This is a genomic window from Kitasatospora sp. NPDC048715 (assembly GCF_043198905.1).
Lineage (GTDB): Bacteria > Actinomycetota > Actinomycetes > Streptomycetales > Streptomycetaceae > Kitasatospora > Kitasatospora lactacystinica.
The window spans coordinates 156,819-214,489 of the sequence record NZ_JBICVH010000012.1 but is presented as its reverse complement, the minus strand read 5'-3'; the positions used below and the strand labels follow the sequence as shown (position 1 = coordinate 214,489).

43 protein-coding genes and 1 riboswitch (2 of these 44 cut by a window edge) are annotated in these 57,671 nt (G+C 73.4%); of the genes, 10 read left to right on the top strand and 33 right to left on the bottom strand.

What is annotated here, in order from left to right; all coding sequences use genetic code 11:
- A protein-coding gene (locus ACGFSC_RS23425; RefSeq protein WP_359915407.1) for a YfhO family protein crosses the window boundary here: on the top strand, positions 1-2,390 show its 3' portion. Its footprint begins 94 nt before the window's first position; 2,390 of the gene's 2,484 nt are visible here — the last part of the coding sequence; its start codon lies off the left edge, out of view; the stop codon is at positions 2,388-2,390.
- Positions 2,391-2,528: 138 nt separating this feature from the next.
- Here the strand turns inward: ACGFSC_RS23425 and ACGFSC_RS23420 are convergent, their stop codons facing one another.
- From ACGFSC_RS23420 to ACGFSC_RS23325, 20 genes are all read right to left on the bottom strand, one after another.
- The gene (locus ACGFSC_RS23420; protein ID WP_359901562.1) at positions 2,529-5,882 is read right to left on the bottom strand and encodes a S8 family serine peptidase; all 3,354 of its coding nucleotides are present in this window, start codon (positions 5,880-5,882) and stop codon (positions 2,529-2,531) included.
- 286 nt (positions 5,883-6,168) lie between these two features.
- A complete protein-coding gene (locus ACGFSC_RS23415; RefSeq protein WP_359901559.1) occupies positions 6,169-6,333 on the bottom strand; it encodes a hypothetical protein in 165 nt (54 codons plus the stop codon).
- 286 nt (positions 6,334-6,619) lie between these two features.
- Positions 6,620-8,200 (bottom strand): phosphoglycerate dehydrogenase, encoded by a 1,581-nt coding sequence (gene serA / locus ACGFSC_RS23410; protein WP_359901556.1) that lies wholly within the window; start codon positions 8,198-8,200, stop codon positions 6,620-6,622.
- A gap of 246 nt (positions 8,201-8,446) precedes the next feature.
- Entirely contained in the window at positions 8,447-9,445 is a 999-nt protein-coding gene (gene ilvC, locus ACGFSC_RS23405) for a ketol-acid reductoisomerase (RefSeq protein ID WP_359901553.1), read from the bottom strand.
- A 104-nt stretch (positions 9,446-9,549) separates the two neighbouring features.
- The gene (gene ilvN / locus ACGFSC_RS23400; protein WP_049657946.1) at positions 9,550-10,074 is read right to left on the bottom strand and encodes an acetolactate synthase small subunit; all 525 of its coding nucleotides are present in this window, start codon (positions 10,072-10,074) and stop codon (positions 9,550-9,552) included.
- A gap of 37 nt (positions 10,075-10,111) precedes the next feature.
- Positions 10,112-11,965 carry an acetolactate synthase large subunit gene (locus ACGFSC_RS23395; protein ID WP_359901550.1) on the bottom strand — a complete coding sequence of 618 codons (1,854 nt, stop codon included), beginning with the start codon at positions 11,963-11,965 and terminating at the stop codon, positions 10,112-10,114.
- 331 nt (positions 11,966-12,296) lie between these two features.
- Entirely contained in the window at positions 12,297-15,248 is a 2,952-nt protein-coding gene (locus ACGFSC_RS23390) for an EAL domain-containing protein (protein WP_359901570.1), read from the bottom strand.
- A gap of 496 nt (positions 15,249-15,744) precedes the next feature.
- A complete protein-coding gene (locus ACGFSC_RS23385) occupies positions 15,745-18,786 on the bottom strand; it encodes an AAA family ATPase (RefSeq protein ID WP_359901547.1) in 3,042 nt (1,013 codons plus the stop codon).
- Positions 18,787-18,935: 149 nt separating this feature from the next.
- On the bottom strand, positions 18,936-19,094 hold the full coding sequence (locus tag ACGFSC_RS23380) for a hypothetical protein (protein WP_158077676.1): 159 nt from the start codon (positions 19,092-19,094) through the stop codon (positions 18,936-18,938).
- A 238-nt stretch (positions 19,095-19,332) separates the two neighbouring features.
- Complete coding sequence (gene gatB / locus ACGFSC_RS23375; RefSeq protein WP_359901544.1) at positions 19,333-20,838, bottom strand: Asp-tRNA(Asn)/Glu-tRNA(Gln) amidotransferase subunit GatB; 1,506 nt, start codon at positions 20,836-20,838, stop codon at positions 19,333-19,335.
- 78 nt (positions 20,839-20,916) lie between these two features.
- On the bottom strand, positions 20,917-21,174 hold the full coding sequence (locus tag ACGFSC_RS23370) for a hypothetical protein (RefSeq protein ID WP_359901541.1): 258 nt from the start codon (positions 21,172-21,174) through the stop codon (positions 20,917-20,919).
- Positions 21,171-22,664 carry an Asp-tRNA(Asn)/Glu-tRNA(Gln) amidotransferase subunit GatA gene (gatA, locus tag ACGFSC_RS23365; RefSeq protein ID WP_359901538.1) on the bottom strand — a complete coding sequence of 498 codons (1,494 nt, stop codon included), beginning with the start codon at positions 22,662-22,664 and terminating at the stop codon, positions 21,171-21,173. The genes ACGFSC_RS23370 and gatA overlap by 4 nt, the downstream gene beginning before the upstream one ends.
- Before the next feature lie 5 nt (positions 22,665-22,669).
- Positions 22,670-22,966, bottom strand: a complete 297-nt coding sequence (gene gatC, locus ACGFSC_RS23360; protein ID WP_030057414.1) for an Asp-tRNA(Asn)/Glu-tRNA(Gln) amidotransferase subunit GatC — start codon at positions 22,964-22,966, stop codon at positions 22,670-22,672.
- Positions 22,967-23,172: 206 nt separating this feature from the next.
- Positions 23,173-24,969, bottom strand: coding sequence for a bifunctional diguanylate cyclase/phosphodiesterase (locus ACGFSC_RS23355; protein ID WP_359901535.1), 1,797 nt, complete (start codon positions 24,967-24,969; stop codon positions 23,173-23,175).
- Between the two features lie 322 nt (positions 24,970-25,291).
- Positions 25,292-27,580, bottom strand: coding sequence for an NAD-dependent DNA ligase LigA (gene ligA, locus ACGFSC_RS23350; RefSeq protein WP_359901532.1), 2,289 nt, complete (start codon positions 27,578-27,580; stop codon positions 25,292-25,294).
- Between the two features lie 19 nt (positions 27,581-27,599).
- Positions 27,600-28,610, bottom strand: coding sequence for a methionine synthase (locus ACGFSC_RS23345; RefSeq protein WP_359901529.1), 1,011 nt, complete (start codon positions 28,608-28,610; stop codon positions 27,600-27,602).
- A 137-nt stretch (positions 28,611-28,747) separates the two neighbouring features.
- Entirely contained in the window at positions 28,748-29,437 is a 690-nt protein-coding gene (locus ACGFSC_RS23340) for an SDR family oxidoreductase (protein ID WP_359901526.1), read from the bottom strand.
- Between the two features lie 13 nt (positions 29,438-29,450).
- Positions 29,451-29,975: a TIGR00730 family Rossman fold protein gene (locus ACGFSC_RS23335; RefSeq protein ID WP_359901523.1), complete on the bottom strand. Its 525-nt coding sequence runs from the start codon at positions 29,973-29,975 to the stop codon at positions 29,451-29,453.
- A gap of 98 nt (positions 29,976-30,073) precedes the next feature.
- Positions 30,074-31,210, bottom strand: a complete 1,137-nt coding sequence (mnmA, locus tag ACGFSC_RS23330) for a tRNA 2-thiouridine(34) synthase MnmA (protein ID WP_359901520.1) — start codon at positions 31,208-31,210, stop codon at positions 30,074-30,076.
- Between the two features lie 47 nt (positions 31,211-31,257).
- Positions 31,258-32,439 carry a cysteine desulfurase family protein gene (locus ACGFSC_RS23325; protein ID WP_359901517.1) on the bottom strand — a complete coding sequence of 394 codons (1,182 nt, stop codon included), beginning with the start codon at positions 32,437-32,439 and terminating at the stop codon, positions 31,258-31,260.
- A 242-nt stretch (positions 32,440-32,681) separates the two neighbouring features.
- On the opposite strand from ACGFSC_RS23325, the gene ACGFSC_RS23320 reads away from it, so the two are divergent.
- Complete coding sequence (locus ACGFSC_RS23320) at positions 32,682-33,449, top strand: IclR family transcriptional regulator (RefSeq protein WP_359901515.1); 768 nt, start codon at positions 32,682-32,684, stop codon at positions 33,447-33,449.
- Here ACGFSC_RS23320 and ACGFSC_RS23315 read toward each other — a convergent pair.
- The gene (locus ACGFSC_RS23315) at positions 33,355-34,014 is read right to left on the bottom strand and encodes a trimeric intracellular cation channel family protein (RefSeq protein WP_359901512.1); all 660 of its coding nucleotides are present in this window, start codon (positions 34,012-34,014) and stop codon (positions 33,355-33,357) included. The genes ACGFSC_RS23320 and ACGFSC_RS23315 overlap by 95 nt on opposite strands.
- 129 nt (positions 34,015-34,143) lie before the next feature.
- Between ACGFSC_RS23315 and ACGFSC_RS23310 the strand changes: the two genes are divergently transcribed.
- The gene (locus ACGFSC_RS23310) at positions 34,144-35,544 is read left to right on the top strand and encodes an acyltransferase (RefSeq protein ID WP_359901509.1); all 1,401 of its coding nucleotides are present in this window, start codon (positions 34,144-34,146) and stop codon (positions 35,542-35,544) included.
- Between the two features lie 74 nt (positions 35,545-35,618).
- Here ACGFSC_RS23310 and ACGFSC_RS23305 read toward each other — a convergent pair whose 3' ends face one another.
- From ACGFSC_RS23305 to ACGFSC_RS23275, 7 genes are all read right to left on the bottom strand, one after another.
- A complete protein-coding gene (locus ACGFSC_RS23305; RefSeq protein ID WP_359901506.1) occupies positions 35,619-36,683 on the bottom strand; it encodes a dipeptide ABC transporter ATP-binding protein in 1,065 nt (354 codons plus the stop codon).
- A gap of 34 nt (positions 36,684-36,717) precedes the next feature.
- Positions 36,718-37,788 (bottom strand): ABC transporter ATP-binding protein, encoded by a 1,071-nt coding sequence (locus ACGFSC_RS23300; RefSeq protein WP_359901503.1) that lies wholly within the window; start codon positions 37,786-37,788, stop codon positions 36,718-36,720.
- Positions 37,785-38,795 carry an ABC transporter permease gene (locus ACGFSC_RS23295; protein WP_359901501.1) on the bottom strand — a complete coding sequence of 337 codons (1,011 nt, stop codon included), beginning with the start codon at positions 38,793-38,795 and terminating at the stop codon, positions 37,785-37,787. Before ACGFSC_RS23295 ends, ACGFSC_RS23300 begins: the two co-directional genes overlap by 4 nt.
- Before the next feature lie 98 nt (positions 38,796-38,893).
- Positions 38,894-40,666 (bottom strand): ABC transporter substrate-binding protein, encoded by a 1,773-nt coding sequence (locus ACGFSC_RS23290; RefSeq protein WP_359901498.1) that lies wholly within the window; start codon positions 40,664-40,666, stop codon positions 38,894-38,896.
- 80 nt (positions 40,667-40,746) lie between these two features.
- Positions 40,747-41,736, bottom strand: a complete 990-nt coding sequence (locus tag ACGFSC_RS23285) for an ABC transporter permease (protein WP_359901496.1) — start codon at positions 41,734-41,736, stop codon at positions 40,747-40,749.
- 445 nt (positions 41,737-42,181) lie between these two features.
- A complete protein-coding gene (locus tag ACGFSC_RS23280) occupies positions 42,182-43,108 on the bottom strand; it encodes an enhanced serine sensitivity protein SseB C-terminal domain-containing protein (protein WP_359901493.1) in 927 nt (308 codons plus the stop codon).
- Between the two features lie 117 nt (positions 43,109-43,225).
- Entirely contained in the window at positions 43,226-44,029 is an 804-nt protein-coding gene (locus ACGFSC_RS23275) for an enhanced serine sensitivity protein SseB C-terminal domain-containing protein (protein WP_359901491.1), read from the bottom strand.
- A 258-nt stretch (positions 44,030-44,287) separates the two neighbouring features.
- A riboswitch (glycine riboswitch) is annotated at positions 44,288-44,389 on the top strand.
- 228 nt (positions 44,390-44,617) lie between these two features.
- On the opposite strand from ACGFSC_RS23275, the gene gcvT reads away from it, so the two are divergent.
- From gcvT to ACGFSC_RS23255, 4 genes are all read left to right on the top strand, one after another.
- Positions 44,618-45,739 carry a glycine cleavage system aminomethyltransferase GcvT gene (gene gcvT, locus ACGFSC_RS23270; protein ID WP_359901488.1) on the top strand — a complete coding sequence of 374 codons (1,122 nt, stop codon included), beginning with the start codon at positions 44,618-44,620 and terminating at the stop codon, positions 45,737-45,739.
- A 100-nt stretch (positions 45,740-45,839) separates the two neighbouring features.
- Positions 45,840-46,220 carry a glycine cleavage system protein GcvH gene (gene gcvH, locus ACGFSC_RS23265; RefSeq protein WP_359901485.1) on the top strand — a complete coding sequence of 127 codons (381 nt, stop codon included), beginning with the start codon at positions 45,840-45,842 and terminating at the stop codon, positions 46,218-46,220.
- Positions 46,221-46,300: 80 nt separating this feature from the next.
- On the top strand, positions 46,301-47,569 hold the full coding sequence (glyA, locus tag ACGFSC_RS23260) for a serine hydroxymethyltransferase (RefSeq protein ID WP_359901482.1): 1,269 nt from the start codon (positions 46,301-46,303) through the stop codon (positions 47,567-47,569).
- 162 nt (positions 47,570-47,731) lie between these two features.
- Positions 47,732-49,099 carry an L-serine ammonia-lyase gene (locus ACGFSC_RS23255; RefSeq protein WP_359901480.1) on the top strand — a complete coding sequence of 456 codons (1,368 nt, stop codon included), beginning with the start codon at positions 47,732-47,734 and terminating at the stop codon, positions 49,097-49,099.
- Between the two features lie 80 nt (positions 49,100-49,179).
- On the opposite strand, the gene ACGFSC_RS23250 is transcribed toward ACGFSC_RS23255, so the two are convergent.
- Both ACGFSC_RS23250 and ACGFSC_RS23245 read right to left on the bottom strand, forming a co-directional pair.
- A complete protein-coding gene (locus ACGFSC_RS23250) occupies positions 49,180-50,889 on the bottom strand; it encodes an MDR family MFS transporter (protein WP_359901477.1) in 1,710 nt (569 codons plus the stop codon).
- Between the two features lie 21 nt (positions 50,890-50,910).
- Positions 50,911-51,534 carry an NAD(P)H-dependent oxidoreductase gene (locus ACGFSC_RS23245; RefSeq protein WP_359901474.1) on the bottom strand — a complete coding sequence of 208 codons (624 nt, stop codon included), beginning with the start codon at positions 51,532-51,534 and terminating at the stop codon, positions 50,911-50,913.
- A gap of 145 nt (positions 51,535-51,679) precedes the next feature.
- Between ACGFSC_RS23245 and ACGFSC_RS23240 the strand changes: the two genes are divergently transcribed.
- On the top strand, positions 51,680-52,432 hold the full coding sequence (locus ACGFSC_RS23240) for a TetR/AcrR family transcriptional regulator (protein ID WP_359901471.1): 753 nt from the start codon (positions 51,680-51,682) through the stop codon (positions 52,430-52,432).
- Positions 52,433-52,466: 34 nt separating this feature from the next.
- Here ACGFSC_RS23240 and ACGFSC_RS23235 read toward each other — a convergent pair whose 3' ends face one another.
- Both ACGFSC_RS23235 and ACGFSC_RS23230 read right to left on the bottom strand, forming a co-directional pair.
- On the bottom strand, positions 52,467-52,919 hold the full coding sequence (locus ACGFSC_RS23235) for a nuclear transport factor 2 family protein (protein WP_359901468.1): 453 nt from the start codon (positions 52,917-52,919) through the stop codon (positions 52,467-52,469).
- Between the two features lie 161 nt (positions 52,920-53,080).
- Positions 53,081-54,016, bottom strand: coding sequence for an EamA family transporter (locus tag ACGFSC_RS23230; protein ID WP_359901466.1), 936 nt, complete (start codon positions 54,014-54,016; stop codon positions 53,081-53,083).
- Between the two features lie 453 nt (positions 54,017-54,469).
- On the opposite strand from ACGFSC_RS23230, the gene ACGFSC_RS23225 reads away from it, so the two are divergent.
- A complete protein-coding gene (locus ACGFSC_RS23225) occupies positions 54,470-55,729 on the top strand; it encodes a hypothetical protein (RefSeq protein WP_359901463.1) in 1,260 nt (419 codons plus the stop codon).
- Positions 55,730-55,888: 159 nt separating this feature from the next.
- Here the strand turns inward: ACGFSC_RS23225 and ACGFSC_RS23220 are convergent, their stop codons facing one another.
- Positions 55,889-57,058 (bottom strand): protein-L-isoaspartate O-methyltransferase, encoded by a 1,170-nt coding sequence (locus ACGFSC_RS23220; RefSeq protein ID WP_359901460.1) that lies wholly within the window; start codon positions 57,056-57,058, stop codon positions 55,889-55,891.
- 412 nt (positions 57,059-57,470) lie between these two features.
- Here ACGFSC_RS23220 and ACGFSC_RS23215 point away from each other — a divergent pair, with 412 nt between their 5' ends.
- Positions 57,471-57,671, top strand: the 5' end (the start) of a protein-coding gene (locus ACGFSC_RS23215) for a hypothetical protein (protein ID WP_359901457.1). Its footprint extends 495 nt past the window's final position; 201 of the gene's 696 nt are visible here — the first part of the coding sequence; it begins with the start codon at positions 57,471-57,473; the stop codon falls past the right edge of the window.

Genomic DNA, 57,671 nt, shown 5'->3' with positions numbered 1-57,671 from the left:
GGCCGGCCGGGGCGGAGGCGGTCGCCGTGCCCTACCACGCCCACCTGTGGGACCTGCTGCACGGGCAGGCCGCCGGGGACCTGCTGGTCAACTGGAACAGCGGCTACGGCGCCCCGTTCCTGGCGGACTTCTTCGCCTACCTGATGAACCCCTTCTCCTGGCCCACCGCGCTGCTCCCCCGCGACCAGGGCCGGCTCGCCGTCCTCCTGGTCACCCTGGCCACCATCGGCCTCGGCACCGCCCTGATGACCCGGCTGCTCGGCCGCCTCCACCCGGGGCCCCGGTGGCTGCGGGCACTCGCCGCGGTCGGGTACGGGCTCTGCGCCTGGGTGCTGGACGTCGGCGGGGCGGCCCCGATGTGGCTCTGGGGCCTGGTCTCGCTGCCCCTGCTCGGCCTGGCCGCCGACTGGTGCCTGCGCGAGCGGCACTGGGTCGCCGGGGCGCTGTGCGTCGCGCTCGCCTGGGCGGGCAACCTGTACACGGCCGCGCTGGCGACCCTGGCGGCCGCGCTCCTGTTCGCCGTCCGGCTGTTCGCCGCCCCGCGCCCGCTGCGCCACCGGGTCCGGGCCACCGGCCGGGCCGTCACCATGGCCGCCGCCGGGGTGCTGCTCGCCTCCCCGGTGCTGTTCGTCGCGGTGCCGGCCGCCCGCCTGGCCCAGCCGGAGTCCCCGGTCGAACCGCTCGGCCCGTCCGGCGTCGGCGCCCACCTCGCCCGGCTGCTGCCCGCCACCCACGGCGGGCAGCGGCTGCCGGACGTGGCGATCGGCGTCTTCGGCCTGCTGGTGGTGTGCGGGCTGCCGTTCAACCGGCGGGTGCGGCCGCGGGAGCGCACCCTGTGGTGCACGGCGCTGGCGCTGGTGGCGGCCGGCTTCCTCTGGACCCCGACCGTGCTGGTCTGGCACGGTCTGGCGATCCCGGCCGGCGGGCCGTACCGGGTGGCCTTCGTGCTCAGCGGGCTGCTGGTGCTGGCTGGCTGGGTCTCGCTGGCGCACCGTCCGGACCGGCTCACCGTGCTGTGCGGCGCCGCCGTGGTGGCGCTGATCGCCGGCCTGGCGGCGGGCCGGCACACGGTGCGCCCGGCCACCTGGGTGCTGCTGGCCGTCGGCGGCGCCGTCCTGTCGGCCGCGCTGTGGCTGCTGGACCGCCGGCACTCCGACCGGCGGGCGAACGCGCTGGCCACCTGGGTGATCGGCGGCGCGGTGCTGGGCAACGCCGTCTGGTCGGGGTACGCGGCGCTCGGCTCGGCCCCCTCCGACGACGTCTCCCCGGCGGCGGTCCGGGCCGGGCACGCGACGCTGCGCGCGGCCGACGACTGGCCGCGCGGCCGCAGCGACCCCGGGCCGCACGCCTTCACCCCGAACGACCCGCTGCTGCTGAACGGCCAGGGCGGCGGCTGGTTCAGCAGCTACCTGCCGACCGTCACGGCACTGCTGCTGCACGACCTCGGCGCGGGCTGGACGGCCGGCGGGCGGCAGACCGAGAGCGTCACCGATCCGGTCGGGCAGGCGCTGTTCGGGGTCCGTGTCCACCTCGACGAGGGGCCGGCGCCGCGTTCCTTCACCCCTGTCCGGGCGGCCGCCACGCCGCCGCTGGTCACCGTGCTGCCCCCGGGCGCCCGGCCGGAGAGGTCCTCGGTCTGGGCCCGGCAGGAGTCGCTGCTCGGCAGCCAGGTGTACGACGCCCCGCTGCCCGTCCCGGCGGGCGGGCCGGCGCCCACCCTGCACGGCACCAGCGGCTGGTCGGTGCCGAGCGGCGGGGAGGGCACGGTGTTCACCGCCGCCTGCACGCCGGGCGGGACGGCCTACTTCCACGGGCTCTGGTACCGGGGCACGGTCAGCGGCCTCGGCAGCGCCTTCCGCAGCGACGGCGAGCAGCCCACCACCGCCGTGCCGATCCACCGGCTGGGGACCGTCCCGGCGGACGGGGTGGTCCGGGTGACGCTGCGGTCGGACGTGGTGAGCCAGGTGCCCGCCCGCCCGATCGGCTGCCTGCGGGCCGGTGCCCTGGAGGCCGCGGTCGCCCGGCTGACCGCGACCGGCGCCACCCGGGTGGAGGCCGGCGGGCACACCCTCACCGCGGCCCTGCCGGCGGGTTCCACCGGCACCGCGCTGCTCTCCGTCCCGGCCACCGAGGGCTGGACCTGTGCGGTGGACGGCGGCCGCCGCACCGCCCCCACGCCCGTGCTCGGCATGATCGGCGTCCCCCTGGGCGACGGCGCCTCCCGGATCGCCTGCGCCTTCCGGCCGCCCGGGCTCACCGAGGGCCTCGTCGTCGCCTCCGCCACCGCCGCCGTCCTCGCGCTGGTCGCCGTCTTCGCCCGGCTCTCGCGCCGCCCCACCCGCCCCCCGCGCCGCGACCGCCGCCGGGCGGCGCGGCCGGCCGGAGCGTGACGGGGGCGGGCGGAGCGCGACGGGGCGGGCGGAGCGCGACGAGGGCGGACGAGCCGCCGGAACGTGCCGGGCGGCCCGCCGGAGTGCCGGCGGGCCGCCCCGGCCCCGGTCCCGTGATCAGGTCTCCCGACCCCGTGGTCAGGGCAGGTCGAGCACCTGGGCCCGTCGCTCGGCCGGGTTGAGGTGGTGCAGCAGCAGGAGCCGCGAGGTGCCGCCCTGCGACCGGTGCACGTCGAGGACGGCGCCCGGGCCGGCCGGGACCACCACCGCGGCCGGGCCGGTGAGGCCGGCCCGTACGGTGAGTGCCGGCCGCAGCACGTCCAGCGGGACGGTCGGGACGGTGCCGTTCAGTCCGATGGCGCAGAGCGCGTCGGCCACGTCCGGCGTACCGGCCCCGGCGTAACCGGTCCACACGCCGTAGCGGACGGTGCTGTGCCCGGGCGCGACGCCGGGCAGGGCGCTCAGCCGGACGGGCAGCACCAGGACGTCGCTGTCGAGCAGGGCGGTGTCGGTGTCGCCCCAGTGGGCGTTGAGCGGCTGGACGTCCAGTTCGGCCCCGGTGCGGGCGTCCAGGGCCCGGGAGACCAGGACGTCGCTGCCGCGCAGCCGGTCGGCCTTGAGGACGACGTCGGTGCTGCCGTCCCCGTCGGTGTCCAGCGCCACCCGCACCCCGTACAGCCCCACCGGGGTGGCCGCGGGCGCCCACAACTGCGCTCCCACGTACAGCAGTTCGGAGTCGACGGCGGCGCCCGCGGCGCGCAGGTCGGCGGACCGCTCGCCGGGGTGCTCGACGCAGACCTCCTGCGCCGGGTCCGGCTCCTCCCCGGTGCCCTTCGGCCGGACGCCCGCGCCCGGCGCGATCGCCGCGGCACCGCCGCCGGGCGGGCAGTCCGGCCAGCGGATCCCCTCGCCGCCGAGCGCGAGGGCGCTGACCAGCCCGGGCTGTTCGCCGGGCGCGGCGCGGCCGCCGAGGGTGACCAGGGTGCCGTCCCGGGCGGTGCGGACGGTGGCCGTCGCCGTGAGGTCGCCGGTCGGGCGGGGGGCGGCCAGCACCGGGATCCGCAGCTGCGGCGGCGTGTCGTCGCCGACGGGCGTGAGCAGCACCCGGCCGGAGAGCTCGCCCCGGTAGCTGCGGGCCCGGCCGCCCTGCACGGTGTCGACGGTCGGGTCGGGCGCCCGCCCGAGCTCCCCCGGCACGGCGAGCGTCACCCGCACCCGGGCGGTGCCGCCCGCCGGGACGTCCACCCGGGGCGGCGTCACCCGGTAGGAGGCGCCGGGAAGTCGGGTGGCGGCCGCGTAGGAGGTGCGGTAGGTCAGCGGCGCGGCCGAGGTGTTGCGCACCTCGATCTCCCGGGTCACCGCCGTCGGCCCGCCGACCTCGACCGGCCCGAAGGAGACCCCGACGACGCCCTCCGCGGCGCCCTCGCCCACCGCGTAGGCGACGGCGGGCGTGCGGACCGCTTGGTCCACCCGGACCCGCCCGGCGCCGGTGCGCTCGGGCCCGTAGACCGGCCCGCCGCGGTCGTCGCCGAGGTAGGTGTCCACGGTGGTGTTCATCAGCGCGGCCTTGACCTGCTCGACCGGCCAGTCCGGGTGCGCGGCGCGGACCAGCGCGGCGAGTCCGGCCACGTGCGGGGTGGCCATCGAGGTGCCGCTCTCGCGCTGGCCGCCGGCGCCGCTGCCGACCAGGCTGGACCAGATGCTCTCGCCGGGGGCCGCCAGGTCGGGCTTGACCACGCCCGGCACGCCGATGCCGCGCGAGGTGAAGTCGGTCAGGGTGTCGACCCGGGCCGGCTGGTCCTGCGCGACCGAGCCGTGCAGCGTGTTGCCGGGCGCCGCGAGCCGGATCCGCACCGGCCCGGCGGCCGCGGCCTGCCGCAGCCGGTCGCCGTCGGCGTGCGCCAGCAGCGCGGCCGGGATCCGGTCGTTGCCGGAGATCTCGGCCAGGTGGTCGGAGTCGGCGGCGTACAGCGCGCCGATCGCGCCCGCGTCGGCGGCGTGGTCGGCGCGCGGGCCGGAGTTGCAGGCCCGGTCGGCTTCCCGGGTGCGCCAGGCGAGCAGCGCGATCCGGCCCTTCAGCCGCTGCCGGTCGGCCTCGCTGAAGTCGGCGCAGCCGTCCGACTGGTCGGCGGGCAGGGCGAGTTCGCCGCTGACGTCGCCGGTGGACCAGCCCTGGTAGCGCTCGCTCCAGTGCGCCGGGACGATCCCGGCCCGCTCGGCCGGGGCGAGCACGGTGATGCCGTCCACGTCGGCGTGGCCGTGCACCGAGGCGGCGACGGTGATCGCCCGGGCGGCGGTGCCGGGGCTGCCGCCGATGCCGTACACGTCGCCGTCGTTGCCCGCCGCCGCGACCACGACGGTGCCCAGTTCGGCGAGCCGGTCGACGGCCAGGGCGTCGGTGTCGTCGGTGCTGCCGAAGTGGCTGCCGAGCGAGAGGTTGACGACGTCCAGCCGGTCGCTCAGGTCGCCGTCCCCGTCGGGGTCGGCGGCCAGGTCGAGCGCCTCGGCGACCCGGTCGGTGGAGCCGTCGCAGCCGAACACCCGGATCGCGTACAGCTGGGCGCCGGGGGCGGTGCCGGGGCCGATCCGGAAGCCGGCCGGGTCCAGCCCGGGCCCGTACGGACCGGTGTACGGGCGGCCGTCGGCGGTGACGCCGTACCCGGCGGCGGTACCGGCCACATGGGTGCCGTGCCCGTTGCGCACGCAGTCGATCGGGTTGGAGCCGGGGTGCGGCACCGGCTGGTGGTGCGGGGAGGCCGGGTCGGGGTCGTAGTCGTCGCCGACCAGGTCCTTGCCGCCGACCACCTTGGCGTTGGGGAAGAGCGCGGGCGGCGCGGGCTTGCCGCGCTCGACCGAGCGGAAGGCCTCCTCGGTGCCGGGTCCGCCGAAGTCGGCGTGGGTGTAGTCGATGCCGCTGTCGATGATCCCGATCCGCATGCCCTGCCCGGTGCCGGCCGTCCGGTCGCCGGCCCAGACCTGCGGGGCGCCGGTCAGCGGGACGGAGTGGGCGTTGTCGCGCCGCTTGGCGACGATCGGGTGGACGGCCCGGACGCCCGGCAGTGCCCGCAGCGCGGGCAGCCGGTCGGCGGGCGCGCTGACCGCGAGGCCGGTGAGCACGGTGCGGGTGCGGTAGAGCTCGCGCGCGGCGGGTGCCGCCCGGTGGACGGCGCCGGCGAGCCGGTCGAGCGCGTCCCCGGTCCGGGACCGCTGGGCGGCGCCGGCCCGCGCGGCCTCCCGGCGGACGTCCTCCGGGGAGCGCCGGGCCCGCCGGGCCCCGTCGGCGGCGCGCCGCCAGGCGGAGCCGGTCGTCTCGGTGGTGAGTTCGAGCAGGACGGAGGCCGTTCGGCCCGCCCCTGGCGGTCCGGCCGTTGGTGGTCCCGCGGTCGGTGGGCCGCCGGCCGCCGGGGTGGCGGCGAGGACGGCGCTTCCGGCCAGCAGGGCCAGGGTGAGGCCGATCCGGGCGGCGGGTCGGCGGACGGGTGGCTGACGCACTGGGCCCTCTCCCCCGGCAGGGGGACTGATCCGCACTCCGTGTCGCTGACGCCCGCCCACGCGAACGTCGATCGCCCCTCCGAGAGCCCCAAATTAGGATGATCGCGCCGACGGGGACGAGCAACTTCCCTCGGACGGAGCGGGGTTGCACTCTACTGGGTGACATTCCGAGCGCCCGTACGGCCCATTCGGCCGATGAACGCCGGCCGGCACCCGGCCCGACACCCGGCCCGACGGCGGGGCCGGCCGCCGGACGGCGGCGGCGGTCACCCGGGGGCGGGGCCGGTCAGTGGTGGCCGGTCGCGCCGCCGTTGTCCCGGCGGTCCAGCGAGCGCTGCAGGGCGGCCGCCGCGAAGGGGTTCCGATCGGCGGCCCGGCGGCGGCGCGGGGCACGGACGGGGGCGGTGGCGGGGGCGGACGTGGCGTGACGGTCGGCGGCGGTCGGCGACATACCGGGCTCCTTGGAAGCGGCGCCGCGGAGGGCGGGCGCGAAGAGGGGGGAGGGAGCGCGGGAGCAGGGATCGCCTGCTCGTGAAGGCGCACGCGCACACGGGCCGCACACCCTGGCTACAGGGGCGGCACACCGTATGGCCCTTCCACGGTACGGCCGCGCCCCGGCCGTGTCTGCACGAATACTTGGATTTCCTAGTATCTGAGACGGGCGTCACCCGGGAGAACGCAGCAGGGCCCGGACCGCCGTTCGAACGGCGGTCCGGGCCCTGCTGGAGCCGGGAGGGTCAGCCCAGGTCGACCGAGCGCGCGAAGTGGGCGCCGATCTCGGCGGCGATGGCCGACAGCACCTCCTGCGGGATCTCGGTGTCCACGGTGATGGAGGCCAGCGCGTTGCCGCCGTCGCGGGCGACCTGCATGCCGGCGATGTTGATGCCCGCGTCGCCGAGGTGGCGGCCGAGCACGCCGACCACGCCGGGGCGGTCCTCGTACTTGAAGAAGGCCATGTGGTCGGTGAGCGCCACGTCCACGTCGAAGGCGTCCACGCCGACGATCTTCTGGGTCTGCTTGGGGCCGGCCAGCGTGCCGGAGATGGCGATCTCCTCGCCGCCCCCGAGCGTGCCGCGGACGGTGATCACGTTGCGGTGCTCGGGGCTCTCGCTGGAGGTGGTCAGCCGGACCTCGACACCGCGCTCCTGGGCGAACAGCGGGGCGTTGACGTAGGACACCGTCTCCGCCACCACGTCCTCGAACACGCCCTTCAGCGCGGACAGTTCGAGCACCTTCACGTCGTGCTGGGTGATCTCGCCGCGGACCTCGACGTCGAGGCGGACGGCCACCTCGCCGGCCAGCGCGGTGAAGATCCGGCCGAGCTTCTCGGCCAGCGGCAGGCCCGGGCGGACGTCCTCGGCGATCACGCCGCCCTGGACGTTCACCGCGTCCGGCACCAGCTCGCCGGCCAGCGCGAGCCGCACCGACCTGGCGACCGCGATGCCGGCCTTCTCCTGCGCCTCGTCGGTGGAGGCGCCCAGGTGCGGGGTGGCGACCACGTTGTCGAAGGCGAACAGCGGGGAGTCGGTGCACGGCTCCTTGGCGTACACGTCCAGGCCGGCGCCGGCCACCCGGCCGTCGCGCAGCGCGCTCGCCAGCGCCTCCTCGTCCACGATGCCGCCGCGGGCGGCGTTCACGATGCGGACGGTCGGCTTGACCTTGTGCAGCGCCTCGTCGCCGATCAGGCCGATGGTCTCCGGGGTCTTGGGGAGGTGGACGGTGATGAAGTCCGAGACCTCCAGCAGCTCCTCCAGGGTGACCAGCTTGACGCCCATCTGCGCGGCGCGGGCGGCCTGGATGTAGGGGTCGTACGCGACGATCTTCATCCCGAACGCGGACATCCGCTGGGCGACCAGCACGCCGATCCGGCCGAGGCCGACGACACCGAGGGTCTTCTCGCTCAGCTCGACGCCGGTGTACTTGTTGCGCTTCCACTCGCCCTGCTTGAGCGCGGCGTTGGCCGGCGCGATGTTGCGGGCGACGGAGATCAGCAGGCCGCAGGCGAGCTCGGCGGCGGTGACGATGTTGGAGGTCGGCGCGTTGACGACCATCACGCCGGCCTTGGTGGCGGCGGAGACGTCCACGTTGTCCAGGCCGACACCGGCCCGGGCGACCACCTTGAGCTTGCGGGCGACGGCCAGCGCCTCGGCGTCGACCTTGGTGGCGGAGCGGATCAGGATCGCGTCGACGTCGGCGATCGCGGTGAGCAGCTCGGTGCGGTCGGCGCCGTTGCAGTGGCGGATCTCGAAGTCGGGGCCGAGGGCGTCGACGGTGGCGGGCGAGAGCTCTTCGGCGATCAGTACAACGGATTTGCTCACGACAGTGGGGTCCTTAACTGTCCGGTTCCCCCGGGCACGTAGGTGGCGTGGAGGGCGGGGGAAGGTGGCATGCCGCGTAGGTAGACGCACGACGCTGTGGGCCTGACGCGCACTCGGAGTGTATCGACGGGCTGGGTAGCGGGCTGCTCCCGTCCGGCGAAATCACCCGGACGAGAGCAGCCTACTTGTACAAGGGAGTTACAAAATCGGGGCCGGCGGCGCAGCCGGTACCGGCCCGGAAGGGGGTCAGGCCTTCTCGTTGACCCAGCTCATCAGCGAGCGCAGCTTCTTGCCGGTGGTCTCCAGCAGGTGGTCCTCGTCGGCCTTCTTGTACTCGTTGTACTTGGGCAGACCCGCCTTGTACTCGGCGATCCAGGTGTTGGCGAAGGTGCCGTCCTGGATCTCGGCGAGGACCTTCTTCATCTCGGCCTTGGTGGCGTCGGTGATGATCCGCGGGCCGGTGACGTAGTCGCCCCACTCGGCGGTCTCGGAGACCGACCAGCGCATCTTCTCCAGGCCGCCCTCGTACATCAGGTCGACGATGAGCTTCAGCTCGTGCAGGCACTCGAAGTAGGCGATCTCCGGCTGGTAGCCGGCCTCGACCAGGGTCTCGAAACCGGCCTTCACCAGGGCGGCGGTGCCACCGCAGAGGACGGCCTGCTCGCCGAACAGGTCGGTCTCGGTCTCCTCGGTGAAGGTGGTCTTGATGACGCCGGCCTTGGTGGCGCCCAGGCCCTTGGCGTACGACAGCGCCAGGGCGAAGGCGTTGCCCGAGGCGTCCTGCTCGACCGCGACGATCGCGGGGACGCCGCGGCCCTCCTCGTACTGGCGGCGGACCAGGTGGCCCGGGCCCTTCGGGGCGACCATGCAGACGTCGACGTCCGCCGGGGGCTTGATGAAGCCGAAGCGGATGTTCAGGCCGTGGCCGAAGAACAGGGCGTCGCCGGCCTTCAGGTGCGGGGCGATGTCGGCCTCGTAGACGTCGGCCTGGATCGGGTCCGGCACCAGGATCATGATGACGTCGGCCTCGGCCGCCGCCTCGGCCGGGGTGACGACGCGCAGGCCGGCCTCCTCCGCCTTGGCGCGGGACGTGGACTCCGGCTTCAGGCCGACCCGGACGTCGGCGCCGGAGTCGCGCAGCGACAGCGCGTGGGCGTGGCCCTGGCTTCCGTAGCCGATGACCGCGACCTTGCGGCCCTGGATGATGGACAGGTCGGCGTCGTCTTCGTAGAACAGCTCGGCCACGGGGGCACATCTCCTTGCGTGATGGTTGCCGGGTACGCGGTGCTCACCGTATGCGCACGCGGCGGGGGTTTGGGTCTTTGCGTCAGGGTTTGAGACGGCGCTGTTTACGCGCTGCGGTCCAGGGCGCGCAGCGAGCGGTCCGTGATGGAACGCGCGCCGCGGCCGATGGCGACCAGGCCGGACTGGACCAACTCCTTGATGCCGTAAGGCTCCAGCATCCGGAGCATGGCCTCCAGCTTGTCCGAACTGCCGGTGGCCTCGATGGTCACCGCTTCGGGCGACACGTCGACGGTCTTGGCACGGAACAGCTGGACGATCTCGACGATCTGCGACCGGGTCTCGTTGTCGGCGCGGACCTTCACCAGGACCAGTTCCCGCTGGATCGCAGCGGACTGGTCGAGTTCGACGATCTTTATCACGTTCACGAGCTTGTTGAGCTGCTTGGTGACCTGTTCCAGCGGGAGGTCCTCGACGTTGACCACGATCGTCATCCGGGACACGTCCGGATGCTCGGTCGAGCCGACGGCGAGGGAGTCGATGTTGAAGCCCCGACGGGAGAACAGGGCGGCGATGCGGGCGAGCACGCCGGGCTTGTTCTCGACCAGGACGGAGAGGGTGTGCTTGGACATGGGATTCCTCAGTCGTTCTGGAAACTGCAGGGGCTGGTCAGTCGAGGTCGTCGCCGAAGTCGGGGCGCACGCCCTTGGCGAACTGGATCTCGTCGTTGCTGGTGCCGGCCGCGACCATCGGCCAGACCATGGCGTCCTGGTGGACGATGAAGTCGATGACCACCGGGCGGTCGTTGATCTCCATCGCCTGCTTGATGACCGCGTCGAGGTCCTCGGGGCGCTCGCAGCGCAGGCCGACGCAGCCCATCGCCTCGGACAGCAGGACGAAGTCGGGGATCCGGGTGCCCTGGGCCGGCGGCTCGATGCCGTCGTGGCCGGGGCCGGAGTGCAGCACGGTGTTGGAGTAGCGCTGGTTGTAGAACAGCGTCTGCCACTGCCGGACCATGCCCAGCGAACCGTTGTTGATGACCGCGACCTTGATCGGGATGTCGTTCAGGGCGCAGGTGACCAGCTCCTGGTTGGTCATCTGGAAGCAGCCGTCGCCGTCGATGGCCCAGACCGCGGTCTCCGGGCGGCCGGCCTTGGCGCCCATCGCCGCGGGGACGGCGTAGCCCATCGTCCCGGCGCCGCCCGAGTTGAGCCAGGTGCCCGGCTTCTCGAACTGGATGAACTGCGAGCTCCACATCTGGTGCTGGCCCACGCCCGCGGCGTAGATGGCCTCGGGGCCGACCAGCCGGCCGATCCGCTCGATGACCTGCTGCGGCGAGAGCTGCCCGTCCGGGGCCGGCTCGTAGCCGAGCGGGTAGGTCTTCTTCCACTCGTCGAGCCGCTCCCACCACTCGGTGTAGTCGCCCCGGTGGCCGGCGTCGAACTCGGCCTGGACGGCGACGATCAGGTCGGCGAGCACCTCGCGGGCGTCGCCGACGATCGGCACGTCCGCCGGGCGGTTCTTGCCGATCTCGGCCGGGTCGATGTCGGCGTGGACGACCTTGGCGCCGGGGGCGAAGCCGTCCAGCTTGCCGGTGACGCGGTCGTCGAAGCGGGCGCCCAGGGTGAACAGCAGGTCCGCCTTCTGGAGCGCGGTGACGGCCGGGACGGAGCCGTGCATGCCGGGCATGCCCAGGTGCTGGGGGTGGCTGTCCGGGAAGGCGCCGAGCGCCATCAGGGTGGTGACCACCGGGGCGCCGGTCAGCTCGGCGAGGATCCGCAGCTCGGCGGTGGCCTGCGCCTTGAGCACGCCGCCGCCGACGTACAGCACCGGACGCTTGGCGCCGACCAGCATCTTCGCGGCCTCGCGGATCTGCTTGGCGTGCGGCTTGGTCACCGGGCGGTAGCCGGGCAGCGCGGTCTCGACCGGCCAGCGGAAGGTGGTGGTCGCCTGGAGCGCGTCCTTCGCGATGTCGACCAGGACCGGGCCGGGGCGGCCGGTGGCGGCGATGTGGAAGGCCTCCGCGATCACCCGGGGGATCTCGGCCGGGTCGGTGACCAGGTAGTTGTGCTTGGTGATCGGCATCGTGATGCCGCAGATGTCCGCCTCCTGGAAGGCGTCGGTGCCGATCGCCTTGGAGGAGACCTGGCCGGTGATCGCGACGACCGGCACCGAGTCCATGTAGGCGTCGGCGATCGGGGTGACCAGGTTGGTCGCGCCCGGGCCGGAGGTCGCCATGCAGACCCCGACCCGGCCGGTGGCCTGGGCGTAGCCGGTGGCGGCGTGACCGGCGCCCTGCTCGTGGCGGACCAGGATGTGGCGCACCTTGACGGAGTCCATCAGGGGGTCGTACGCGGGAAGGATGGCCCCGCCCGGAATGCCGAAGACGGTGTCCGCGCCCACGGCCTCCAGGGAGCGGATGAGCGACTGGGCGCCGGTCATGGTCTCGACGACGTGCTGGGGAGCGGGAGCGTTGGCGGCCGGGTTGTCCCCGCGGCGGGGGGATGCGGCGTGCTCAGTCATCTGCCTGTCTCTTCTCGGGATTTGCCGACCAGGTGCTGCGGGCCCCGGTGCTGCGAGGGTGGGGTCCCGGTCCGGGCCGAGCGCCGGCTCTGCCTCAATCGTCCCGCTCGATCCGACAAGTCGGACATGCTCGGGCGGCCGAGGCCAGGGGTCTTGCGGAGGTGGAACAGCGTCAGTGCAACAAAAAACCCCTCGTGCCCAAGGGCATGCGAGGGGTGGCGCGTCGGTCTGTCACGAGCAGGGCGTACGAGCCCACTCAGCCGACGCGCCCGCCAAGTACGAGAATTCGGGTGCGCATGGCAACGACCTTCCTCCCGTCCGGGGCGGCATGTCAAGCAGGTGGGACGACCGTCTCGCCATGCGGACCTCCCGGCGGACCAGTGACGGCACGGTGTTCGGGCAGGTCAGAGCCGCCATGGTGATGTGCGCCACGTCCCGGCGCGGCGTCCGTGCGGCCGCTCGTGCGGCCACTCGTCCGGGTGTCGTCGGCGGCGGGAGGGTACGCGCGGCGGGCCGGGACCGGGCCCGCCGGCGCGGGCACCGGGTAGCCGCGGCGGGCCAGCGCCCGGCGCAGCCGGGGCTCGTCCAGCGGCGGGGCGAAGGCCGAGCCCTGGGCCTGCCCGCAGCCCAGCTCCTGCAGCGCGGAGACCTGGCGGGGCAGGTCCACCCCCTCGGCGGCGGTGGCCATCCCGAGGTCGCGGCCGAGCCGCAGCACGTGCCCGGCCAGGGTGCGGCTGAGCGCGGACTCGCCGAGGTCCTGGACGAGCGTGCGGTCCAGCTTGAGCCCGTCCAGCGGCAGCCGGGCGAGGGCGCCGAGCGAGCCGCCGCCGGCGCCGTACCCGGCCAGCCAGGTGGAGACGCCCAGCCCGCGCAGGGCGGAGAGCCGGCGGCCGAGCTCGTCGGCGAGCGAGTCCGGGCCCATCCGGGCCACCTCGATCACCAGCTCGTCGGCCGGCAGCCCGCTGTCGCGCAGCGCCGCGGCCACCGTCTCGTACAGGCCGGGCGAGCAGAGCCGTTCCACGGAGAGCCGCACGGCCACCGGGACGGGCTCCGGCGCGCCGCGGCCCCGGCCCGGCAGGGTGCGCCGCTCGACGGCCGCGCTGACCGCCTCCAGGACCAGCCAGCGGGAGAACCGGGTGGCCGCGTCGCCGTGCTCGCTCGAACGCAGGAACTCGGCCGGGGTGAGCAGCAGGCCGCCCACCGAGCGCCAGCGGGCCTGCGCCTCGACGCCGGTCACCGCGCCGCTGCGCAGGTCCACCACGGGCTGGTGGAGCAGCGTGAAGCCGCCCTCCCTCACCGCCATCCGCAGCCGCTCCTCCAGTTCGGTGCGGCGCTCCAGGTCGGCCCGCATCGCGGGGGTGTAGAGCACCACCCGGCCCTTGCCCTCGGACTTGGCCCGGTACATCGCGAGGTCGGCGTTGCGCATCAGCTCGTCGGCGGCGACCCTGGGGTCGGCCGCCGGGCCGCGCTCGGGGGTGCCGAAGGCGATGCCGATGCTGGCGGCGACGCCGAGTTCGGCACCGCCGATCCAGTACGGCTCGGAGAGCGCGAGGCGCAGCCGCTCGGCCAGCTCCTGGACCTGGAGGCGGCCGAGCGGGCCGCAGACCAGCGCGGCGAACTCGTCGCCGCCGAACCGGGCGACGGTGTCCCCGCAGCGGACGGCGCTCTGGAGCCGGCGGGCGGCCTGCACCAGCAGTTCGTCGCCGACCTGGTGCCCGGCGGTGTCGTTGACCGCCTTGAAGCCGTCCAGGTCGAGGAAGAGCACCGCGATCCCGGCGCCCGTCCCGCCCTGCTGGCCGCGGGCGCCGAGGGCGGCCCGCAGCCGCTGGGTGAACAGCGCCCGGTTGGGCAGGTCGGTGAGCGGGTCGTGGAAGGCGTTGTGCTGCAACTGGGCCTGGAGCATGACGCGTTCGGTGACGTCCCGGCTGTTGAGCAGCAGGCCGTCGCGATGTCTGCTGACGGTGGACTCGACGTGCAGCCACTCGCCGGCGCCGGAGCTGATCCGGCACTCGACCCGGGCGGAGAGCTCGGCGCCGCCGGGGCTGCGGTGGGTGGTGAGCCGGACCCTGGCGAGGTAGCGGCGGACCTCGGCGAGCACCCGGCCGACGTCCTCGGGGTGGACCAGGTCCAGCAGGTTGCCGCCGACCAGCTGCTCCGGGTCCCGGCCGTAGACGCCGAGCGCGGCCGGGGAGACGTAGGAGAGCACGCCGTTGGCGCCGGCGATCATGATGACGTCGCTGGAGCCCTGCACCAGGGAGCGGAAGTGCGCCTCCTTGTGGGCGAGTTCCTGGGCCAGCGACAGGTTGTCCAGGAGCATCACGCCCTGCCGGAGGATCAGCGCCAGCCCGACGGTGCAGGCCGCCGCGGCCACCACGCGGTCCAACTCCCGTCCGCCGAGGGCGTTGTAGAGGATTCCGGCGGTGCAGACCGCGGCGGCCGCGTACGGCGTCAGCGCGCTGAAGGTGGTGGCCACCCGGCGGTGCGGCAGGCCGCCGGCCGAGGGGTGCTCGCGCAGCGGGCGGCGCCAGCGCGGCGACCACGGCGCCCAGGCCAGCAGCAGGCTGCCGGCGAACCAGCCGGCGTCCAGCAGCTCGCCCGAGTGGTAGTTGCTGCGCAGTTCCGGGGAGGTGAACAGGGCGTCGCAGGTGACGGTGACGGCGAGCGCCACCATCGCCGTGTGCACCGCCGCCCGGTTGCCGTCCCGGCCGCCGAAGCGCAGCCCGACCACCAGGCTGACCAGCAGGATGTCCAGCACCGGGTAGGCCAGGTTGAGGGCCAGGCGCAGCGGTGAGCCGTCCTCGCCGGCCGCGATCCGGCCGAGTGCCAGGCTCCAGCTGAGGGTGAACAACGAGCCGGCGATCAGCCAGCCGTCGAGCAGCAGGCAGAGCCAGCCGGCCGCCGTGCGCGGGTGCTGGGCGAGCACCAGGACGCCGGTGATGGCGAGCGGGGCGAAGAGCAGGAAGGCGTACTCGGCGAGCGAGTCCCGGGGCAGCGCGGTGCGCACGACCAGCTCGTACCAGCCCCAGGTGCCGTTGCCGAAGGCGACCATGAGCGAGGAGAGGCCGAACAGCAGCCAGGCCGGGCGGGCGTGCCCGCCGACCGTACAGCCGTACACCAGACAGGAGAGCGCGGCCGCCAGGGCCGCCGCGGCCAGTCCGAAGTCGCCCATGAAGACGGACAGTTGGTGTGATCCCCAGCCGGCGGCGGCGCCCGCGGCGTAGGCCAGGCAGAGTGCGCCCAGGACGAACCCGGGCAGGGTACGGCTGGCCCGGAGCCGGCACAGCGGGCTGCGGCGGGCGGGTGCGGGCACGTCGGCGGCGGACGTGTCGGTGTGCGGTGCCTCCGGCCGTCCGGTTCCGGGCAGCACCGTTTCGGTGGAGCTCACTCGGCCTCTCCCCCTCCGGCCCGGGGCCTCGCGCCCCGGCCACGGACCACCGGCCGCGCACCTCTCGGACGTACGCGGTGGCCTGGCGCCCCGTCAGGACGGTGGCCCAGGGGGTGGGCGGCCTGCCGGTCGCCGCACCGTACCGATGCTCCCAAAATGGACCCTACACCAATCCCGTCACTCAATGACACGCACACTCAACTTAGAGTAATGGCGAAAGGGTGGGGAAATGCCCCCTATTCCTACGGATCGGCCCGGTTGGCGGCGGCGCGCGGGCGGGGGCTCACGCGGCGCGCACGGGAGCACGCAGCAGCGCCCGAACACCGGTTCCAGGACGGACGAACGGCGGCCCCGGACCGGTCGGAACCGGTCCGGGGCCGCCGTGGGGCCCTGCTCAGCGGCCCGAGGAGGCCAGGTCGTCCGGGAACAGCCGCAGCCGGTGCGCCAGTGCGGCCGCCTCGCCCCGGCCGCCGACCGCGAGCTTGCCGAGGATGTTGGAGACGTGCACGCTCGCGGTCTTCGGAGAGATGTACAGCTCCTCGGCGATCTGCCGGTTGGTCCAGCCGCGCGCGAGCAGGCGGAGCACGTCCCGCTCACGGGGGGTGAGGTTGAAGGAGTCCCCGGCGGCCTGGGCCGGCACCGCGGCCGACCGCTCGGCCGGGGCGAGGCTCAGCCCGGCCCGCTCGGCCAGCGCGGCGATCTGCCCGCCGAGCAGCCGGTCGTCCCGGACGGCCGCCAGTTCGGCCGCCTCGCGCAGCAGTTCGGCGCCGGCCTCGCGCCGGCCGGCCTGCACCTCGGCCTCGCCGGCCCGCAGCAGGGCCTGTGCCAGCGGGTACGGCAGGCCGGTCGGCCGCAGCGCCTCGACCGCGGCGGCCCAGACCTCCGGAGTGTCCGCGCCCTCGGCGCGGGCCAGTTCGGCCTCCAGCAGCCGGGCCCAGCCGTGGTGCAGCGGGGCCCGGGGACGCAGCTCGGCGGCGGCCGCCGCGATCGCGGCCAGCGCCCCCGGCCGGCCCGCCCCGGCCTGCGGCAGGCCCCGGCTGTCCGCCTCCACCGTCGCAGCCTCGGCCAGCAGCGGGTAGACGTCGGACTCGTGACCGAGCCGGCCGTCCTCCTCCAGCACGGCGAGCGCTTCGGCCCGGGCCTCCAGCGGCCGGCCGCCGAGCGCCGCGAGCCGCACCGCCAGCCGGCTGATCGGCACGCTGTGCTGGACCTGGCCGACCCGGTTGGCCGCCCGGGCCTGCGCCAGCATGGTCCCCGCGGTGGCCAGGTCCCCCTTGAGCAGGGCGAGTTCGCCGCGCATCCGGTCCAGGAACTCGGCGTGGGTGCCGGTCGGGCTGGCCGCCTCGTAGCCGGCCAGCACCTCGGCGGCCTCCCGGACCCGCCCGAGGTCGGTCAGCGCCTCGACCAGGTTGCCGGTCAGGATGGCGCCGATGTTGCGCAGCAGGCCGTTGCCGTCCGCGAACTCCAGGCCCTCCCGGGCCAGTCGGACCGCGTCCTCGGGGTGTCCCAGTCCGCGCTGCATGCTGGCCAGGTTGTTGATGCCGCGCAGCAGCAGGTCGGGCACGCCCAGCCGGCGGGCCCGTTCGACCGCCCCGGCGAGCTCGGCGAGCCCGCCCTCGGCGTCGCCCTGCACGTCGTAGCGCAGGCCGCCGAGGGTCATCCGGGCGTGCACCTCGACCGAGTGGGCGCCCACCTCCTCGGCGATCCGGATCGCCCGCTCGGCCAGCTCGATCGCCTCCGCGGTCGGCTTCTTGAGCATCGCCGTCCCGGCGCCGAGCGCGAGCACCTCGGCCTGCACCGCGGTCGGCGGCAGGTGCTCCACCAGCCGCAGCGCGTTCGCGATCTCCTCCTCGTCGCCGGAGCGGCGCAGGCTGCCCAGCATCCGGGCCCGGTTGATCCGGAACCAGGCCGCGCGCACCGGGTGCTCCGCCTCGTCGACCAGCCGCAGCCCGCGCTTGGCCAGGCTCAGGCCGCGCTCCCGGTCGCCGCAGCGCCGGGCCGCCACCACCGCCTCGGCCAGCACGTCGACCAGCTGGATCCGGTCGCAGTCCTCGTCCGCGGCACTGTGGTCGCAGGAGCCCGGCGGGTAGGTCTCGGCCCAGTCGTACGGGCGCAGGGTGTGCGCCAGCACCTCCTCGGAGACCAGGTCCCACAGCTCCAGGGCCCGTTCCAGCATCCCGAGCTGCTCGGCGAAGGCGTTGCGGCGGCGGGCCGCGCGGGCGGCGTCCAGGGCCGTCGGCAGGGCGCGGGCCGGATCGTGCGCGTGGTACCAGTAGTTGGCCAGCCGGGCGGCCAGCGCGTCGCCCGGGACGAGCTGCGGCTGGGCCTCCACGACGAGCGCGAACTTGCGGTTGATCCGGTGCCGTTCGCCGGGCAGCAGGTCGTCCGAGACCGCCTCGCGGACCAGCGCGTGGCGGAACCGGTAGCCCTCGCCCTCGCTGTCCGGGCGCAGGATGTTGGCGCCGACGGCCGCCCGCAGCGCCTCGATCAGCGCCTCCTCGTCGTCGTCCAGGACGGCGGCCAGCAGGGCGTGTTCGACGTGCGAGCCGCCCTCGGCGGCGATCCGCACCACCCGCTGGGCCTCCTCGTCCAGGCCCTCGACCCGCACCAGCAGGATGTCCCGCAGCGAGTCGGTCAGCCCGGCTCCGCAGCCGTCCTCGAAGGCGGTGGCCAGCTCCTCGACGAAGAACGGGTTCCCCTCCGAGCGGCGGTGGATGCGGTCCACCAGCTGGCGGTCGGGGACGGTGGTGCCGAGGATGCCGGCCAGCTGGGCGGCCACCTCGCGCCGGTCGAACCGCGCCAGCTCCAGCCGCTGGACGGTGCGCAGCCGTTCGAGCTCGGCGAGGAAGGGGCGCAGCGGGTGCCGGCGGTGCAGGTCGTCGGTGCGGTAGGTGGCGACCAGCAGCACCCGGGACCGGTGCAGGGTGCGCACCAGGAAGGCGAGCAGCTCGCGGGTGGAGCGGTCGGACCAGTGCAGGTCCTCGACGGCGAGGACGAGGGTACGCTCCGCGCCGAGCCGCTCGAACAGCCTCGCGGTGTGCTCGAACAGCCGGGCCCGGCTGTACTCGTCGTTGGGTTCGCCGTCCACCTCGCCGAACTCGGAGAGCAGCAGGGCGAGGTGGCTCTCGCTGCCGGCCGCGGCGGCCTCCAGTTCGGGGCCCAGCGAGCGGTGCAGCCGGCGCAGCGCGGCGGCCAGCGGCGCGTACGGCAGGCCCTCGGCGCCGACCTCCAGACAACTGCCGAGCGAGGTGACCGCCCCGCGGGCGGCCGCCCGCTCCAGGAACTCCTCCAGCAGCCGGGTCTTGCCGACCCCCGCCTCCCCGCCGATCAGGATGGCCTGCGGGCTGCCGGTGCCGGCGCGGCGCAGCGCGTCGGTCAGCTCGGTGATCTCGCTGCCGCGGCCGACGAAGACGGGGCTGACCGATGTCTGCTGCATGGAGGCGAGCATGCCATAGCCGGTGGGGCCCGGCCGAGGGGTTATCTCCCCTGGCGAACGGGTCGAAGGACCCGAATGCCCAGAGGGGGAGACGCTGGTGAGCGTCTCCCCCTCCGGAGCTCCTTCGGCACCGCCGTGGTGCCGCGCCGTCAGCATTCGGGCCGACGCACGGGGCGCCGCTGGAAGCGGGCGGCCACCGGACGCTGCCGCAGTCGGCGGGCCTCCTTGGCCTCGCGCACCAGGCGCTCGTGCTCGGCGCGGGCCACGAGCTCGTGGGCCTGTTGCTGGAAGGTCTGGTACTCGATCATTTCCGGTTCCCCCTCGGGTTTTCCACTCCGTCTTGCTGACAGGTAAGAGCTTCCTCCGCCAGTGGGGGGTGCCGCATCGGGAGCGTGCCGCATCTTCCGGGGCCCGGATGCCTTAGATCGGTCTCCAAAAATGGTTTAAGGCCCCGCCTCACCCAGATACATAGGTGAGACGGGGCCTTAGGCCTTACTTAGAGGGCCTTAGATGCCTTAGATACCTTAGGAAGGCAGGGTCGACAGCCTAGGCCGCACCCAGCTTCTCCAAGATCAGGTCCTTCACGCGGGCGGCGTCGGCCTGGCCGCGGGTGGCCTTCATGACCGCGCCGACCAGCGCGCCCACGGCCTGGACCTTGCCGTCGCGGATCTTGGCGGCGATCGCCTCGTTCTCGGCGATGGCCTGGTCGACCGCGGCACCCAGCGCGGAGTCGTCCGAGACCACGGCCAGGCCGCGCTTCTCGACGATCCCGTCCGGCTCGCCCTCGCCGGCCAGCACGCCCTCGATGACCTGGCGGGCCAGCTTGTCGTTGAGCTTGCCCTCGGCGACCAGCGCGGCGACCCGGGCGACCTGCGCCGGGGTGATCGGCTGCTCGCTCAGCTCGGTGCCGGTCTCGTTGGCGCGACGGGCCAGCTCGCCCATCCACCACTTGCGGGCCTGGTCGGCCGGGGCACCGGCCGCGATGGTCTCCTGGATCGGCCCCACCGCACCGGCGTTGAGCACCGACTGCATGTCCTTGTCGGACAGGCCCCACTCCGCCTGCAGCCGGGCACGGCGCACCCGCGGCAGCTCGGGCAGAGCGGCGCGCAGCTCCTCGACCCACTCGCGGGTGGGGGCCACCGGCACCAGGTCCGGCTCGGGGAAGTAGCGGTAGTCCTCGGCGTTGTCCTTGATCCGGCCCGAGGTGGTGGAGCCGTCCTCCTCGTGGAAGTGGCGGGTCTCCTGGACGATGGTGCCGCCGTCGGTCAGCACCGTGGCGTGCCGCCGGACCTCGAACCGGGCCGCCCGCTCCACGCTGCGCAGCGAGTTGACGTTCTTGGTCTCCGAGCGGGTGCCGAAGGTCTCGGTGCCGTTCGGGCGCAGCGACAGGTTGACGTCGCAGCGCATCTGGCCCTTGTCCATCCGGGCCTCGGAGACACCGAGCGAACGGATCACCTCGCGCAGCTCGGCGACGTACGCCTTGGCGACCTCGGGGGCGCGCTCGCCGGCGCCGACGATCGGCTTGGTGACGATCTCGATCAGCGGGATGCCGGCCCGGTTGTAGTCGAGCAGCGAGTGGGTGGCGCCGTGGATGCGACCGGTGGCCCCGCCGACGTGGCTGGACTTGCCGGTGTCCTCCTCCATGTGGGCGCGCTCGATCTCCACCCGGAAGGTCGAGCCGTCCTCCAGCTGCACGTCGAGGTAGCCGTTGAAGGCGATCGGCTCGTCGTACTGCGAGGTCTGGAAGTTCTTGGGCATGTCCGGGTAGAAGTAGTTCTTCCGCGCGAACCGGCACCACTCGGCGATCTCGCAGTTCAGCGCCAGGCCGATCTTGACGGCCGACTCCACGCCGACCGCGTTGACCACCGGCAGCGAACCCGGCAGGCCCAGGCAGGTCGGGCAGGTCTGGCTGTTCGGCTCGGCACCCAGCTCGGTCGAGCAACCGCAGAACATCTTGGTCTTGGTGCCCAGCTCGACGTGGACCTCAAGGCCCATCACCGGGTCGTACGACGCGAGAGCGTCCTCGTAGGAGACCAGGTTCATGACGCTCACAGCGTCCCTTCTCACTTGAAGCTTGGGAGGTACGGGCCCGGCCACCGCGTCGCGCGGGGCCGGGCCAGGGCACTTGACTCAGCCCAGCAGCACGTCGTCGGAGCCCAGCCGGCGCAGCTCGCGCACCAGCAGGGCGGTGCCGGTGACCAGCGCGGCGGCGCCGACCAGGGCGTTGACCAGCTTGAGGGTGTCGCTCTCCTCGCGGGCCTTGCGGACGTCCTTGGCCACGGAGATCGCGCCGAACGCGCTGGTGCCGATGGACAGCCACAGACCGGGCTTGGAGTGCTTGAAGCCCTTCAGCGAGCCGGAGCCCTTGGTCTTCTCGATCTTGCTCACAGTGCCGGTGCCTCCTCCAGCAGGGTGTGCCCCCACTTGTCGTTGAGTGCGGCCTCGACGGCGCCGCCCACGCGGTACAGGCGGTCGTCCGCCATCGCGGGTGCGATGATCTGGAGGCCGACCGGGAGATTGTCCTCCGGGGCCAGGCCGACCGGCAGCGACATGGCCGCGTTGCCCGCCAGGTTCGACGGAATCGTGCACAGGTCGGCCAGGTACATCGCCATCGGGTCGTCGGCGCGCTCGCCGATCGGGAAGGCGGTGGTCGGCGTGGTCGGCGAGACCAGGACGTCCACGCCCGCGAAGGCCGCGTCGAAGTCGCGCGAGATGAGCGTGCGGACCTTCTGGGCCGAGCCGTAGTAGGCGTCGTAGTAGCCCGAGGACAGCGCGTAGGTGCCCAGGATGATGCGGCGCTTGACCTCGTCGCCGAAGCCGGCCTCGCGGGTCAGCGCGGTGACCTCCTCGGCCGAGCGCGAGCCGTCGTCGCCGACCCGCAGGCCGTAGCGCATCGCGTCGAAGCGGGCCAGGTTGGAGGAGCACTCCGACGGCGCGATCAGGTAGTACGCCGGCAGCGCCAGGGTGAAGGACGGGCAGGAGACCTCGACGACCTCGGCGCCCAGCTCGCGCAGCAGCTCCACCGACTCGTTGAAGCGCTGCATCACGCCGGCCTGGTAGCCCTCGCCGGCGAACTCCTTGACGACGCCGATCCGCATGCCGCGGATGTCGCGCATCCGCGCGGCCTCGACCACGGCCGGCACCGGCGCGTCGATCGAGGTGGAGTCCAGCGGGTCGTGCCCGGCGATGGCCTCGTGCAGCAGGGCCGCGTCCAGCACGGTGCGGGCGCACGGGCCGCCCTGGTCCAGGCTGCTGGAGAACGCGACCAGGCCGTAGCGGGACACCGAGCCGTAGGTCGGCTTGACGCCGACGGTGCCGGTGACGGCGCCGGGCTGGCGGATCGAGCCGCCGGTGTCGGTGCCGATCGCCAGCGGGGCCTCGAAGGCGGCCAGCGCGGCGGCCGAACCGCCGCCGGAGCCGCCGGGGATGCGGGAGAGGTCCCACGGGTTGCCGGTCACGCCGTACGCGGAGTTCTCGGTGGAGGAGCCCATCGCGAACTCGTCCATGTTGGTCTTGCCGAGGATGACCACGCCGGCGTCCTTGAGACGGCTGGTCAGCGTGGCGTCGTACGGCGGGATCCAGCCTTCGAGCATCTTCGAGCCACAGGTGGTCGGGATGCCCTTGGTGGTGAAGACGTCCTTGAGCGCGAGCGGGACGCCGGCCAGCGGGCCCAGCTCCTCGCCCTTGGCGCGCTTCTCGTCGACGGCCCTGGCCGCGGCCAGCGCGCCCTCGGTGTCGACGTGCAGGAAGGCGTTGACCTTCTTGTCGACGGCGTCGATGCGGTCAAGGTGGGCCTGCGCGACCTCGACGGCGGACACCTCGCCCTTGGCGATGGCGCCCGCGGTCTCGGCGGCGGTGAAGCGAATCAGCTCGGTCATCTCGGTCAGTCCTCCCCGAGGATCTGCGGCACACGGAAACGCTGCTCCTCGGCGGCGGGGGCGCCGGACAGCGCCTGCTCCGGGGTGAGCGACGGCCGGACCTCGTCCGCACGCATGACGTTGGTCAGCGGCAGCGGGTGGGAGGTCGGCGGGACGTCCTGTCCGGCGACCTCGGAAACGCGGGCGACCGCGCCGATGATCACGTCGAGCTGCTCGGCGAAGTGGTCCAGCTCTTCGGGCTTCAGCTCAAGACGCGACAGCCGGGCGAGGTGGGCGACCTCCTCGCGCGTGATGCCAGGCATGCAGCGATCCTCAGGGTGAGTTCTGGTGAGACCCGGCTGTGCCTTGCGGGCGGTGCCGGGCCCGGGCAGGAGCAGCCGGTTCCGGCGCTCCGTCCTCGTGGTCTTTGGACCCCATCCTATGGGGCCCGTCCCCCGCCCCGGCCAACGAGTGAGCCGCGGCGCCCGTCACCGGCCCTCCCCGGGGCCGGACCGCGACCTCCGGCGGGCTACTGCGGCCGGGTGCGGGCCCAGCCCTGCGGTTTGATCTCCCGGTGCGCGGCCTGCACCACCTGGGCCACCGGCGGCAGCGTGGGCGGGATGACCGGCGGCCGGACCGGCGGGAGTGTCGGCGGCAGCACCGGGGGCCTGGCCGGCGGGGCGATCGGCTTGGCGTTCGGGACCGACGGGAAGCCCGCGGGCAGCTGGGGCGGCAGGCCGAGCCGCTCCACCGGCGGGGCGCCGGTGCGGTGCACCCGCAGCCAGGCGGTGGCCTGCTCGGCCGGCAGCGCGGCCGACACCAGCCAGCCCTGGACGGCGTCCACGCCCATGCAGTGCAGCCGCTCCCAGGTCTCGTCGTCCTCGACGCCCTCGGCGACCACGGTCAGGCCCAGCGAGTGGGCGAGCTCCACCGAGCAGCGGACCACCGCCGCGTCGTGGTCGTCGGCGACCATCCGGGAGACGAAGGAGCGGTCGATCTTCAGCTCGCCGACCGGCAGGCTGCGCAGCCGCACCAGCGAGGAGTGCCCGGTGCCGAAGTCGTCCAGGGACATCCCGACGCCGTAGCCGCGCAGCTCGGCCAGGGTGTCGGCGGCCCGCCGGGAGTCGTCCAGCAGCAGCCGCTCGGTGATCTCCAGCTGGAGCGCGTGGGCCGGCACCTGGTGGCGCACGAGGTGGCCGGCGACCCGCTGGGCGAAGCCGGGGTTGAGCACGTCGCGCGGCGAGACGTTGACCGCGACCTGCACCTGGAGGCCCTGGTCGCGCCAGTACGCGAGCTGGCCGACGGCCGCCTCCAGCACGTAGTCGGTGAGCCGGGGCATCAGGCCGCTGGACTCGGCGAGCCCGACGAACTCGTCCGGCGGGACCTTCCCCTGGCCGGGGCGCTCCCAGCGCAGCAGCGCCTCCAGGCCGACCACCCGGCCGTCGAAGGCCACCTTCGGCTGGTAGTGCAGCTGCACCTCGCCGGTCTCCAGTGCCCGGCGCAGGTCCCCCAACAGCCCGATCCGGTACGGCGTGTCGGCGTCCTGGGTCTCGTCGTACTGGGCGACGCCGCAGTGTCCGCGCTGGGCGTGGCCCATCGCGACGTCGGCCCGGCGCAGCAGGGCCTCGGCGTCCTGGGCGTGCTGCGGGTAGACGCAGACGCCGCCGCTGGCCTCCAGGACGAGCAGCAGCCCGTCCAGCCGGATCGGGGCGGCCAGTTCGGCGATCAGCGCCTTGGCGACCCGCTCCAGGCTGTCCGGGCAGTTGATGCCGGGCAGCAGGACTGCGAACTCGTCGCCGCCCATCCGGGCCACCATCGGGCGGCCTCGGCGGTAGTGCCGGGGCAGGCCGGCGAAGACGTCGTCGATGGACTCCCGGGTGGCGCTGCCGGCCGGTCCGCCGGAGCGCAGGGCCCGGTGCAGCCGGCGGGCGATGTGAACCAGCAGCCGGTCACCGGCCGTATGACCCAGTGTGTCGTTGAGTGATCGGAAGCGATCGAGATCGAGCAGGATGAGACCGACGCTGTAGCCCTGACCACACTCCGCGATCGCCTCCTGGGCGGCCAACAGCAGGGCCTGACGGTTGGGCAGATCCGTCAGCGGGTCGGTCAGTTGGTCGCGGGCGCGGTCCCGGGCGATCCGCCAGGCCGCCACCAGCACCGCCAGGGGCACGGCGAACAGCGGCAGCAACTCGGGTTCGTACCGGTAGACCAGGACGGCCAGCGGGATGAGCGGCGCGGCTCCGGCCAGCAGCACGCCGAGCAGCAGGACCGCACCCGCCACCCCCTGCGGCGGGCGTGTGGGCGCACCGCCGGTCGTACGATCCATAAGCCCTGTCCTCCGTCGGGCCCGCCCCGTCGGGCCGCCTTACGGTGAGGCACCGTGCCGGTACCGACAGCTGCCGGGCATGGAGCGACCCCGCGGAACACCGGCCCAGCCGGTGCCCCCACCCCTGCTGACACTCTGTTGCGCTCCAGGGTATGCCGGGGTCCACCCGGTGGGCAGACTTTCGGACAACCGGAAACGCGCCACCGCTCCCGGGTGCCGCACAGTGACACAATGCCCGCTTTCACTGTGCGGCACCCGGTGACGTTGCATCAGGACGATAACAACACCGATCCGGTCACCGACCGCTCGGGTCCGCTCCGGGTCAGTCCTCGACGGGCTCCTTCTTCGCCTCCTCGGCCCCCTCCGGCTCCGGAAGCCCCAGGTGGGCACGGGCGGCGGACGGCCCGTCGGCGAGCAGGACGGCGAACCCGGCGTCGTCCAGGACCGGCAGGCCGAGCTGAACAGCCTTGTCGTACTTGGACCCAGGGTTGTCACCAGCGACCACAAAATCGGTCTTTTTCGAAACCGAACCGGTCACTTTCGCTCCGCGCGAGGTCAGCGCCTCCTTGGCACCGTCCCGGGTGTGGCCGGCCAGCGTGCCGGTCACCACCACGGTCAGGCCCTCCAGCGGGCGCTCCGCCTCCTCCTCGTCCGCGAACTCCTCGGTGAAGCGGACGCCGTCCGCCTCCCAGTTCCGGAGGATCTCCCGGTGCCACTCCTCCGCGTACCACTCCCGGATCGAGCGGGCGATGGTCGGGCCGACCCCCTCGACGGCCGCCAGCTGCTCCTCGCTCGCCTCGAAGATCTTCGTCAGATCGCGGAACTCCCGGGCCAGCGCCTGCGCGGCGACCGGACCGACGTGCCGGATCGACAGCCCGTTGACGAACCGCCACAGCGGCCGCCCCTTCGCCGCGTCCAGGTTGTCGATCAGGGCCTGGAGCGACTTCTTCGGCTCGCCCTTGGTGGTGGCGAAGAAGAAGACCTCCTTCTCCTTGCCCGTCCTGTCGTCCAGCTTCGGCATGCCGGTCTTCGGGTCCCGGACCAGAACCTTGATCGGCAGCAGCTTCTCCCGCGTCAGCCGGAAGATGTCGGCCTCGTTCCGCACCGGCGCCTCGGCCGGCTCCAGCGGCTGGGTCAGCGCGGTGGCCGCGACGTAGCCCAGCCCCTCCACGTCCAGGCACTGCCGCCCGCCGAGGAAGGCGATCCGCTCCCGGATCTGGGCCGGGCAGCGCTCCGCGTTCGGGCAGCGCAGGTCGATGTCGCCCTCGGCCATCGGCCGCAGCTCGCTGTCGCACTCCGGACAGTGCGAGGGCATCACGAAGGCCTGCTCGGTGCCGTCCCGCAGGTCGTAGACCGGGCCGAGGATCTCCGGGATGACGTCGCCGGCCTTGCGCAGCACGATCGTGTCGCCGAGCAGCACGTCCTTGGCCTTGACGACCTCCTGGTTGTGCAGCGTCGCGTACTGCACCATCGAGCCGGCCACCTTCACCGGCTCGGCCAGCACCGCGTACGGGGTGGCCCGGCCGGTGCGGCCGATGCCGACCTTGATCTCGGCCAGCTTCCCGGTGACCTCCTCCGGCGGGTACTTCCAGGCGATCGCCCAGCGCGGGGACTTGGAGGTGGCGCCGAGCCGGCCCTGCAGGGCGATCTCGTCCACCTTCACCACGACGCCGTCGATCTCGTGCTCGACCGAGTGCCGCTGCTCGCCGAAGTGCTCGATGAAGGCCCGCACCTCGGCGAGCGTCTTCACCACCTGGTTGTGACGGGCGGTGGGCAGGCCCCAGTCGTGCAGCAGCCGGTAGGCGTGCGACTGGTTGTCGATGTCGAAGCCCACCCGGGCGCCGATGCCGTGCACCACCATGTGCAGCGGGCGGGAGGCGGTGACGTGCGGGTCCTTCTGGCGCAGCGAACCGGCGGCGGCGTTGCGGGGGTTCATGAACAGCCGGATCAGCGCCCGGGGCCGCTTGCCCTCCTTGGCGCGCTCCTCGTTCTCCTGCCGGCGGCGTTCGTTCTCCTCCGCGAAGGAGGCGTTGAGCGCGTCGAACTCCTCGGTCGGGAAGTAGACCTCGCCGCGGATCTCCACCAGCTCCGGGATGTTCTCGCCCTTGAGCCGGTGCGGGATCTCCTTGATGGTGCGGACGTTGGGGGTGATGTCCTCGCCGACCCGGCCGTCGCCGCGCGTCGCCGCCTGCACCAACTGGCCGTTCTCGTAGGTGAGGTTGACGGCCAGGCCGTCCACCTTGAGCTCGCACAGGTAGTGGTAGTCGATGCCCTGCAGCTCGGTGGCGACCCGCTCGGCCCAGGCGGACAGCTCCTCGTCGTCCATCGCGTTGTCCAGGCTGAGCAGCCGCTCGCGGTGCTCGACCTCGGCGAACAGCCCGGTGGCCGCGCCGCCGACCTTCTGGGTCGGCGAGTCCGGGGTGACCAGGGCCGGGTGCTCGGCCTCGATCCCCTCCAGCTCCCGCATCAGGGCGTCGAACTCGGCGTCGCTGACGACCGGCGCGTCCTGCTCGTAGTACCGGGCCCGGTGGTCGGTGATCTCCTGCGCCAGCTCGGCGTGCCGCCCGCGCACCTCCGCCGGGACGTCCTCCCAGCCCTCGACAGCCGTCACCGCAAGCCCTCCTGCACTCTCATTCCGGGTTGTCCACCAGGCTCTGTGCCGCCCGCGCCGCGGACGACAGCGCCCTGCGCGCGTACGCCGGGGACGCCCCGGCCAGCCCGCAGGTCGGTGTCACCAGCACGCGGCGGCCCAGCAGCTCCGGGGCGAACCCGAGCCTGCGCCACAAGGTCCTGACACCCTGGACACTACCGGCAGGGTCGGACACCGCCTGGTCAGTGGCGGGGACGACACCGGCGAGGATCGTCGTGCCGCCCTCCACGGCCTCGCCGAGGTCGTCGTCCTGGCGCTCGGTGAGGAGCGAGAAGTCGAGGGAGATCCCGGCCACCCCGGCGCGGCGCAGCAGCGGAACCGGGACGTCCGGCGCGCAGCTGTGCACCACCACGGGCGCGTCGAGGTTCCGGATCACCTCGCGCAGCACCTCCTCGGCGACCTGCCGGTCGACGGCGCGCAGCCGCTGGAAGCCGCTGGCGGTCTTCACCGACCCGGCCAGGACGGCGGGCAGCGAGGGCTCGTCCAGCTGCAGCACGACCTCGGCGCCGGGCACCCGCCTGCGGACGTCCGCGAGGTGGCGGCGCAGGCCCTCGGTGAGCGAGCCGGCGATGTCGCGGCACGCGCCGGGGTCGGCGAGCGCCTTCTCGCCGTGCTTGAGCTCGATGTTCGCCGCCAGCGTCCAGGGGCCGACGGCCTGGACCTTGAGCGCCCCCTGGTGGCCCTGGGTGAACTCCTCCAGCGCGTCCAGGTCCTCGCCGAGCCAGGAGTGGGCGCGCCGGGTGTCCCGGCCCGGACGGTCGGTGAACCGCCAGCCGCTCGGCTCGGTCTGCGCGAACAGTTCGACCAGCAGGCCGGCGCCGCGCCCGATCATGTCGGCGCCCGGCCCGCGGGCGGGCAGCTCGGGCAGGAACGGCAGGTGCTCCAGTGCCCCGGTGGAGGTCTTGGCGGCCTCCCGGGCGTCGGTGCCGGGCAGCGAACCGACGCCGGTGGCGGCGCCGCGCAGGTCGGGGAAGGTGTGTGGGGTGCTCACCCGCCCGAGCCTACTCAGCCGGACGGCCCCGGTGCCGGGCGCGGGGCTCGGTACCGGGGCCGTCGGGCACGCGGAGGCCGGGTCGGCATCCGGTGCGCGCACGGAAAGTCGGACCGGCCGACCTCCCGTGCGGCGCGCTACCGCCCGGGGCGGACGGTGATGTCGGTGATCTCCGCGTCCCGGGACGCGTCGAGGGCGGCGAGGATCGCCCTGGCGACGGACGCGGGCTCGATCCAGCGGCCGGCGTCGTACTCCTTGCCCTCCTGCTGGTGCACCTTCACCTGCATCGCGGTGGCGGTGCGGCCCGGGTAGACGGAGGTGACCCGGACGCCGTTGGCGTGCTCCTCGTGGCGCAGCGCGTCGGCGAGCGCCTTGAGGCCGTGCTTGCTGGCCGCGTACGCCGACCACTCGGCGTGGGCGTTGAGGCCCGCGCCGGAGTTCACGAAGAGCACATGGCCCTTGACCAGCCGGATCGACGGCAGCAGCAGGCGGGTCAGCTCGGCGGGGGCGATGAGGTTGACGTTCAGCGTCTCCTGCCAGGCCTTGGGGGTCAGGTCGCCGACCGGGCCGAGCTCGACCGTGCCCGCGACGTGCAGGAGGGAGTCCAGCTCGACCGGCAGCTGCTGGTGGCCGAAGGCCCAGGACAGCTTGCCCGGATCGCCCAGGTCCCCGACGAGGGTGCGGGCCCCGGGGAAGCGCTCGCGCAGTTCGGCGGCCCGACGGGCGTCGCGGGCCAGCAGCCAGAGCTCGTCCCCGCGCTCGGCGAGTCGCTCGGCGAGTACGGCGCCGATGCCGGAGCCGGCGCCAGTGATCAGATGTGCAGCCATGGTCGTGATCCAATCAGGCCTTGAGCTGGGCGAAAACCTCGGCGGGCGTGTCCGCGAAGGTGATCAGCTCGGCGAGCGGGCGCGGCAGGAAGCCCTCGGCGTCCATCCGCTCCATCTGGGTGCGCAGGCCCGTGTAGAAGCCCTCGGTGTCCAGGACCACCACCGGCTTGTCGAACATCCCGTGCTTCTTGAGCTCCAGCACCTCGGTGACCTCGTCCAGGGTGCCCAGCCCGCCCACCAGCACGACGATCGCGTCCGCCCGCGAGGCCAGCTCGGCCTTGCGCTCCGGCAGGTCGGCCGTCCACACCAGCTCGTCGGCGCCGACGTACGCCTTGTGCCGCAGCATCTCGACCATCACGCCGACGAGCCTGCCGCCCGCCGCCTTCACCTCGTCGGCGAGCAGCCCCATCAGCCCGGCGTTCGAGCCGCCCCACACCAGCGTGTGCCCGCCCTCCCCCAGGAGCCGGGCGAACTCCGCGGCGGGGGCGGAGTAGCGGTCGTCGAGCGAGTACGCGGAGCAGAAGACAGAGATATTCATAGTGTCGTCCGGTCTATCACGCCCCGCGGCAGGACTTCACCGGGGATTCCCCGCCGGGGATTCCTCGCCGGGGATTCCCCGCCGGGCGCGGGGCGGGCTCAGGCGGTGGCGGCCGGGCGCTCGGTGGTGGCGATGGTGGCGGAGCCGACGACACGGGTGCCGTCGTAGACGACCACGGCCTGGCCGGGGGCGATGCCCCGCACCGGGGTGTCCAGTTCCACCCGCAGCTCGCCGTCGACGACCGCGGCGCTCACCGGCACCTCCTCGCCGTGGGCGCGCAGCTGGGCGGTGTAGCGGCCGTCCGCGAGGGGCTCGGTGCCGCACCAGCGGGGGCGGATGGCGGTCAGCCCGGTCACGTCGAGGCCCTCGACCGGTCCGACCGTGACGGTGTTGTTCACCGGGGAGATGTCCAGCACGTAGCGCGGCTTGCCGTCGGCCGCCGGCCGGCCGATCCGCAGGCCCTTGCGCTGGCCGATGGTGAAGCCGTACGCGCCGTCGTGCTCGCCGAGCTTGGTGCCGTCGACGTCGAGGATGTCGCCGGTGGCGGTGCCGAGGTGCTGGGCCAGGAAGCCCTGGGTGTCGCCGTCGGCGATGAAGCAGATGTCGTGGCTGTCGGGCTTCTTGGCGACGGCCAGGCCGCGGCGCTCGGCCTCGGCCCGGATCTCCTCCTTGGTGGTGTCACCGAGCGGGAAGAGCGAGTGGGCGAGCTGGTCGGCGTCGAGCACGCCGAGGACGTAGGACTGGTCCTTGGCGCCGTCCACGGCCCGGTGCAGCTCGCGCGAGCCGTCCGGCAGGTCGACGATCCGGGCGTAGTGGCCGGTGCAGACGGCGTCGAAGCCGAGCGCGATCGCCTTGTCCAGCAGCGCCGCGAACTTGATCTTCTCGTTGCAGCGCAGGCACGGGTTGGGCGTGCGCCCGGCCGCGTACTCGGCGACGAAGTCGTCGATGACGTCCTCGCGGAAGCGCTCGGCGAGGTCCCAGACGTAGAAGGGGATGCCGATCACGTCGGCCGCCCGCCAGGCGTCCCGGGAGTCCTCGATGGTGCAGCAGCCGCGCGCGCCGGTCCGGAAGGACTGCGGGTTGGCGGAGAGCGCCAGGTGGACGCCGGTCACCTCGTGCCCCGCTTCGACGGCGCGGGCGGCGGCGACGGCGGAGTCGACTCCGCCGGACATCGCCGCGAGCACGCGCAGACGGCCGGTGGACGGAGTGGTCGGGGCACCCGGGAAGTCAGTCATGATGGCAACAAGGGTACGGGGTGGCCCGCCTGTTCCCGGAGCCGAGATCAGCGCCGCACGGACGCCAGCCCCGCGTTGCGCGCCCGCTCGACGACCGGCCCGATGGCCTTCCCCAGCGCCGTGACGTCCTCCGGCACCGAGGTGTGCCCGAGCGAGAACCGCAGTGAGGCGCGCGCCAGCAGCGGGTCGACGCCCATCGCGAGCAGCACGTGGCTGGGCTGCGGCACCCCGGCCGAGCAGGCGGAGCCCGTCGAGCACTCGATGCCCTGGGCGTCCAGCAGCATCAGCAGCGCGTCGCCCTCGCAGCCGGGGAAGGAGAAGTGCGCGTTGGCGGGCAGCCGGCCCTCGGCCGACGGGTCGCCGTTGAGGATCGCGTCCGGTACGGCGGCCAGCACCGACGCCACCAGTTCGTCCCGCAGCGCGCCGAGCGTGACCGCGTGCTCGGCCCGCCGCTCGACGGCGAGCGCCGCGGCGGCCGCGAAGCCGGCCGAGCCGGGGGCGTCGAGGGTGCCGGAGCGCACGTCGCGTTCCTGCCCGCCGCCGTGCAGCAGCGGTACGGGCGCGGCGCCCCGGGAGAGCAGCAGGGCGCCGATGCCGAACGGGCCGCCGATCTTGTGCCCGGTGACGGTGAGCGCGGTGAGGCCGGACTCGGCGAAGGAGACCGGGACCTGACCGAGCGCCTGCACGGCGTCGGCGTGCACCGGGATGCCGTACTCGGCCGCCACGGCGGTCAGTTCGCGCACCGGCTGGACGGTGCCGACCTCGTTGTTGGCCCACATCACGGTGACCAGCGCCACCGACGCCGGGTCGCGTTCGATCGCCGACCGCAGCGCCTCGGGGTGCACCCGGCCGTACCCGTCCACCGGCAGGTACTCGACCTCGGCGCCCTCGTGCTCGGAGAGCCAGTGCACCGCGTCCAGCACCGCGTGGTGCTCGACCGGGCTGCACAGCACCCGGGTGCGGGCCGGGTCGGCGTCCCGGCGGGCCCAGTACAGGCCCTTGACCGCCAGGTTGTCGGATTCGGTGCCGCCGCCGGTGAGCACGATCTCGCTGGGGCGGGCGCCCAGCGAATCGGCCAGCGATTCCCGGGACTCCTCGACCACCCGGCGGGCCCGGCGGCCGGCCGCGTGCAGGGCCGAGGCGTTGCCGACCACCCCCAGGTGCGCCGTCATCGCGGCGATCGCCTCGGGCAGCATCGGCGTGGTCGCCGCATGGTCCAGGTATGGCATAACCATCCGATTGTAGAGCGCGGCACCGCAGGGGGTTCCGGGCCGGGGCGGTTCCAGCCACGCACGGCCCGCACCGGCCGGCACCGGCCCGCACCGGCCCGGACGCACCGCGGACGAACCACGGGTGCGCCGCACCGCGGACGCACCACTTCCGGACGGCCGCGTCCGGCAGTGGTTTGTACCACTGAGCCACCCAGCGGTTAGCCTGACGCCATCAGTCAGCCGGATCCACGGGAAACGCCATGTCGCAGTCGGTCGACCGCGCGCTGACCCTGCTCGACGCACTCGGCGACGCGCCGCTCTCGCTGGAGCAGGCCGCCAGCAGCCTCGGGGTGCACAAGTCCACCGCCCTGCGGCTGCTGCGCACCCTGGAGGAGCACGGCTTCGCCCGCCGCCAGCCGGACCTGCGCTACCGGCTGGGCGGCCGGGTGCTCTCGCTGGCCCACCGCGCGCTGGAGGACTTCGACGTCCGGCAGGTCGCCGCGCCGTACCTGGCCGCGCTCAACGCCCGCTGCGGCTACACCGTCCGGCTGGCCGTGCTGCACGACGGCGAGGTGCTCTACCTGGACGAGGTGGCCGGGTTGCCGGGCGCCGAGCCGTCCCGGATCGGGCGCCGGGCCCCGGTGGACGGGACGGCGGTCGGCCGGGTGCTGCTCGCCGGGCTGTCGGCGGACGGCGTCCCCGAGGAGCCCGAGCTGGCGGCGGTGCGCCGCCGGGGCTGGGCGGCCGAGTCCTGCGAGCACCGGGAGCCGGTGACCTGCGTGGCCGCGCCGGTCGCGGGCAGCGGCGGACGGACGGTCGCGGCCTGCGCGCTGAGCGCCCCGGCGAGCGAGGTGCCGCCCGGCGAACTGGCCCGGATGGTGCCGGAACTGCTCTGCACGGCCGAGGCGATCTCGCTCGCGTACGGCGGCTCGCCTACTCCTCGCTGGTGCGAGAACCGTTGCGGTGCCAGGCCCGCGGGGCACGCCAGCCGTACTTCAGCGCGAGCATCCGCAGCCCGAAGGCGGTGAGCGCGGCCGCGGTTCCGGTGATGCCGGTGAGGCGGTCCGCGCCGATCAGCAGCGCGACCAGGGTGGCGCCGACCAGGGCGGGGACGGCGTAGATCTCCCGGTCCCAGCGCAGCAGCGAGGGGATCTCCCCGGCCAGCACGTCGCGGATCACGCCGCCGCCGGCCGCGGTCACCATGCCGAGCGCGATCGCCGCGACCGCGCCGAGCCCGAAGTCGTGGGCCTTGGCGGTGCCGGTCACGCAGAACAGCCCGAGCCCGAGCGCGTCCAGGGTCTGCACGGCCCGGTTGATCCGCTCGACCTCCGGGTGCAGGAAGAACACCACCAGCGCGGCGCCCAGCGGGGTCACGAAGTAGCCGAGGTTGGTGAACGCGGCGACCGGGGTGGCGCCGATCACCAGGTCGCGCATCACGCCACCGCCGAGGGCGGTGACCTCGGCCAGCACACAGATCCCGAAGATGTCCATGTTCTTGCGGACGGCGAGCAGGCCCCCGGAGAGGGCGAAGACGAAGATGCCGACGAGGTCCAGCGACTGCTGCACGTCGGTCGGGAAGAGCTGGGATGTCACCGTCCATGTGTACCCGATTCGCGCGGGTGTTCCGGCGAACGTCCGTGCTCCGGATACGAACGCACCGCCGGAGCGGCGGCGAACCCCTTGCGCGCCGCGGGGCCGAACCGGTTCGGCTAGCCTCCGCCTGTGAAGCTCGCGAAGCCCGGGTCAGCCCCGAAGCCGCCGCCGGAGCCGTCGAAGTCGCCGAAGTCCTCGAAGTCCTCGAAGTCCTCGAAGTCGCCGGGCTCCCCCGCCTCCGCCCGGCTCGGCTGGCTCGACGCGCTGCGCGGCATCGCCGCCCTCGCCGTCGCCATGCACCACTTCGGGCTGCTCGGCAAGATCCCGCACGCGGGCGGGGTGCCGCGCCACCTGGATCTCGGCTTCTTCGGCGTGATGCTGTTCTTCCTGGTCAGCGGGTACATCATCCCGGCCTCGCTGGAACGCCGGGGCGACGTCCGGGCGTTCTGGACGGGGCGGCTCTTCCGCATCTACCCCGCGGTGGCCGTCACGGTGGTGGCGAGTCTGCTGGTGCTGCCCCGCAGCGGCCAGATCGTCCAGAGCTTCCCCTTCGACCACCCGGTGCTGTCGCTCGCCGCCAACGGCCTGCTGCTCCAGGACCTGCTGGGGGTGCCCAGCACCATCGGGGTGATGTGGTCGCTCACCTACGAGATGGTCTTCTACTACTTCGTGTGCGCCCTGTTCGTGCGGGGGTGGCACCGGCACAGCGCGCCGATCGCGGTCGGCTTCGCGTCCGTCGCCCTGGTGCTCGGCACCTGGCTGCCGATCGGCGGGATCTCGGTGGACCTGGCGGCCACCGGGCGCCTGGTGGCGGCGGCCGGGATCGTGGTGCTGATGGCGGCGGCCTGCATCGCCACCGCCCGCCCGGACCTGACCCGTTGGGGCGCGCTGCTGCTCGGCGGCCTGGGCCTGGTCCTGATCACGGTGAACAGCCGGACCACCGGCTTCGAGACCATGCTGATCTTCGCGACCATGTTCGCCGGCACCGTGCTGTACCGGCTGGAGCACGGCCTGCTCGACCGGCTCCCGGCCCTGCTCTGCTGCGGCTTCGTGATCGTCACCGGCGTCACGGTCGGCTACCTGTACAACCGCGACACGGCGCTCTGGCACACCTGGACGCCCTCGTGGGAGTCCTTCTCGTCCGCCTACCTGGCCGCCTGGGCCCTGTTCGCGGCCGCCATGCTGCTGCGCCGCCGCCGCTTCCCGCGCTGGCTCGGCGGGCTCGGCACGATCAGCTTCTCGGTCTACCTGCTGCACGGCCCGCTGATGTACTTCCTCGGCTGGAAGCTGCGGAACCACCCGCCGATCGTCGGGCCGAAGGGGCAGGCCGCGCTCACCCTCGGCTACCTGGCGGCGGTCGTGGTGCTCTCCTGGCTGTCGTACCGGCTGGTCGAGATCCCGTTCCAGAACCTGGGCCGCAGGGCGGTCCGGGCGCTGGACCGCCGCTTCCCGGCCCCCGCCCCGACGCCGCTCGCCGCGGCCGCCCCGGGTCCGCGCGTGCCGGAGCCGGAGCCGGCTGCCGGCGTCTGAGGCGCGGACCGCCAAGAGGCCGCCCGTCCCCGGAAGTCCGGGGGCGGGCGGCCTCCTGCGTACGTGCGAGGGCCTCAGGCCGTGGCGCCGGCCGACGCCTTCTCCGGAGCGTTCTCCGGGAAGTGGCAGGCCACCTGGTGCCCGGTCGCCAGCACCGTCAGCGGCGGCTCCTGGCTCGCGCACACGTCCTGCGCCTTCCAGCACCGGGTGCGGAAGCGGCAGCCGCTGGGCGGGTTGATCGGCGAGGGGACGTCGCCCTTGAGCAGGATGCGCTCGCGGCCCGCGCGCTGGCGGCGGCGCGGGTCGGGGACGGGCACGGCGGACATCAGCGCGTTGGTGTACGGGTGCATCGGGCTGCGGTAGAGCGAGTCCCGGTCGGCGATCTCCACGATCTTGCCGAGGTACATCACCGCGACCCGGTCCGAGACGTGCCGGACCACCGAGAGGTCGTGCGCGATGATCAGGTAGGTCAGCCCGAGTTCCTGCTGGAGGTCGTCCAGCAGGTTGACCACCTGCGCCTGGATCGAGACGTCCAGCGCGGAGACCGGCTCGTCCGCGACGATCATCTTCGGCTTCAGCGCGAGTGCCCGGGCGATGCCGATGCGCTGGCGCTGGCCGCCGGAGAACTCGTGCGGGTAGCGGTTGTAGTGCTCGGGGCTGAGCCCGCACAGTTCCAGCAGTTCCTGGACGGCCTTCTTGAGCCCGCCCTCCGGCACCGCGTTCTGGAGCCTGAAGGGCGCGCCGACGATGGTGCCGACGGTGTGCCGGGGGTTCAGCGAGGAGTACGGGTCCTGGAAGATCATCTGGATGTCGCGGCGCAGCGGCCGCATCGCCCCGACGCCCAGGTGGGTGATGTCGGTGCCCTCGAACTCGATGGTCCCGCCGGTCGGTTCGTCGAGCCGGGTGACCAGTCGGCCCATGGTCGACTTGCCGCAGCCGGACTCGCCCACGACGCCCAGGGTCTCGCCGGCGTTGACCGTGAAGTCGATGCCGTCGACGGCCCGCACCGCGCCGGTCTGGCGCCGCAGCAGCCCGCCGCGGATCGGGAAGTGCCGGGTCAGGCCGGCCACCTTCAGCAGCGGCTCGCGGCCGGGGGCGGGTGCCGGCGACGGGATCGTTGCCGCCTGAGTGTCCGTCATCGGTTCTCTCCAGAAAGGTGGTACGAGGCCGGGCTCACAGCCGGGGCGCGATCTCTTCGGCGAAGATGCGGTGCCGCTCGTCGGCCGCCAGGTGGCAGGCCGCGAAGTGCCCGGGCGCGGCCTCGGCCAGCACCGGAAGCTCGCCGGTGGAGCGCCCGCCGGTCAGGTCGGCGTACGGGCAGCGCGGGTGGAAGGCGCAGCCGGACGGCACGTTGATCAGGCTGGGCGGGGTGCCCTTGACCGGCACCAGCCGGTCCTGGAGTTCCCGGTCCAGCCGCGGCATCGACCCCAGCAGGCCCCAGGTGTAGGGGTGTTCGGGCGCGTCGAAGAGGGTCTCGGCCGGGCCGCGCTCGACGCACTTGCCGCCGTACATGACCAGGATGTCGTCGGCCAGCTCGGCGACCACCCCGAGGTCGTGGGTGATGATGATGACGGCGGAGCCGAACTCCTCCTGGAGGTCGCGGATGAGGTCCAGGATCTGCGCCTGGACGGTGACGTCCAGGGCGGTGGTGGGCTCGTCGGCGATCAGCAGCGAGGGGTCGTTGACCAGCGCCATGGCGATCATGGCGCGCTGGCGCATGCCGCCGGAGAACTGGTGCGGGTAGTCGTCCACCCGGCGGTCGGGCTGCGGGATGCCGACCCGGTCGAGCATCTCGATCGCCCGGGCCCTGGCCTGCTTCTTGGAGGCCTGGGGGTGGTGCACCCGGTACGCCTCGACGATCTGCTGCCCCACCGTGTAGTAGGGGTGCATCGCGGTCAGCGGGTCCTGGAAGATCATCGCCATGTCGCGGCCGCGCAGTTGGCGCACCCGGTCCGGGCCGGCCGCGATCAGGTCCTCGCCGTTCAGCCGGATCTCGCCGCTGATCCGGGCCCGCTTGGAGCGGTGCAGGCCCATGATGCCCAGCGAGGTGACGGACTTGCCGGAGCCGGACTCGCCGACGATGCCGAGGGTGCGCCCCTTGTGGAGGTCGAAGCTGACCCCGTCCACCGAGCGGACCAGGCCGTCGTCGGTGTCGAAGTGGATCCGCAGGTCGCGGACCGAGAGGAAGGGGTCGCCCGACGGGGTCTGCGCGGCGTCCGCCGGGGACTTCTGGAGGTCGGTCACGAGAGCCTCACCCGGGGGTCGACGAGGGCGTACAGGAGGTCGACCACGAGGTTGCAGACGACGATGAAGAAGGCGGCGAGCAGGGTGACGCCGAGGATCTTGGGCAGGTCGTTGTCGGAGATCGCCTGGACGGCGAACTGGCCGACGCCCTGGAGCGAGAAGACCTGCTCGGTGATCAGCGCGCCGCCGAGCAGCAGCCCGAGGTCCATGCCGAAGATCGTGACGATCGGGGTGAGCGCGGCGCGCAGCCCGTGCCGGGTGACGACCTTGCGCTCGACCAGGCCCTTGGCCCGGGCGGTGCGGATGTAGTCCTCGCTCATGGTCTCCAGCATTCCGGCGCGGGTGAGCCGGGCGTAGAGCGCGGAGTAGAGGAAGGCCAGCGAGATCCAGGGCAGGATCAGGTTGCGGGCCCACATCAGCGGGTTGTCGGTGAGGTTCACGTACTGCAGGTTGTCCAGGATCGGCCACTCGTAGCTGAACAGCGTGAGCAGCAGCGCGCCGGTGAAGAAGACCGGCAGCGAGACGCCGGCGAGCGCGACGCCCATGGAGAGCCGGTCGAAGATCGAGCGCGGCTTGAGCGCGGAGACGACGCCGGTGGCGACGCCGGAGACCAGCCAGAGCACCGCCGCACCGGCGGCGAGCGACATGGTGACCGGGATCCGCTTGGTCAGCTCGGGCCAGACCTCCAGGTGGTTCTTGAAGGAGTAGCCGAAGCAGGGCACGTGACAGGTGGCCGGTTCCGGGCCGAACGTGTACTCGGCGCCGCTGACCAGCCCCTTGAGGAAGTGCCAGTACTGGGTGTACAGCGGCTGGTCGAAGCCGAGGTTCTGCTTGACCGCGGCGATCGCCTCGGGCGACGGGTTCTTCCCGATGTACTGGGCGGCCAGTTGGTCGGCCGTCTCTCCGGCGAGTCGCGGGAGCAGGAAGAAGATCGCGAAGGTGACCACGCTGACGACCAGCAGCAAAATCGCCGCCGCGATGATCCTGCGGATGATGTAGGCAAACACAGTTGGGCGGCTCCGGCGGCCCGCCGCCGTCCGGGATCTTCCGGACGGCGGCGGGCGCCGCTGCCTTCACCTGCCTTCAGGGATGCGGAGCCAGGCTCTTACTTGGTGGAGCCGATGTTCAGGTAGTCGTACTCACCCGAGAACGCCGAGGTGGAGACCAGGTTGGTGGCGTTGTCCGGGCGGTACAGGAAGACCTTGAAGTAGGTCAGCGGGACGTAGACCGCCTGCTCCATGACCTTCTTGTCGACGTCGCCGTAGATCTTCTCGCGGGCGCCCTTGTCGGGGTTGATCGCGGCGTCGTCGATCAGCTTGTTGACGGCGGAGTCGTTCAGCTGGGCCAGGTTGTTGTTGCCGGACGGCTTGATGGTGCGGCCGTCGACGATCTGCTGGAGGAAGCCGTAGCCGGTCGGCCAGTCGGCGCCCCACTGCATCATCATCAGGCCGATGTTGTGCTCGGCCGCGAACTGCGGGGACCCGGCGGCGTCCTGCAGGTACTTGCCCTGCGGGTACTGCTGGATCTCGGCGTTGATGCCGACCTTCTTCAGCGCGGCCTGGATCGAGGTGGCCGCGGCGACCTCGGTGGCGCGCTCGGTGCGGGCCGACAGGACGGTGTTGATGCCGCCCTCCTTGCCGCAGGCCTTGAGGGCTTCCTTGGCCTTGGCCTCGTCGCCCTTGTTGTCCTTGGTCTCGTACAGGTTGAAGTCCTGGTGGCCCGCGATGTCCGGCGGGAGGACCGTGTTGGCGATCTGGCCGCGGATCGGGCCGCCGAGCGCGGTCTGCACCGAGACCTTGTCGATCGCGTACTGGACGGCCTTGCGGCACTCGACGTTGTCGAACGGCGCGAGCTTGGAGTTGATCGCCATGTACACCAGACGGCCGCCGTAGGCGTTGTCGGTGCTGGCCTTCAGCTTCGGGTTCTGCAGGATCTGCGCCTGGGTCTGCGGGTCGACGCCGCCGCCCACCAGGTCGACCTGGGCGTTGCCGGCCAGCAGGTCCTTGTCGATGGTGGCCTGGTCGATGTTGAACTTGAGCACGATCTTGTCCGCGAGCTGCTTGCGGATCGGGTCGGTGCTCTTGTCCCAGTTGGTGTTCGGCACCAGGACGGCCTGCTTGCCGTCCTCGTAGGACTCGAACTTGTAGGAGCCCGAGGACGCGATCTTCTTCACGTACTCCGCACCGGTGTCCTTGGCCTGCGGGACGGGCACGGTCTCCGGGGCGCTGACCAGGTAGTCGAAGTCGGCGAAGGGGTGCTGCAGGTGGAAGACGATCGTGGTGTCGTCGGGCGTCTCGATCGAGTTGAGGCCGCCCTCCTTGTCCTTGTACGGACCCGCGTACGGCGTGGCGTTGTCGACCAGCAGGTCGTGGAAGTACACCGGGCCGTTGGAGTTCACGTCCAGCGCGTAGTTCGAGCGCTCGATGGCGTACTTGACGTCCTTCGAGGAGATCGGGGTGCCGTCGTCGTACTTCAGGCCCTTGCGGAGCTTGTACGTCCAGGTCAGGCCGTCCGCGCTCTGCTGGCCCATCGACTCGGCGAGGTCCGGGACGAGCTTGTTGCCCTCCTCGCCCGGCGCCGGGTTGAAGGTGGTCAGCGGCCGGCCGTACAGACGCGAGAAGTTGTAGATGTACGCGTAGTACGTGTTGCCCGGGTCGAGCGAGTCGGGGGTGCCCTTCATCTCGTAGGTCACCGTCCCGCCCTTCTTGTCCGAGGCGTTGACGATGCCCTTGGTGGCCGCGTTGGCACCGGAGCCGCCCTCGGCGGAGCCGGAGGCCGTGGAGGACCCTCCGTTCTTCGACGAACTGGTGCAACCGGTCACGACCAGGACCGCGGCGGCAGCCGCCGCGGTCAGGGCGACGGTACGGGACCTACGCATGGGTGAGATCAACCCCTTGAGGATGTGGAGGAGGGATTCTGACGCACCGTCGAGTGACGGGTGGTCCGAGTGACGCAGGGTCAGTTGTTCTTGGGGTCGAGGGCGTCGCGCAGCCCGTCGCCGAGCAGGTTGAAGGCGAGCACGGTGACGAAGATCGCCAGACCGGGGACCACCATGTACTGGGGGTCCACCTGGTAGTACCGGATCGCGTCCTGGAGCATCCCGCCCCAGGAGGCCTGCGGGGGCTGGATGCCGACGCCGAGGAAGCTCAGCCCGGCCTCGAAGAGGATGTTGGTCGGGATCAGCAGGGTCGAGTAGACCAGGATCGGACCGACCAGGTTGGGCAGCAGTTCCTTGAACAGGATGAACGGTCCGCGCGCGCCGAGGCTGCGGGCCGCGTGGACGAACTCCCGCTCGCGCAGCGACAGCGTCTGGCCGCGCACGATCCGGCCCATGTAGGGCCAGTTGAAGAAGCCGATCACGAAGATCAGCACCAGCATGTGCAGCGGCAGGCCGTGCAGGCCGAACGCGCCGCCCTGGAGCGAGGTCGAGATCGCGATGGCGAAGAGCAGCAGCGGGAACGCCAGGAAGACGTCCATCACCCGGCTGATCAGGGTGTCCACCCAGCCGCCGTAGTAGCCGGCCATGATGCCGAGCACGGTGCCGATGGTGTTGGACAGCAGGGTCGCGCCGAAGGCGACCAGCAGGGAGACCCAGGAGCCCTCGATGACGCGGGTGAGCAGGTCACGGCCCTGGAGGGGGTCGACGCCGAGCGGGTGGTCCCAGCTCATGCCGCCCCAGTCGCCGAACGGCAGACCGCCGAGGTCGGCGTCCAGCAGGTCCTGGTGGAGGGCGTCCGGGTCGAGCCCGAACATCGACTCGATCGGCTTGGCGAGCACGGCGAGCAGGATCAGCAGGATCACCACGACGCCGCCGGCGACGGCGGCCTTGTCCCGCTTGAAGCGGGTCCAGGCGATCTGGCCGAGGGAGCGGCCCTCGATCTTCTTGGCCGGGCTTGCGGTGGCGGGTGCCTCCGGATCGTTCCCGGCGGTGGTCACGGTTGCGGTCATGGTCAGTTGGTCCCCTCGCCGACGGTGGCCGGCCCACGGGTGCCGGTCGCCGGCTTCGGCGGTGCGGCTGCGGACGTGCGGAGGTGCTTAGGAGGAGCGGGTGTTGACGGCAGTGCGTCGTGCACAGGCACTGCCACCACGCGGGATGGGCGTCGCGTGGGCGGACTGTCGGCGTGCGCGCTCGCCCTTGTGGGGTTCAAGCACGCGCGGTGCGTTGCGCAGAACTCTCTGCCATCCGAACTGGCTTGCGCCAGCCCTGCCAACCGACAGATGCCCAACTGTGATCTGCGTGCATGCACCTCCCCGGTCTTCGGCATATACCTCTTCACATGGCTGTAACTGCCATGTCAAGATGACCGGAGCACACATCCGGAAATTCGTCCGGAAAGCATCGAAGCCGACTTGATGGACAATCAAGTCGGCTTCGGGGAATGAGTTTTGGGAATCAGCGCCCGGGGTAGCCGGGCCACGGCCGCTGCGGCGGCTGCTGCTGCCAGCCCTGCGCCGGCGGCTGGGTGCCGTACCCGTAACCCGGCATCGACTGCCCCGGGTACGGCGGCGGGGGCACCGGCGGGTACGGACCGGTCGGCGGGCGGCCCGCCTCCCGGTCGAAGAACGGCCGCGCGTTGGCGCGCATCCACAGCGCCACCGGGTCGTACTCGTCCGACATCGCCACCGTGGACACCGCGAGCCCCTCCGGGGCCACCGCGATCGCACGCTGCATCAGCGCCCGCACCGCCTCCACCGCCGGCGGCGAACTCTCGTACAGGTCGAGGCCGATGGCCAGGTACGGCTCCCCCACCGCGGGCTGCACCCAGGCCCGGCGCAGGGCCCGCACCGCGCGCACCTCGGCGGCCTGCCGCTCCAGCAGCGCGAAGAACGACTGGGCGTTCAGCTGCGGCTCGCTCAGCTTCAACGGCCCGGCCGGCAGCCGGTCCAGGCCCGCGGCGACCCGCCGCAGGTCCGCCCACGGCACGCCGACGCCGCCGCCGGGCGCGTGCGGGTTGAGCCACAGGCCCCAGCGGGTGCGGTAGAGCGAGGCCGCGATCTCCCGGCCGGAGATGACCTCGTGGGCCCGCGCCCAGCCGGAGGCGGTCAGCTGCTCGGACGAGGTGACGGCCGGCGCGTAGCCGTGGCCGCTGATCTCCATGTTCCCGTACTGGGCGTCCGGGCTGCCCGGCGTGCCGTGCCACAGCAGCATCCAGACCTGGCCGTCCGCCAGCGCGTGCAGCAGCCGCTCGTACGCGTCGTAGCGCTCCGGCGCGACGTCGCGCAGGGCGCGCTCCAACGCGCCGGGATCAGCTCCCGGGCGCCCGGCCGGTGCCTGGCCCCAGGGCCCCGGCACACCGCCCGCTCCCGTTCCCGCACTCATGCGCCCACCTCGCCGCGCCTCTTTCCCTCAACCCGCCGGCCCGTCGGCCGTCTGCACGCACCCTATGGCGCTGCACCGGCCACCGCCACGGCGACGTGCCTTTGATACGAACCCCGCTCAGCCCCGCGAATAGAACGGCAGTACCCGGGTGAGCAGCCACTCGACCACCGGGTCGTCGGCGAGGTCGAGCAGTACGAGGTGGACGCCGCCGGGCAGCGGCGCGGTTCCCAGCGCTCGGCCGAGCGCGTCGTTCACCGCGGCCGGATCGGCCGGTGCCGCCGGGTCCAGCTGGACGCCCACGAACATCACGGTCGGCTCGCCCTCGATGCTGGCCAGCGCCCTGCGGGCGGTCAACACTCCCGGCATTGCCGACAGTTCGCCCCGGCAGGCGGCCAGGAAGTGCTCCGGGTCCTCGCCCGGCACCGGCTCGCGCAGCGCCACCCGGCCGCCGGTCGGCGCCGTGGCGTCGTCAGCGGCCTCCCAGCGGTCCCCGCGCGGACCGCGGCGCAGCTCGGCGACCCCCTGCGGCGGCACCGGGATGCCCACGGCCGCGTCCGGGTTCACCGCGATGCCCACGCCCAGCGGCAGCCCGCGGGCGAACTCCCACACCGGCGCCACCGCGAAGGCCATCCCCGGCGCCTGCTGGAGGAACACCTCCTGCGAGGAGAACACCGGCACGTACGGATCGCCGCCCAGCTCGACGGTCGGCAGGTCCAGCGCCTGCCCCTGCGGATCGGCCCCGGCCGGCAGCGGCACCCACACCTGGCTGCGCGCCAGCACCTCGATCACCCTCGGCGTCGCGCCCGGGTCGCCCAGGGCCGCGGTCAGCACCTGCTCCAGCTCGTTGGCCGGCCAGGAACCGCCCGCCGGCGCCTCCTGCGGTCCGCCCCACTCCTGCTGCTGCTCCACCGGGTACCCCATGCGCCGCCGATCCCGCCCTCTGCCGCTCGGCCGCCCTCTGCTGCGCCGACGCGCAGCAGTCTAGGGCCCCCGGGGCCTCCCCTTTAGGGCTCGTGTTCGGGTGCCGCGCGGGCCCCGGTCCCGGGTGCCGTCCCGGGCCCGCGCCCGGGTGCCGCGCGGTGTGACCGGGTCCCCTCTCCCCTCGCCGTCCGGGACGTGCCATGATGTGCCCGTCCGACGGCATGCGCCGCGGGCCCCCACAACTCCATACCGGCCGCTCGAACCCGCGCGGGAGAGCCCGGAGTGCCGTTCAGGCACAGCCGGCGCCGAAGGAGCAAGTCCTCCCCGGAATCTCTCAGGCACCCCTACCGCACGGGTTAGGCACATCTGGAAAGCGGCGCCCGGCCCTGTCGTGCGCCCACCCACGGTGCAAGCCGTCATGCTGTCCCCCAAGCTGGAAACAGCTGCGGGCGGTGGGCGGTGAAGCTCTCAGGTTCGACGACAGATGGGGAGACCCACGCCGCCGCATGCCCGCGCGCAGGGTCGAACCCGAGCGGGTCCGGTCCGGCGCGTGCACCCCTGAGTGCCCCGACCGAGGAGTTCCTGGCCATGTCGTCCCTCCGCCTGACCGCGCTCGACGCGCTGCACCGCGCCCTCGGCGCGACCATGACCGACTTCGCCGGCTGGGACATGCCGCTGCGCTACGGCAGCGAGCGCGAGGAGCACCTCGCGGTCCGCACCCAGGCCGGCCTGTTCGACCTCTCGCACATGGGCGAGATCACCGTCACCGGCCCGCAGGCGGGCGAGATGCTGGACCACGCGCTGGTCGGCTTCGTCTCCGCGCTGGGCGTGCTGCGCGCCCGCTACACCATGATCTGCGCCGAGGACGGCGGCATCCTGGACGACCTGATCGTCTACCGCCTGCGCGAGGACGCCTTCCTGGTCGTCGCCAACGCCTCCAACGCCCAGCTGGTCCTCGACGAGCTGATCGCCCGCGCCAAGGGCTTCGACGCCGTCGTCACCGACGACCGCGACACCTACGCGCTGATCGCCGTCCAGGGCCCGGAGGCCACCGGCATCCTGGCGAAGACCACCGACGCCGACCTGCCCGGCCTGAAGTACTACGCGATCCTCCCGGCCCGGGTGGCCGACCGCGACGTGCTGCTCGCCCGCACCGGCTACACCGGCGAGGACGGCTTCGAGATCTTCTGCCGGCCGGCCGACGCCGAGCCGGTCTGGCAGGCGCTGACCGCCGCGGGCGAGGGCCACGGCCTGATCGCGTGCGGCCTGTCCTGCCGCGACACGCTGCGCCTGGAGGCCGGCATGCCGCTGTACGGGCACGAGCTGTCCACCGACCTCACCCCGTTCGACGCCGGCCTGGGCCGGGTCGTCCGCTTCGACAAGACCACCAACGAGGGCGCCTTCATCGGCCGCAAGGCGCTGGAGCAGGCCGCCGCCGCGGCCGAGACCAACCCGCCGAAGGTGCTGGTCGGCCTGGTCTCCGAGGGCAAGCGGGTGCCGCGCGCCGAGTACACCGTGGTCTCCACCGAGGGCGAGCCGATCGGCCGTATCACCTCGGGCGCGCCGTCCCCGACCCTGGGCAAGCCGATCGCGATGGCCTACGTCGACGCCGCCCACGCCGTCCCCGGCACCACCGTCGCGGTGGACGTGCGCGGCAAGCACGAGCCCGTCCAGGTCGTGGCGCTGCCGTTCTACAAGCGCGCCCGCTGAGCCTTCGCCGAGGCCCCCGTTTTTCCGTTTGCGCACGTCGCGGCCGTCCGCGCGGCGGCCCGCTTCGTCGTACCCGCTTCCCATCCTGGAGAATGACGCCATGAGCAACCCCCAGCACCTGCAGTACACCAAGGAGCACGAGTGGCTGACCGCGGCCGCGGACGGTGTCTCCACGGTCGGCATCACGGAGCACGCCGCCACCGCCCTCGGTGACATCGTCTACGTGCAGCTGCCCGAGGTCGGCGAGACCGTGACCGCCGGCGAGACCTGTGGCGAGCTGGAGTCCACCAAGTCGGTCAGCGACCTGTACTCCCCGGTGACCGGCGAGGTCACCGAGATCAACCAGGACGTCATCGACGACCCGGCCTCCGTGAACGCGGACCCGTTCGGGAACGCCTGGCTGTTCAAGGTGCGCGTCGAGGCCACCGACGAGCTGCTCAGCGCCGACGAGTACGACGCGCTCATCAACCCCCAGGGCTGAGCCACCCGACGGGACGGGCCGCGCACGGCGGTCCGCCCCGCCCCGGCCCCTTTCCCTCCTCCTCCCGGGAAGACCACACCATGACGGTTCTCAACCAGTCCCTGCACGCCCTCGACCCGGAGATCGCCGCCGCGGTCGACGCCGAGCTGCACCGCCAGCAGACCACCCTGGAGATGATCGCCTCCGAGAACTTCGCCCCGGTGGCGGTCATGGAGGCCCAGGGCTCGGTGCTGACCAACAAGTACGCGGAGGGCTACCCCGGCCGCCGCTACTACGGCGGCTGCGAGCACGTCGACGTGGTCGAGCAGATCGCGATCGACCGCATCAAGGCACTGTTCGGCGCCGAGCACGCCAACGTCCAGCCGCACTCCGGCGCGCAGGCCAACGCCGCCGCGATGTTCGCGCTGATCCAGCCGGGTGACACCATCCTGGGCCTGAGCCTGGCCCACGGCGGTCACCTGACCCACGGCATGAAGATCAACTTCTCCGGCAAGCTCTACAACGTGGCCGCCTACCACGTGGACGAGAAGACCGGCCAGGTCGACATGGCCGAGGTCGAGCGCCTCGCCAAGGAGCACCAGCCGAAGCTGATCATCGCCGGCTGGTCGGCCTACCCGCGCCAGCTCGACTTCGCCGCGTTCCGCCGGATCGCCGACGAGGTCGGCGCGCTGCTCATGGTGGACATGGCGCACTTCGCCGGTCTGGTGGCCGCCGGGCTGCACCCGAACCCGGTGCCGTACGCGGACGTGGTCACCACCACCACCCACAAGACCCTGGGCGGCCCGCGCGGCGGCGTCATCCTGTCCAAGGCCGAGTACGCCAAGAAGATCAACTCCGCGGTCTTCCCCGGCCAGCAGGGCGGCCCGCTGGAGCACGTGATCGCCGGCAAGGCGGTCGCCTTCAAGGTCGCGGCCTCGGAGGAGTTCAAGGAGCGCCAGCAGCGCACCCTGGACGGCGCCCGCATCCTCGCCGAGCGCCTGCTCCAGGCCGACGTGGCCGAGGCCGGCGCCAGCGTGCTCTCCGGTGGCACCGACGTCCACCTGGTCCTGGTCGACCTGCGCAACAGCCAGCTCGACGGCCAGCAGGCCGAGGACCGCCTGCACGAGGTCGGCATCACCGTCAACCGCAACGCGATCCCGAACGACCCGCGCCCGCCGATGGTCACCTCGGGCCTGCGCATCGGCACCCCGGCCCTGGCCACCCGCGGCTTCCAGGCCGAGGACTTCCGCGAGGTCGCCGACATCATCGCCGAGGCGCTCAAGCCCGCCTTCGACGAGACCGTCGCCACCGCGCTCAAGGCCCGGGTCAGCGCCCTGGCCGACAAGTACCCGCTGTACCCGAACCTCTGATCACTCCGGTGATCGTTCGGGCGGGGTGACCGGCCTCACCCCTCCGGCGTACCTGGCACCCCGGGGCACCGCGCACACTGGACAGTGCGCGCGGTGCCCCGTCCCGTGTCGGCCCCTCCCTGCCCGCAAGTCCTTCCACGAGACCAGACAAGGACGTCCCCCGTGGCCATCAGCGTCTTCGACCTCTTCTCCATCGGCATCGGCCCGTCGAGCTCCCACACCGTGGGCCCGATGCGCGCCGCCCGGATGTTCGCCCGCCGACTGCGCTCCGAAGGCCTCCTGGACGGGGTGACGGCGGTGCGCGCCGAGCTGTACGGCTCGCTCGGCGCCACCGGCCACGGCCACGGCACCCCGAAGGCCGTCCTGCTGGGCCTGGAGAACGCCTCGCCCCGCACCGTCGACGTCGACCAGGCCGACAAGGACGTCGAACGGATCATCGCCGAGAAGCGGATCAACCTGGTCGGCGAGCACACCATCGACTTCGACCCGGACACCCAGCTGGTCCTGCACCGCCGCCGCTCGCTGCCGTACCACGCCAACGGCATGACCCTGTGGGCGTACGCGGCGGACGGCTCGACCCTGCTGGAGAAGACCTACTACTCGGTCGGCGGCGGCTTCGTGGTGGACGAGGACGCGATCGGCGCGGACCGGGTCAAGCCCGACGACACCGCGCTGAAGTACCCCTTCCGCACCGGTGACGAGCTGCTGCGGCTCAGCCGGGAGACCGGCCTGTCGATCTCCGGCCTGATGCTGGAGAACGAGAAGGCCTGGCGCAGCGAGGAGGAGATCCGGACCGGTCTGCTGGAGATCTGGTCCGTGATGCAGGAGTGCGTGCGGGCCGGCATGTCCCGCGAGGGCATCCTGCCGGGCGGGCTGAAGGTCCGCCGCCGGGCCGCGTCCGGCGCCCGTGCGCTGCGCGCCGAGGGCATCGGGCCGGCCAACGCGATGGAGTGGGTGACCCTCTACGCGATGGCCGTCAACGAGGAGAACGCCTCCGGGCGCCGGGTGGTCACCGCGCCGACCAACGGCGCCGCCGGGATCATCCCGGCCGTCCTGCACTACTACCTGAACTTCATCCCGGGCGCCGACGACGACGGCATCGTCCGCTTCCTGCTCGCGGCCGGCGCCATCGGCATGCTCTTCAAGGAGAACGCCTCCATCTCCGGCGCCGAGGTCGGCTGCCAGGGAGAGGTCGGCTCCGCCTGCTCGATGGCCGCGGGCGGCCTCGCCGAGGTCCTCGGCGGCACCCCCGAGCAGGTCGAGAACGCCGCCGAGATCGGCATCGAGCACAACCTCGGCCTCACCTGCGACCCGGTCGGCGGCCTGGTCCAGATCCCCTGCATCGAGCGCAACGGCATGGCGTCCGTCAAGGCCGTCACCGCGGCCCGGATGGCCCTGCGCGGCGACGGACGGCACCACGTCTCGCTGGACAAGGCGATCAAGACGATGAAGGAGACCGGGGCCGACATGAAGATCAAGTACAAGGAGACCTCGCGCGGCGGCCTCGCCGTGAACGTCATCGAGTGCTGATCACCCGCTGATCCCGGCAGCCTGACGGCCCCCGGCGGAGTCCTGCTCCGCCGGGGGCCGCTTCGCGTGCCTCGTACGCCTCAGGCCTTCGTCTCGGTCCGGGCTTCGGACTTCGTCTCCGCCCGGGCATCGGCCGGGGCATCGGTCCGGGCTTCGGCCTTCGTCTCCGCCCGGGCTTCGGCCGGGGCATCGGCCGGGGCATCGGTCCGGGTTCCGGCTCCGGCCGGCCGCGGGGCCCGGCTCGGGCGGACCAGGCAGGCGAAGGCCGTCGCCGCGGCCGCCAGCAGGACCCCGCCCACGACCGTGCCGTGCAGGCCGCCGGTGACCGCCGCCCCGACGGCGTCGCGGACCTCCGCCGGGAGGCCGTCGAGGGAGGCCGGGGTCAGCCCGCCGCCGGTGAGCCGGCCGGCCTCGGCGGACCCGAGGCGCTCCGTGAGGGAGTCCGTGAGCCGCGCCGTGTAGACCGCGCCGAGCGCCGCCATGCCGAGCGAGCCGCCGATGCTCCGCAGCAGCGTGACCACGCCCATCGCCGCGCCCATGTCCCGGGGCGGCACGGCCCCCATCGAGGTCAGCAGGGTGCTCTGCATCACCAGGCCGAGGCCGATCCCGGCGACGGCCGTGAGGGCCGAGGCCAGGGCGATCGGGGTGTCGGTGCGCAGGAGCAGCAGCAGTGCGGCGCCGACCAGGGTGAGCGCGCCGCCCAGCAGCGGGTAGCGCCGCTCGCCGCCCGGCCGGCCCATCAGCCGCGCCGTCACCAGCTGGGTGCCCATCATGCCGAGCATCAGCGGCAGCAGGAGCAGGCCGCCGGCGGTGGGTGAGGCGCCCCGGGCCAGTTGCAGGTAGAGCGGCAGGTAGCCGACCAGGGCGATCATCACCGCGCCGGCGAGGAAGCCGAGCACCTGCGCCACCGTGAAGTTGCGGTCGCGGAACAGCGCGGGCGGGATCAGCGGCCCGGGGGCGCGCAGTTCGGTCCGGACGAACCAGCCCAGCGCGACCAGCGCGACGAGCGCCGTGCCGAGGAGCACCGGGGAGGTCCAGGAGTAGGCGGCGCCGCCCCAGCTGCTGACCAGGGTGAGCGCGAGGATGCCGGTGGTCAGCAGGACGACCCCGGCCCGGTCGAACGGGGCGCGCACCCGCTCGGTCCGCAGCCGTACCCCGACGCCGACCGCGAGCAGCGCGACCAGCCCGACCGGCAGGTTGACGTAGAAGGCCCAGCGCCAGCTCAGCCGTTCGGTGAGGAAGCCGCCGAGCAGCGGTCCGCCGACGAAGGCGATCGGCATCAGCACTCCGACCACCGACTGCACCCGCGCCCGGTCGGAGGCGGGGACGAGCACCCCGATCACCGAGAGCGCGCCGACCATCAGCCCGCCCGCGCCGATCCCCTGGAGGCCCCGGAAGGCGATCAACTGCCCCATGTCCTGGGCGAGTCCGGCCAGCACCGAGCCCGCCAGGAACACCACCACCGCCCACTGGTAGGCGCCCTTGCGCCCGTACAGGTCGCCGAGCCGACCCCAGAGCGGGGTGGCCGCGGCGGAGGTCAGCAGGTAGGCGGTGACCGCCCAGGAGAGGTGCTCCAGTCCGCCGAGGTCGCCGACGACGGTCGGCAGCGCGGTGCCGATGATCTGCCCGTCGAGGGCCGAGAGGAAGATGCCGAGCATCAGCCCGATGACACCGAGCAACGGCGGCTTGGGCCGCTCCTCGGCCTGGCCCTCGGCCTGCCTCTCGGACTGCCTCTCGGCCCGGCCCTCCGCCCGGCCCTCCGCCTGCTCCTCGACCGGTTCCGTGGCCATGGTGTCCGCCCCCGCCCCGGCTCAGGCCGCGAACGGGCGGGCCCGGCGGGCGTCCCGCAGCGCCTGGGCCCACCAGACGAGCTGGTCGAGCATGGTCTTGGCGGCGGCGTCGGCGGCCGGGTCGATCGCCTTGCCGTCGGCGTCGAAGCACTGGCCGGCGCCGTGGAAGCTCACCGTGTTGCGGATCGTCGCGGCGTTCAGCTCGGCCAGTACCACCCGGAGCTGCTCGACGGCCCGCAGGCCCCCGGACAGGCCGCCGTACGAGACGAAGGCGACCGGCTTGCCGTGCCACTGCCGGTTGTGCCAGTCGATGGCGTTCTTCAGCGGAGCCGGGAAGCTGTGGTTGTACTCGGGCGTGACGATCACGAAGGCGTCGGCCGCTTCCAGTCGGGGCGACACGGCGGCCAGCAACTCGGCGTCGCCCGGCGGAAGTTCGCCGCCGAAGGACGGGAAGGTGGTGGGCAGCGGGGTCTCCACCAGGTCGATCCGGTCGGCGGTCAGGTCGCCGTGGGCCTCGAGGTGGCCGAGCAGCCAGTCGGTGACCACCGGGCCGAAGCGGCCCTCGCGGGTGCTGCCGACGAGGACGGCGACCTTCAGGTGCCGCTCCTTCAGGTGCTGCTCCGTCAGGCTCTGCTCCGTGGACATGGGAATCCCCCTCCGGGACGAATGCTGTGTACGGCGTATCTGTCGGATACAACGTACACATCAGCGTGTACGCCGTCTACTGTGGATACGCCGTACACGCGAGGTGCTACGGTGGGCCCGACCCCAGTCGGAAGGAGCCCGCCCCGTGCCCGCTCAACAGGCCCCAGCCGGGGACACCCCCGCCGGCGACGACAGGCCCCCGGTCTCACTCTGGGAGCGCCTGGCCCGCCCGGCCCCCGCACCGCGCACCACCCTGACCCCGCAGCGGATCGCCGAGGCCGCCGTCGCCGTCGCCGACGCCGAGGGCCTGGAGGCCGTCACCATGCGCCGACTGGCCGCCGAACTCGGCGTCGCCCCGATGGCCGCCTACCGGTACGTCTCCGGCAAGGACGAGCTCATCGAGCTGATGGTCGACTTCGTCTACGGCCGGCTCCCGCTGGGCACCCCCGCCGAGGGCTGGCGGGACACCATGCGCGCCCTGGCCCTCAACCTGCGGGCCATGCACCTGGCCCACCCGTGGACCGTCCGGGCGGCCACCCCGTTCTCCCTCAGCCCCCACCAACTCGCCGTCCCCGAGCACGCGTTCGCCGCCCTGGCCGAACACGGCCTGGACGCCGACACCACCATGGCGGTGTTCCGCACCGTCACCGGCTACGTCCACGGCTCGGTCACCACCGAGGTCACCCTGAACGCCCTGCGCCGCGAGCGCGGCTGGTCCGACGGCGACCAGACCCGGGCCGGCCTCGCCCCCCGGATGAGCTGGCTGATGGACACCGGCCGCTACCCCAACTACCAGCGCTACCTCCACACGGCCACCCGCAAGGACGACCCCGACTGGCAGTTCGAGACCGGCCTCGACTGCGTCCTCGACGGCATCGCCGCCCACTTCGCCCTCTGACCGGCCCGCGTCGGAGGCCGGCCGGGCCGGTGCCCTACTCCCCGGCCTCCAGCCGCGCGGCGACAGCACCCAGCCGCCCCATCGCACGGGCCACGCCCAGGCCGTCCATGTAGTCCCGGACGTGCACCAGCAGCCCGTCCCGGGCCCGCATCACCAGCAGGCCCGGCACGGTGAACGGCTCGCCGGTGCCGGCGTGCGTCCCGACCACCTGCTGCTCGACGGTGAGCACCTCCGGATCGGCGCCCGGGTGGACGGCCACCTCCCGGATCTCCCGCGGCCGCGCCGCACTCGGGCCCCAGATCGCGCGGTACCCGGCCCGGATCTCCTCCCGTCCCCGGTACCGCTCGGGCACCCCGGGGAACAGGAACGGGAACTCGTGCACCCCGTCCTCCGCGTAGAGGTCGGCCAGGGCGTCCGCGTCCAGGTCGAGCATCGCCCGCCGGTAGCGGGCGAGCAGGTCGAGCGGGCCGGTGGCGTTGTCGGGCATGACGGGAATCCCCTCGTACGGCACGGAAGTCGGCGGCCTCGATCGGGCCCGCCGCCCGCAAGCCCAACAGACGGGACCACCGACGGCAACCGGGTTCCGCGAACTCGCCGCCGCCGCACGGGAAGTCGGCCCGGCCGACTTCCCGCGCAGGGGCGGCCGCCCTACCGCCGGGCGGGGAGCGCCAGGAAGGCCAGGCCGGCGGCGAGGACGGCGAGTCCGCACCAGGAGAGCGCCGGCAGGCGCTCGCCCAGGGCGGCCACGCCGAGCACCGCCGCGACGGCCGGTTCGGCGAGGGTCAGGGTGGTGGCGGTCTGGGCGCTGGTGTGCCGCAGGCCGTGGCCGAACAGCCAGTACGCGAGGAAGGTGGTGACCACCGCGAGGTGCAGCACCACGCCCGCCCCGCGCGCCGAGGCGAGCCACTCCAGGTCACCCGCGAGCAGCACCGGCAGCACGATCAGTGCGCCACCGCCGAACATCGCGCCCATCACCCCGCCCGAGGGGTGCCCGGCCGTGATCAGCCGCCCGCCGATCAGCGAGTACCCGGCGTACGAGAGCCCCGAGAGCGCCGCCAGCAGCACCCCCAGCGGGTCCACCGCACCGCCGCCCCCGGCGAGTTCGGGGCCCAGCACCAGGAGCGCGCAGCCGAGCACGGCCAGCGCCGTGGCCCCGGCCCACCGCCCGCCCGGCCGCCCCTGCCGGGTGAGCCAGCCGAGCAGCCCGGTGAACACCGGCGCGCTGCCGAGCGCGATCACGGTGGCCACCGCCACGCCCGTACGGCCCACCGCCGGGTAGAAGGTGACCGGATACCCGGCCACCGCGACCGCGCCGGCGGCGAGCAGCCACCGTTCGCGCGGCCCGCACACCCGGGGCAGCGCGCGGGCGGCGCGGTCGGTGAGGAGCAGCAGCAGCCCGCCGAGCACCAGCCCGGCGGCCCCGATCCCCGCCGCCGGGGCCCCGCCGGGCGCCAGCGAACTGGCCGTCCCGGTGGTGCCCCAGAGGACGGCGGCGATCAGGATCGGCCCCGCGCCACCGCGCGGGCGGGTGCGGCGGGGAGCCGTGGGAAGGGAACGGGCGGGCGAGGACAAACGATTCGGCACAGTCGTGGACTTCCGTCGTCGAAAACCGTCGGGGGAACTGGTTCCGAGAACGGGCGCACGCCGTCGGCCCACGGCGGCCGCCATCGGGCCGGGCCGGGGTCGCGGGGGGTCAGGCCACCGAAGCGCGCGCCCGATCAGGCGCTGAGCGGTGGCAGCACGACGTGCCAGTACAGGTTCACGGGCCCGATGCTATCCGCCCGCGCAGGAACCCGCGTAGGAAGTCGACGGGCCCGACTTCCTGCGCGGCCGCTACCGGAACAGGCCGGGCCGGAACGGGCCGGGGGCGCAGGCGCCCCACCCGCCCCCAGGACGCCGCCCCGCCCCTCCCGGGGGCGCGTCGCCCCACGCGTGCACCGACTGCCGGCCCGGGCCGCGACGTCCGGACGTAGCGGACCGTTCATCCACCCCTACGCTGAGTACCGACCCGTCGACACATGCCGGAAGGACCCGCCCGTGCGCCGCTCCCGCCTCGCGTTGTCCCTGGTCCTGACCACCGTGGTCGCCTCCGGCCTGGTCGCCGTCGACACCGTTCAGGACGAGCCGTACCTGTCCGTCAGCCTGCCGGTGCTCCGCGACCCGCAGGCCCAGCAGCTGCTCCACCGCATGACGGACCCGGTGCAGGACTGGGTGGAGTCCGGGGATCCGGCGGCCGTCGGCTATGCCGGGACGGTGATCGACCCGGCGAACCAGCACGCCGACATCTACTGGAAGGGCGAGGCCCCGGCCGAGGTCCGTTCCCTGCTCGACGCGAACGCCGCGAGCGCCGGCCCCGGCTACACCGTCGACGTCCACCGGAGCCCGTACTCCCGCGCCGAGATGCGCGCCGCGATCGACCGGTTCACCGCCGCCGTGGCGCGCGACGCGTGGACGTCGATCGGCCCGCAGGAGGACGGCACCGCCATCGCGATCACGTACGCGCGGGCGAAGGCGAAGCAGCTGACCGGCGGTGACACGGCCGTGCAGGCGTACTCCCGGCAGGCCGCCGAGATCGCCGGGATGCCGGTGACGGCCGGCGTCGAGGAGACCCCGGTCGCGCTGTCCGGCAGCCGGCACTCCGACAGCGCGCCGCACTACGCGGGTGCCGAGGTGAGCACCGGAAAGGCGTCGTTCTGCTCGACGGCGTTCAGCGGCTGGAAGGGCGGGACGAAGGTGGTACTGACCGCCGCGCACTGCGGCGGCGGCCGGTACTACAACGGCACCGGGAGCTACATCGGCGACCTGTCCTCGGTCGGGGACGGCCTGGACGTCGGCATGATCGCGATCAGCGGGAGCGGCGGCGGCCGGTTCTACGACGGCGCCTGGTCGGACAGGGGCGGCTCGTCCCGGCACACCTACGGGGCCGGGCGGAACAACGTCGGGGACCTGATCTGCCTCAGCGGTGCCCAGTCGGGGTGGAAGTGCGACGTGCAGATCAAGCGGGTCGACGTGGAGACGACGAACGACGAGGGCACGAGGATCAAGCCGGTGGACGTCGCGGAGTCGAAGGGCGGCGACCGCCGGGCGATCGCCGCGAAGGGCGACAGCGGCGGCCCGGCACTGGCGAACCCGTCCGGCCCGAACGGCGACATGGAGGCCCGCGGCGTGATCGTGGCCGCCCGGTCGGAGGTCGGCTGCCCGGCCGGCTCCACGGCGCACCCGACGACCTGCTACGCGCAGGTGATGTACGTGCCGATGACCCCGGTGGTGAACCGGATGGGCTTCTCGATCTCCTGACCCCGGGCTGTCGTCCATGGGCCGCGCAGCGTGAGAAGTCGGCCGGGCCGACTTCCTGCGCGGCGGACCTCAGGTAGCGGGGCCGGGCTCGAAGGCGACGGAAACGGGCGAGGGCCCCGGGCGTGAACGCCGGGGCTCCTCGATCGGCACTGCTCACGGTCATCGCACGGCCGGGTGCGGGGATCCGATCGGCCAGCGCGGGCCGGTGTCCGGGGCGCCCTGCCACGCCCACTGGGAGTCGGGGGTGACGGTGATGCCGTAGTCGTACAGCTCGGGACGCCCCAGGTCCTCCCACTGGGACCAGGCGGCCAGCAGTTCGTCGCCGAGGCGGCGCGGCCCGCCCTGGAGGAGCAGCGGCCGACCATCCGTGCCCGGGCGGATCTCGGCCCATGAGCGGTCCCCGTCGTGGACCAGGGCGGCCGGCCCGTCCGCGCGCTGTTCGGTGAACAGCACGGCCTCCGGGACGGCGACGCGCAGCGCGAACCGGAGGTGCCAGTCCTCCAGGCCGGCCGGGTCGCGGTCCAGTGCCCGGCGGGTCTCGGGTTCGGCGTCGCCACGCACCTGCGCGTACGCGGCGGGGCCGGTGCCCGGCTGGGCCGGGCCGGTCCGGTCGCCCATGAACTGGGCCAGGCCGTGGACCCAGCCGTGGGCGGCGGCACCGTCGTCGGCGACGGTCAGGGCGACGTACCCCAGCCGGCCCCAGGGGTAGACGATCCGTCCGCCCGGCCGGACCGCCGCCACCCAGGACCAGGGGACGGTCTCGACGGCGTAGGCGGCGTGGAGGCGGTCGACCGGACCGCCGCCCGGCACCCCGCCGCCGGTACCGTCCCCTGCCGCCGCCTCGACGTCGAGCCCGGCGTCCGCGAGCCTGGCCCGGGCGAACGCGGCCAGGTGCTCGTCGACCTCGGTGGTGACCACCCGGCCCGGCCCGGCCCGCCAGGCGGACAGCGCCGCAGTCCAGCCCTGCCCGGTGCCGATGTCCCACACCCGGTGCCCCGGCTCCACCCGGAGGCTGTCCAGCATGTCCGCCACCACGGAGGGTGCGGACAGCGACGACGACGGGAGGCCGCCGGTGAGCTGGGTGACGGCTGGCGCATCGACGCCGGAGTACAGCTCGGCGGCCCACCTGTCCCGGTCCTCCGCGCGGTCGATCGGCACGTAGGACCGGCCGTCCCACCGCCACAACCGGTCCGGCGCGAACCGGTCGCGCGGCAGCACGGCGAAGGCGTCGCGCAGCCACGGCGAGCCGGCCGGCCACGCGCCGCACCGCTCCATCTCGGTGTGCAGGCCTGCCCGGTGCCCGGTCAAGCCCCCGTCGTCGCTCGTCATCACTTCTTGTGCTTGCCGTTGCTCGGCGGCGGAACTTCGACCTTGCTGTCGCTGTTGTTCGGCGGCGGCGTTCCCTGCCCGGGGTCCGGCGGTTGCTTCTCGTGCTCACCCATCGCAGCGTCCCTTCGGTCGGGTCCAACGGTCGGTGACCAATCTGGCGCGGCACCGCACCAGCCGGTAGTGGCGTGCGGGAGCGGCTGGGGGCGCGTGCGCGCGTGTGTCCCGCCGGACGCCGCGAGGAACACCCGGGCCGTCAGGTGGCCTTCGCCCTGTTCGGAGAGCATCATCATGGTTCGCTCTGGATGCAGGCTTGGTTGCCGACGGCCCCACTGGGAATGCGGCTGCCACCGGAGGCGTCGGCGCCCGGAAATCCCCGGCGGGCCTTCCGGGCGCTGCCGTAGGATCCGGCCCCGTGCAGAGTGACGATACGACCGCTTCCGGGAGTGCCCAGGGGGCCGAGAAGCCCAGCGGCCTCCGGGCGATCTGGGCGAACACCCTGGAGCCGGTGGCTCCGCTGCCCTGGCACCGGCGGGTACCGCGCAAGGCTCTGATCGCGGGGGTCGTGGTCGTCGGCCTGTTCGCCGCGCTGACCGTCGCGGCGGTGACCGGGGCC

Bases quoted from the DNA above. Each gene is read 5' to 3' on its own strand.
- ACGFSC_RS23320 (WP_359901515.1), top strand. From the start codon at position 32,682: ATGTCGCAGTCGGTCGACCGCGCGCTGACCCTGCTCGACGCACTCGGC.
- ACGFSC_RS23275 (WP_359901491.1), bottom strand. From the start codon at position 44,029: ATGGGGTACCCGGTGGAGCAGCAGCAGGAGTGGGGCGGACCGCAGGAG.
- ACGFSC_RS23325 (WP_359901517.1), bottom strand. From the start codon at position 32,439: ATGCCATACCTGGACCATGCGGCGACCACGCCGATGCTGCCCGAGGCG.
- ACGFSC_RS23220 (WP_359901460.1), bottom strand. From the start codon at position 57,058: ATGACGAGCGACGACGGGGGCTTGACCGGGCACCGGGCAGGCCTGCAC.
- ACGFSC_RS23355 (WP_359901535.1), bottom strand. From the start codon at position 24,969: ATGGATCGTACGACCGGCGGTGCGCCCACACGCCCGCCGCAGGGGGTG.
- ACGFSC_RS23245 (WP_359901474.1), bottom strand. From the start codon at position 51,534: ATGTCCACGGAGCAGAGCCTGACGGAGCAGCACCTGAAGGAGCGGCAC.
- ACGFSC_RS23235 (WP_359901468.1), bottom strand. From the start codon at position 52,919: ATGCCCGACAACGCCACCGGCCCGCTCGACCTGCTCGCCCGCTACCGG.
- ACGFSC_RS23380 (WP_158077676.1), bottom strand. From the start codon at position 19,094: ATGATCGAGTACCAGACCTTCCAGCAACAGGCCCACGAGCTCGTGGCC.
- ACGFSC_RS23290 (WP_359901498.1), bottom strand. From the start codon at position 40,666: ATGCGTAGGTCCCGTACCGTCGCCCTGACCGCGGCGGCTGCCGCCGCG.
- ACGFSC_RS23335 (WP_359901523.1), bottom strand. From the start codon at position 29,975: ATGAATATCTCTGTCTTCTGCTCCGCGTACTCGCTCGACGACCGCTAC.
- gatC (WP_030057414.1), bottom strand. From the start codon at position 22,966: ATGCCTGGCATCACGCGCGAGGAGGTCGCCCACCTCGCCCGGCTGTCG.
- gatA (WP_359901538.1), bottom strand. From the start codon at position 22,664: ATGACCGAGCTGATTCGCTTCACCGCCGCCGAGACCGCGGGCGCCATC.
- gcvH (WP_359901485.1), top strand. From the start codon at position 45,840: ATGAGCAACCCCCAGCACCTGCAGTACACCAAGGAGCACGAGTGGCTG.
- glyA (WP_359901482.1), top strand. From the start codon at position 46,301: ATGACGGTTCTCAACCAGTCCCTGCACGCCCTCGACCCGGAGATCGCC.
- ACGFSC_RS23285 (WP_359901496.1), bottom strand. From the start codon at position 41,736: ATGACCGCAACCGTGACCACCGCCGGGAACGATCCGGAGGCACCCGCC.
- mnmA (WP_359901520.1), bottom strand. From the start codon at position 31,210: ATGACTGACTTCCCGGGTGCCCCGACCACTCCGTCCACCGGCCGTCTG.
- ilvN (WP_049657946.1), bottom strand. From the start codon at position 10,074: ATGTCCAAGCACACCCTCTCCGTCCTGGTCGAGAACAAGCCCGGCGTG.
- ACGFSC_RS23305 (WP_359901506.1), bottom strand. From the start codon at position 36,683: ATGACGGACACTCAGGCGGCAACGATCCCGTCGCCGGCACCCGCCCCC.
- gcvT (WP_359901488.1), top strand. From the start codon at position 44,618: ATGTCGTCCCTCCGCCTGACCGCGCTCGACGCGCTGCACCGCGCCCTC.
- ACGFSC_RS23395 (WP_359901550.1), bottom strand. From the start codon at position 11,965: ATGACTGAGCACGCCGCATCCCCCCGCCGCGGGGACAACCCGGCCGCC.
- ACGFSC_RS23340 (WP_359901526.1), bottom strand. From the start codon at position 29,437: ATGGCTGCACATCTGATCACTGGCGCCGGCTCCGGCATCGGCGCCGTA.
- ACGFSC_RS23415 (WP_359901559.1), bottom strand. From the start codon at position 6,333: ATGTCGCCGACCGCCGCCGACCGTCACGCCACGTCCGCCCCCGCCACC.
- ACGFSC_RS23250 (WP_359901477.1), bottom strand. From the start codon at position 50,889: ATGGCCACGGAACCGGTCGAGGAGCAGGCGGAGGGCCGGGCGGAGGGC.
- ACGFSC_RS23385 (WP_359901547.1), bottom strand. From the start codon at position 18,786: ATGCAGCAGACATCGGTCAGCCCCGTCTTCGTCGGCCGCGGCAGCGAG.
- ACGFSC_RS23280 (WP_359901493.1), bottom strand. From the start codon at position 43,108: ATGAGTGCGGGAACGGGAGCGGGCGGTGTGCCGGGGCCCTGGGGCCAG.